This window comes from Janthinobacterium sp. GW458P, from assembly GCF_002127585.1.
Lineage (GTDB): Bacteria > Pseudomonadota > Gammaproteobacteria > Burkholderiales > Burkholderiaceae_D > Janthinobacterium.
In genome coordinates, this window is record NZ_NEGZ01000008.1 from 57672 (window position 1) to 114328 (window position 56657).

Genomic DNA, 56657 nt, shown 5'->3' on the forward strand with positions numbered 1-56657 from the left:
TGCATAAGCTGCTTGAATTAAATTGGCGCCTTACTTAAAAGTTGGTGTTCATCAGACATCCCAGAGATGCGGCCGGCACCGCTGTCAACTTGAGTGACAGCCAGGACAGAGCCAGTGACGCCGAGAGCGGGGGAACATCCGCTCGCGCTGCTGCACCGTGATGGTGCAAACGATCGTCCAGCGTCGTATATAACCGGGAGACAGGTTGCAAGAAAGACAGATTTCGCAATTCTTTTTTTAAACTTCTGGGAAACCACATGATCAAGATGTCCAAGATGCACCAGCGTTTGTGCGCCAAAAGCGCTGCAATGCTGGCACTGTCCGCTGCCTTGCCTATCGGCTCGGCTTACGCTGATGAAGTCGCTGCTGATACGGCCCCTGCCGCCAGCCAGCTGGAAACCGTGACCGTCACGGCGCAGCGCCGCAAGGAAAATATCCGCGACGTGCCCGTCTCCGTGTCGCTGCTGCGCGACGAGAAGCTCGACGTGCTGGTCTCCGGTGGGCAAGACATCCGCGTGCTGGCCGGCAAAGTGCCGAGCCTGAACGTGGAATCGTCGAACGGACGCACCTTCCCCCGCTTCTACATCCGCGGCTACGGCAATACCGACTTCAACATCTTTGCATCGCAACCTGTTTCCCTGATTTACGACGACGTCGTGCAGGAAAACCCTATTCTCAAGGGCTATCCGATTTTCGACGTGGCCGGCGTGGAAGTGCTGCGCGGCCCGCAAGGCACCTTGTTCGGCCGCAATACGCCGGCCGGCGTGGTCAAGTTCGAATCCGTCAAGCCGAAGCTGGACAAGGTTGAAGGCTATTACAACGTTTCCGCCGCCACGCACAACACGACCAACTTCGACGGCGCCGTCAACGTGCCGCTGAGCAAGGAATGGGCGCTGCGCGTCTCGACCCTGCGCCAGCACCGCGACGATTACGTCGACAACACGTTTACGGGCCAGAAGAATGCGCTGGACGGCTACAACGAACATGCGGAGCGCGTGCAACTGCTGTACGCACCGAACACCACGTTCAACGCCCTGTTCAATGTGCACCAGCGCAACACCACGGGCAGCGCGCGCGTGTTCTACGCCAACCTGATCAAGCAGGGCACGAACGACATCGTCGACGGTTTCGACCCGAAGAAATCGTTCACGAATGCGCCGAATTTCCAGCGCCTGCGCACCAACGGCGCCAGCGCCCGCCTGAGCTGGGACCTCGACGGTATTAAACTGTACTCGATCACCGGCTTGGAACAGGTCGGCAATTATGTGTCGCACGGCGACATCGACGGCGGCACGCCGAACGGCCTTGGCCCGACCAGCCCCAACTTCATTCCTTTCCAGGTTGAAACGGCTGGCGGCATTACCAGCGTGAAACAATACTCGCAGGAATTCCGTGCCGAATCGAAGAATGCCGGCCCGTTGAACTGGCAGGCTGGCGTGTACTATTTCAACGAAGATGCCAACGGTTTTACCGACAACTTCGACACCGACACGCATGTGCTGACCACGCACCTGGCCAGCCGCCAGAAGAACTCGGCCTGGGCAACGTTTGGTTCCGTGAACTACGCCGTCAACGATGACTTCATGCTGCGCGCCGGCTTGCGCTACACCAAGGACAAGAAAGATTTCAACACGGTGGAAGCGACCAACATCGTGCAGGTCAACCCGACCAGCGCCGATGTCAGCAAAGCCAAGGTCAACTGGGACCTGAGCGGCACCTATAAATACAACAAGGACGTGAATTTCTACGGCCGTATCGCCACCGGTTTCCGCGCGCCAAGTATCGCCCCGGCCAGCGACAAAGTATCCGTGACGGTGGCCGATGCGGAAACCATCACCTCGTTCGAAGCGGGCGTCAAGGCCGACCTGTTCAACCGCCGCGCCCGCGTGGCGTTCAGCGTGTACGACTACCAGGTGAAAAACCAGCAACTGACGGTGGTCGGTGGCACGTCGAACGTGACGCGCCTGATCAATGCGGCCAAGACGAACGGCCGCGGCGCGGAACTGGAACTGGAAGGCTTTGTCACGCCGAGCCTGAAGATGTCGCTGGGCGGCAGCTACAACTTCACGGAAATCAAGGACCCGAGCCTGTCGATCGCCACCTGCGACAAGACGCGCTGCACGGTGACCGATCCGATCAACGCCGCGAACCGCGCCGTCATCGACGGCAATCCGTTGCCGCAAGCGCCGAAGTGGACGATCACCGCCACGGGCCGCTATTCGATCCCGATGGAAAACGGCGAATTCTTCGTCTTCACGGACTGGGCTTACCGCAGCAAGATCAATTTCTTCCTGTATGAGGCAACCGAGTTCACCGGCAAGCCGATGGTCGAAGGCGGCTTGCGCGTGGGTTATACCTGGGATGCCGGCAAGTATGAAATGGCCGTTTTTGGCCGCAACATCACCGACACCCAGCGTATCACGGGCGCCATCGACTTCAACAACCGCACGGGCTTCATCAATGAGCCACGTCAATTTGGCGTGCAGTTCAAGGGCAACTTCTAATTGCCTGATGCCTGGCGCCGGCCCTTGCGGCTGGCGCCTGCTTCAACCCGCCGACGGCTCGCGCCGCGGCGGGTTTTTTTATGCCCGCTCAGGAAGGCGCGCCAGCCGCTGCGCCCAGGCGGGAATGGCTTGCCGCCAGAAGTCTTCCACGTTGTCGGCACGCACGTCGAGACCGAGGAAGCGGGCGGCCGGCAGCAATGCCGACGCCAGCAGTTCGGCCGCACCGGTGCCCGTGTCGAAGGCGAGGGCGCCCGTCTGCTTCGACAGTTTCTCGCCGCTGTCATTGACGACGACGGGCACGTGCAAGAAGCCGGGATGGGGCAAGCCCAGCACATCCTGCAGATACAGCTGGCGCGGCGTGGAGTCGAGCAAGTCCGCGCCGCGCACCACCTGCGTGACGCCCTGCGCGCCATCGTCGACCACCACGGCCAGCTGATACGCCCAAAAACCGTCGCCGCGCAGCACGATGAAGTCGCCCACTTCCTTGGCCAGGTCCTGTTGCTGCGGCCCCACCCAGCGGTCCGTAAAAGAGTACACCGCATCGGCTCCCTGCGGCACGCGCAGCCGCCAGGCCCGCGCCGCCTTGCCCGGCGCCAGGCCATGGCGGCAGGTGCCCGGATACACGGCGACGCCCCCCTTGGGCGCGCCCGCTTGCAGCACCGAATCCTGGATCTCCTTGCGCGAACAGCCGCATGCATACACGAGGCCGTCGTCCTGCAAGCGCTTGAGCGCCGCCTCGTACAGCGGCAGCCTGCGGCTCTGCCACGTCGCCTCGCCATCCCAGTGCATGCCGCAGCGCCGCAGGCTGGCCAGGATGCTCGTATCGGCGCCCTCGACATTGCGGTCGTAGTCCAGGTCCTCGATGCGCAACAGCCACGTACCGCGATGCACCTTGGCATCGAGATAGCTGGCCATGGCGGCAACAAGCGAGCCCATGTGTAGCGGACCGGAGGGGGAGGGGGCGAAGCGGCCGATGTAGGGGGAGGGCATACGGAGAACTGTTGATTCTGTATAGTTGTGGCGCGATTTATGGATGACTTGTTATTGGCTGCAATGCAGGCAGTGGCAAGTATCGTTCAGAGTATATGTCAAGTCAAATGCATTGCTAATTTTTACTACTTAAATGAGTAATTTATTAATATTTCTAGGGGATGGATAATACGTCGTATTGATCGCGGGTTTTTTGATGGGCATCGTGGAATTATTTTTTTGAAATGGCGGTTTCTATGACGGAAATTACATGTTTTATCCCGTTGGTGATGGCTGATTTGTTGTTGATGTACTTATCCTTCATTTTCTTTAGTATTTCAATATTTGCAATTTTTTCTATGTCCATGTCAATTGCATTCGCTACATTGTGATCAATGTTCGTTTCATCTAGAATTTTTATTATTATTTCTATCGTATTTTCAATTTGTTTTTTGTGTAAATAAAATTCGGCAACTAATAGTCGAATTTCGCCTGATTTATTTTTAAGTAATTCATTTTCAATGCTTTTGATGTCATTATTTTCTGATTTAAATAGTGCGTAACATATTGCGTAATTTAAACTATGTGAAACGGTTGAATATTCTTCGAAGTTTTTTATGGATTGTATTTCTTTCTTGGCTAATTTCAGTAATTCGCTATTTTTATTTCCTTTTAATGCGATTAGCCAGAGTATTTCTTTTTTTCTTGCGCTTGTGTTTTTCTGATTGATTTGTTTAAATATTTCATTTAAGTGTTCATCTTCCAATGTTTTTTCGTTGGATGATCTTGATAGATCCTCCAATTCAATTATTCCACCTTTTTTTATGATGTCTAATATTTTTGAATTTATTGATTTTTTCATTTTCCCAATATTCCATTTTTAATTTCAATGTGCATAGCTTTGTAGTCACCGGCTGCGGCTGGTTTTCCAGTGTCATCACATAACTTTGCTCCAGAGATTTTTGGCGGGGCATAATTTCCGTTGGTTACGCTAGATGTCGGAACAATTTCCTTGTGGGCATGAGGTACTTCATCTGCATTTCCTAGTGGTATAGCGCGTTTTTCAGCTGGGTCAATGCGCACTGCTGCTGTATTTCCATCTGGTAGGTTCTTTGTCCAGACTTGCCCTCGTTTATTGGATCCTGAAGAGTTAGTTCTGGAACCCACCATGATGTAACCTCTTCTCCGTAAAATTTTTCTTATATCACTTGGAAGCATATTATTCAATGCTGGTAAGTTTTTTATTTCGTCTACGGCGCTGGAAATGATGACTCTGCATTTTGCCAGTCCTAATGGGTCGCTCCACTGAATAGGATTTGTTGCATATGCGTAGCCATTCAGTCCACCTAGAATGCCGATAGGATCTTGACTAAGATAGCGTCCGCAATCAGGCTCATAGTACCGATACCGGTTGTAAAACAGCCCCGTTTCCCCATCTTCATACTGCCCCTGAAACCGCAGCGGCTGCTTGATTTCTCCCTCGACGTGCAGCAGGCGTCCCCATGCCTTGTAGCGCCCGCTCCAGACCACGTTGCCTTGCGCATCCGTCAGCTCGCGCGGCGTGCCCAGGTGGTCGCAGTGGTAGTGGGTGATGTGGTCGTGTACTGCAGCGCCGTCGGCTGCCGCTTGGATGTGCTGCCATGCGGAGACATGCAGTGCTTCGGTATCCGCTTGTTCTTGCGCAATCGCCGCTTGCAGTTCGGCATCGTCCCGGGTGGCGGGTAAATCCCACTGCGCCAAGCGTGGCCGGTGTACGGCGTTTGCCTGTCGGCAGGCTGGCGAAGCGATTCTGGCCAGCGGCACGAAGCTGTCCGGCTCGTACAGGTATGTGACTGTCTCTTCCTGCCCAAGTTCCTGTGCAAGCGTGTCGCCATCCCAGATGAAGAAGGTGGTGGTGGCGCTCGTGCGGGCGGGCTGGTCTTTGCTGATGTCTTGTTGCTTGCTCCAGCGTGCTTCTTCTACCCGCTTGGCGATGCGACGGCTGAAGGCGTCATAACAGTAGCGGGCGCGGTGGCGCGACTGGCGTTCCGTCCTGCTGGCGTGGCTGAGGCGGTTTTCGGCGTCGTATTGCAGTTCCAGGTCGCTCCAGGCCGACTCCCTGCCCGGCGGATGGAAGCGCTTGCCGGTGGCGTTGCCTTGCTCGTCGTAATCGTAGTCGGCATCGCCATAGTTGTTCACGACGTTGCCGGGTGCGGGAGCCTTGTCGATCAGATTGCCAGCGGGGTCGAAGGCGAACCGTTCCGCCAGGCCCGGCTGCACGGCGGCCAGCAGCTGGCCGACGGGATCGTAGGTATAGCTGAGTTTGCCAAGCGGGCCGGCAGTGGTGGCGCCCGTTTGAACGATGGTGGTCAGGTTGCCTTGCGCATCGTATTCGAAGCGGCGTTCGCGCACGGGGGCGGGTGCGTCGGCGCCGCGCGCCAGGGTCAGCTGGGTGAGCCGCGATTGCGGATCGTACTGGCGCGTGGCGAGCAGGCCGCTGTTGCCCAGAGTGCGCTGTTTTTCGCGGTGCAGTTTGTCGCGCTCGACATCGACCACGGTCTGGCCTAGCCACAGCACGCCATGCCAGTGGCCGGAACCGTAGCGCAGCGTGTCGATGCGGCGGCCGTTCGGCAAGACCGTCTGGATGCGGTTGCCCAGTTCGTCATAGGCGTGCGTCATGGCAAAGCTGGCATCCGGCACGCGCGGGGCGTTGGGCAGCCTGCCGGCGTCGGGCAGGGATTGCAGGAAATATGCGCTGCGCTCTTCGGTCAGCTGGCCCAGCGCATCGTGGACAAAGCGCTGTTCGGCTTGCGGCGCGGATACGGCTGTCAACCGCCCCAGCGCATCGTAGGCGTAGCGCACCACGCCGTCCGCCGTGGTCTTGACGGATAACAAACCGAGCGCGTCGCGCAGCAGCTGCGTGCGCTGGCTGCCGCACTCGGTGGCGGTGAGGTTGCCGGCCTGGTCGTAGCTGTATTGCGTGCGCTTGCCGTCGAAGCCCGTTTCCGACGCCAGCCAGCCTTCCGTGTGATACGCGAGCCGGTAGCTTTCGCCCTTGGCGTTGATCAATTCCGTCAGTTGCAGCGCGGCATCGTAGCGGTACTGCACCGTCTGGCCGATGGCGTCCGTGCGCTCCACGGGCAAGCCCTGGCCGTTGTAGCGGTAGCGCGTCTGCTGGCCGGCGGCACCCACGTGCGAGACCAGATTGCCGTCCGCATCGTAGGCGTAGTGTTCCCGTGTTTTGTCTGGTGCGATGAGTCCGGTCAGGCGGCCGAGGCCATCGTATTCATAGCTGCTGACGTGGCCCATGGCATCGCGTGCCGCCGTCAATCTTCCCTGCTTGTCGTAGCTGTATTCGCTGGTGTGGCCGGAGCAATCCGTATAGGCGGTGAGCAAGCCCTGGCGGCTGTACTGGAAATGCTTGCTGCCGCCCCTGGCGTCGACCAGTTCCACCAGCTGGCCGCGCTGGTCGTAGCGGTAGCGCGTGACGTGGCCCAGCGCATCGGTGATGCTGACGGGGCGGCCTGCCGCATCGTATTCGCGGCGTGTGATATTGCCCAGCGCATCCGTGAAGGCGACGGGCTGGTTCTGGCCGTCGTAGTCGATGTTGCTGCCGTGCCCCTTGGCATCGGTGCTGCGGGTCAGGTTGCCGGCGGTATCGTAGGCGTAGCGCGTGGCGGCGCCGTTGGCGGCTATATCGGCCAGCAGCATGCCATCGCGGTCCCATTCACGCCGGCCCAGCGAGGCGGCCTTGCCGTCGATCACGCGGCGCACTTCGGTGACCAGCCAGTTGGCGTCGAAGGTGTATTCGAGGACGCCGCCGTTTTCCGTGACGTGGCTCGTGTCGTTGTCCACGTAATCGATGCGCGTGTGCTCGCTGCCATCCCGGGCGCGCGTGGCGATGGCGCGCGCCTGGTAGCTGTTGGCCACGGTGACGGGATGGCGCTGCGCCAGTTCCTGTTCGCTCAATGGCGAGCCGCGCCAGCGGGCGCGCAGCGCGTCCAGGCTGATCCATTCCAGTTCGTACGTAAAACCCGTGTAGCTGCTGCACGACGTGAGCAGGTGGTGGCGATAGCTGTAGCGGCGCGTGTCGCCCAGGGCATTCGACTGGCTGACCAGGTTGTAGCGGGGCGCGAAGGGCGGCTGGCTATCGTCTGTTTCGCTGGCATAGGCGTAGCGGACATGGCAGAGCCGGCTGCCGTCCGCCAGCGCTTCGTCAACCCGGCCGATGCTGCAGGACAGTTCTGTCTCTCCGCGCATGGCTTCGAGCACGCTGCCATCGTCGCTGCGCAGGCGCAGCAGCACTTCGCCCGGCTTGGCCTCCATGACGCGGTCGATGCTGACGCCGCGTCCATCGCGCCCTTCGCTGCGCACGAGCGCAAAACGCTGCGCGGCAATCGGCGCGGACGGGGCCAGCATGGCGTTGACGCCGTCGTAGCCGTGCGGCAGCCAGCCGCCTTCTGCGCGCGCGTAGCGGTCGCTGCTGCCGTCGCGCCACAGCACGGTAAAGGTGTCGGCGCCGTCGCGCGTGAGCGAAAAACCTTCCTTGCGGCTGTCGTGCTGCTGGCCCGGTGCCAAGCCAGGAAGGCGCAGGGCGCGGCCGCTGTCGTCGTGAAACACGATGCCGGCTTCGCACAGCGACAGGCTGGTGGTGTAGGGCGTGGACCAGCGCGCGCCCAGCAAGCCCCAGTCTTCGCATTCGGCGCCGGAGCGGTAGCAGCGCGTCCAGGCGATGGGGATGCTGCGCTCGAGCGCGAAATCCGTCTGGTACAGGATTTCCTGGCCCGTGCCGAAATGCACGGGCTTGCGGCCCTTGACGGGTTTTTTCGCCGGGCCGCTATCCTTGGGACAGCAGTCGGACGGCGGTTCCGATTTCGGCTCCTTCTTGCCACGGCTCTTGCCGTCGTCGCCGCCGTTTTTCGGGGGAGGTTTGTCGAGTTTTGGCGGCGGCTTGTCCGGTTTCTGGCCGACCAGCTTGTCCTTGACCTTGTTGATGGTCGGTGCCGCTTTCTTGCCGAGAAACTTGCTCAGTATTTTTCCGCCGGGAATCTTGCTGAAGACTGCCGCTTGCAATACGTTGCCGGCGACATTCATGCCGATGTCCGCAGCGGTGCTCAGTAGATCCGGTGTCTTGCCTGTCAATATGTAATCGGCCGCCTGGTCGAGCACCGTGGCAGAGGCTTCCACTGCCGTTCCACTGGCAACGGTCGCCGTGCCGGCAACGGCGCCTGCTGCCGCTCCCGCTTCCATCGCGGCGGCAACGGGGGCGCCCACTCCCGTTGCCGCCACGCCAACGCCAGCCACGCCCAATACGGCGCTGCCTGTCAGGACGGTGCCGCCCGCGTCCACCAGGTCTTCGGCGGCGCCATGCATTTTCTTGGAGCCATGATCCTTGTAGTCTTGTGCCGCCTCCCGTATCGCCGCCTTCAGTTCCTTGAGCACGGGCTTGGTCGCCTCCGCGCCCCGCTCATAGATCTTGCCCACGGTATTGCGCGAATTCATCCATACTTCGCGCCCCATCTGCACCAGGCTGGCGCCGTTGGCGCGGTGGATGGGGCTGGCGACCTTCGTGTCGACCTGCTTGCCGACGGTGCCGCTCTTGATGCCGCCCGCCTTGCCGGCCGCGTCGCCCTTGACGGTGGGAATGGTGCTGCGCTGGTGCAGGATGACGGGCTCGCTGTGCGACTTGACGTTGGGCGAGGCGTTTTGTGCTTCCGCAAATTCACCGATGATGTTGTAGGGAATAGGGGGCGTGCTGGAGCCGACGGGCGTCTTGCAAATGTCGGGGCTGAGGCTGACGCAATAGAAGCGCGAGGCTTTGGTGACGGTTTCATTTGTCATTGTTTTGACCTTGCCCGGCCGCCTTGCCCAGTGCTTCCTGGGCCTGTTCCAGCAGTGCTATGCGTGCGATCTGCGCCGGCTCCATCACGTGCAGCAGGCGCGACGCGACCTGGCCCGCGTCGGCCGGCACGATGGCGCGCCACACCAGTTCCACGCTGGCCGCTTCAGGGGCGATCAGCACCGTATCGATGGCCAGGCGCCAGACGAGCAACTGATCGTTCTTGTCCGCCAGTAGCAGGCACATCACTTGTTGGGGCAGGGCGAAGCGCAGCACGGTGTTGCCGCGCGGGTCGATGCGGGCCGACGGATGGTCGTGGCGGCACAGATTGGTCAACGTAAATTGCTCCAGTCCCGCCAGGTGCGGGCATTGCTGGTCGGGCGGCGTGCTGTTCCAGTACGCGAAATCGAAGTCTTCCGGTAACAAGGGGACTTCGTCGGCACCCCATGTGTCTTTTTCCACGATGTGTCCGGCCAGTGCGCGGCGCGGCAGCCAGCCTCGGCCGATAGCGGCCAGCCCCGCCGGCGCGGGAAGCTCCTTGCCGCCCGCGCCTTGCCAGAACTGGGCGGCCGTGCACGGCAGCGACGGCTGCGTGATGCGGGGGGCGGGCACCTCATCGATATGTTTTCCATCCAGATACCAGTGCCGCGCAAAACCGAGCCCCAGCGGATTGGCCTGGCAGGAATCGTGCTTCGCCGCGTTGCAGTCGTCGGCCTCGATGCGGCATTGCCCGCCATAGGCGCAGGCGTAGTGCAGCGGCAATTGCAGGAACGGTTCAGGCGTGGACAAGTACCACGGATTGGGCCGCAGCAAGCCCGCCGTGGCAATGCGGGCGCAGCCTTGCGCCAGGCGCGTCAGGATGGCTTTCTTGCGGAAGGCGCGCTCGCCGCACACTTGCAGGGTCTTGTCGATCAGGCTCTTCTTTTCCGACCGCACCTTCAGGTTGACGAGAAATTGCGGCATTGCCTGCCCGCGCGGCGCGTGCGCCATGCCATTGACGATCACGTCGCAGCGCGGCTTGTAGGGCGCGAAGTCGCTCTCCTGCACGGTGCCTGCCTGCGTGTCGCCGTGCAGGTGCCGGTCTTCCGTGGCCAGTGGCGACTGGCGCGCCATGGGCAGCAGGCTGGCCACGCCGTCCGCGCCGCAGGGACCGAAGGTGTAGCCCATGCGCGCCACCACCACGTGAAAGGCTGCGCCGAATTGATCAACCATGTCGAACTGGCTGGCCGCGTGCGGCGTGCGGTTGTCGAACAGCAGGTTGGGGATGTTGAAATGGGCGGTGCCGGCGTCGTTCATCGTCAGCCCGGGTTGTTGTCGATGTCGTCACCGTGGATCTGCACCTTGGACCTGCCGCGGATGATGATTTCATCGGCAACGAGTTCGATGCGTCCCGGCGTGATGGTGATGCTGGACGTGCCTACCGTCATGGTGTGCGAATCGGTGGCCGTGAGCGTGCTGCCGGCGCCGACGATGACGCTTTTCGCCAGGCCGATCTGCTCCGCCTGCGCCAGCACCACGGTGGTGTTCATGGCGCCGATGACGGTGGTCTGGTAGGCGGCGCCGATGGTCAGCACCTTGGCCAGGCCGATGGTTTCGTCCTTGGCCAGGGTCACCCGTTCCGAACGGTGGCCGTCGATCTGCACCTGCTCGTTGCCGCCCACGTGTTCGCGGCGGTTGTCGCCGATGTCGATGTGTTCGTCATGGTCGACGCGTTCCTTGCGGTTGTTGTGCACGGTGATGTCTTCATCGTGGCCCACCGTCTCCGTGCGGTCGCGCTTGACGTGCACGGTTTCATCGCGGTCGACGGTTTTGCGCCGGTCGTTGCCGACCCAGTGCGACTCGTCATGCTCGACTTCGATGCGCTGGTCTTTTTCTGCATGCAGCCACAGCTCTTCCGCATCCTTGCGGTCCTCGAAGCGCAGGGCGTTGGCGTGCGCGGCGGAACCCTTTTTTGACGAGCGGCTCAGCATGCCGCTTTGCGTCTTGTTGGCCGGTAGCTCCCATGGCGGCATATTGCGCGCGTTGTAGATGCAGCCGATGATGATGGGCATGGCGACGTTACCGTCGAGAAATTGGACGGCCACTTCCATGCCCACCCGGGGCAGGCTGATGTGGCCGAAATTCGGTCCGGCCCAGTTTGACACTACCCTGATCCACGGCGAACTCCTGTCGTCGAAGTTGCCCAGGCGGTCCCAGTGGAATTGCACCTTCACCCGTCCGTAACCATCCGTATGGATTTCCTCGCCGGGTGGCCCGACCACGGTGGCCGTCTGCACGCCATAGATCTTCGGTTCCCGGCTATGGAAATTGCGGCCGGGGCGCCAGGGGATGTCACGGGCGATGCAGGTAAAGGTGTTGCTGTAGTGTGAAGTGGCGTTGCGTCCCTGCTGATAGTTGTTGCTGGCGTAGTGGTGCACGGACAGGATCAGGTATTCGCTGTCGGTACTATCGAAATGCCCGCCCAGCGTGAACCAGCGTCCCGGTTGCGCCGTGCGGTCATTGCCCTGCGCTTCGAACAGCTGGCCCTGGGCATCGCGCTCTTCCATGCGGCGCTGGGCCAGTTGCTCGCCGTCGTCGAAGTTTTTAAAACCGTAGCTGCCCGTGTTTTCATACACTTCCAGAGACGGCACGGCGCCTTGCCGGTTCAGCGAGTCGCGGCTGGCGCGGGCGCTGCGCGGATTCTTGAAATTGAAGCTGGCTACCGTCATCTGGCTTGGGGCCATGCGCCGCACCGTGCTCCATTGATGCACGCCATCGTCTTCCAGGGAACCGGCCTGGTGCTGGAAGGGCATTTCGCTCAGTTCACCGTCGATGGCCTGGCCGGTGGTGCTGTCGTCGGACAGCCACAAGGTGTGGCCGTCGCAGCGGTGTTCGTAGCGGTAATGCCATCCCAGCTGCTCCCAGTGGCGGTGCAGCAGATTATGGTCGCTCTCGTTGTGCTGGCAGGTGTAGGTGATGGCGGGATCCAGGCCGCTGGCGGCCAGCTTGTAGTCGCGCATCAGGTAGTCATCGAAGACCTTGTCCGTGAGCGCCGCCACGGTCAGGCCGTGGAAGGCGACATTGTTTTGCCGCAAGCGCAGGTGCGACAGCCATGGCTCCAGCACCATTTCATAAAAGGCGAAGCCGCCGTCCGTGCGGACGAAACGGAACTCGAACACGTAACCATTGAAGTAGCGCAAGCTGCCATCTTCGCGCACCAGCTCGACGGTCGCCATCTTGCCCATCAGCTTGTCGGGCGCGATGCAGGCGTCGTCGGAAAGCACTTCCACGACATAGGAAAAATCGCGCGACAGGCTTTCGCTGGCGCTCAGGCTGTTGGCCAGCAGGCTGCTGGCGGGCGCATCGCCGTGCGGGAAATGCAGGCGCAGCAGGCGCTGGCCCTGCATGTCGCCCACGAGCTGGGGGAATGCCGCCGTCGTGTCCGGGAACAGACTCATCACGCATCGCTTCACGGTAAGGATCGTTGGCTGACTGTAACAATCGCAGGCACAGGCGTTTTGCGCAGCCGCAAGGTTCAATCGTTGAGCGAAGGCATCAGTTGCATTTCGTAATGCTTGTCATCGCGGTGGCGCGGCGTGGCTGGATTGCCGAGGAAACTGTTGCAGCCGAGGCCGCCTTGCCCGCTGGGCGGCAGGGACAGGCCGTGCACGTCACTGGCGTGCAGCAGCAGCACGATGTCGTAGCGCAGCAGCGGCTGGCCAAACAGCATCAGCATCTGCCGAAGCTGGGCGCTGGCCGGGCCGCGCGGCAAAAAGCGGGCGTGCTGTGCTGCTGTGAGCGGGCCGATGCGCAGGCGCACGGCCAGGTCGGGGCGGCGGCAGCGCTCGCCCACGATGGCGCGCCGGCCCAGCACGGCGTTCGCGCCGCCCAGCGCCGTTTGCTCGCGCGGCGCCAGGGCCTCCATGGTGCCCGTCGCCTCCTGCACATGAAACGGCACGCCGAAGTGGTCGGCGAGGATGCGCGCCATGGCGATGGACGAGATGTTGCGTTGCTGTAGCAAGCCGCTGTACAGGCCGATGGCTTCGTCCTCGCCGCCGCCGGGACGGCAGCCTGCCAGGGCCAGCAAGCTGGGCAGGAAGGCCTGGCGCAGGGGGCCGTGTTCGATGCGGTATTTGCGCCAGGCCTGGTAGAACAGGGCGATGGCGCGGCTGGAAAACAGGTCGAGAAAGGCGCGCGGAGCGTGGTCGCGCTCGTCGTGCTGGTGGGCCGCGATGCGCTCCGAGTAGTGGCTGGGCAAGACGCCGTTGCTGCCCAAGAGGCCCATGAACGTGGGCGTGAGGTGCAGCTGCCGCAGCTGGCCGGACTGCAGTGCCTGTAGCAGGGCAGCGGCGTTGTCCTGCGCCGCCAGCGTCTCGATCTGGCTGGCAGGGAAGCGCAGCGAGATGCTGTTGTCGAAGCGCACGATGTTCGCCAGCGCCGCGTCTTCATCGAAGCCGTGTTCTCCCAGCCACGCCAGCAGCAGGTGCAGGGCCTGGAAGCACTCGAAGCGCTGCGGCGCGGCGAGCAGCTGGCCGATTATGCTGACGTCGTTTCGGCGAAGCAGGCTGGGCATCGTATGAGTTCCTTGCCGCTGCGCGCAGAGAGCAGCGTCAGTTGGCTAAAGCAGTTGAGCTGGCTGTTCATGGCGAAATAGCGCTGCAGCACCTGCGCGAAGATGTACACGCTGCTGCCGACAAAGGCGTGCTCGTCGATGCCCAGGCGGATGGCGATGCCGGGCATCAGGGAGGGAAACGGGACGGTTGGCATCCAGTCGCGCGTGCTGCCGTGTTCGAGCGTGACGATGCCCTGGATCAGGACTTGCGTGGCGGGCGAGCGGGGCAGGTCGTACAGGCTGAGCATTTTCTGGAATTCAGCCAGTCCCGCCTGCGTCAGGCTGGAGTAATTGAGCGACAGGTGCGAGATCAATTGCCACTGTGCGTCATTCTCCGTACTGAAACGCATGCTGGCCGAGGGCTTGCGCAGGAAGCGCACGGGGACGCCGTCCGGCACCTCCTCGGCCAGCAAGTCGCCGCCGGGCAAGCCGTAGTGCAGGTGAGCGGGCAAGTCGCGGTTGCTGCACAGCAGCCGCGTCGAGACCGTGGCGCAGGCCGCGCTGCCCGGCGAAAACTGCGGGTCGATCAGGCTCAGGCGCATTTCATGGCCGGGGCTGACGGCGGCCACGGCTTCGTCGCGGCGCGCCAGCCAGTATAGGCCATGTTCCTGGTCCTGCCCGGCCTGAGAACCCTGCAGCGAGGCATACAGCGGCAGAAACGTGCTCAGGCGTTCCCCGGCCGCATCCTTGCGCGCGAGGGTGACGGCATCGATGCTGTGGATGTCGTAGGCGAATGCATGCGTGGCGTCGGCCACCAGCGCATGGTCGGGCTGCGTATGCGCGAGGCGGATCGGCACGCCGGACTTGGCGAACAGGTTGACGACGGGCGTGCAGCCCAGCAGCAGATTGTCGCGGCTGACGCCGGACAATAGCCGTGCTTCGTGGCTGTCGCTGCGCACGCCCTTGAGCGGCAGGTGCAGGATGAACCGGCGGCACTGTTTCGGCAGCAGGGCGGCCAGCAGGGACCAGGCGATATCGACGAAATGAAATTTTTCCGGAAAGGCGAAATACTCGGTCAGCAGGCGCAGGGCCGGATGCGAGCGGGCGCAAAACGGGATCAGCGCGTCGTCTTGCGCGTAGCCGGCCGGGGCCAGCGGCATGCCGTCGACGGCATGCCACGGGCCGCCTTCCTCCAGCGCCACGTACGCGCCCGCGCCGCGCAGGAACAGGGCGTCGAGCAGGGCCGCGCGCACGGACGGTTCCCCATCGGCAAACACGCGCAGATTGGCAAGCCCCGCCTGGTCCAGATGGTAAAGGTCGCTGCTGCTGCTGAACTCGATGCTGAGCAGGGCGCTGGCGCCTTGCGGCAGGCGCAGGCCGGGCGGCGCGTCCAGGAGGGGCGAGAAATGCAGGCGAGAAATGGCCAGCGGCGCCAGGGTCACGTCATACGCGCTGGTGAACTTGCAGGCCACGCCCCGCACCGGCTGCGAGCGCAGCACGGTGCCGCGCGCAACGTGCGTCAGCTGGCCGCCCGGCGCTTCTTCCTGGGCCATGCGGACGATGGAGCACGAGGGAAACGGCCGCAGGTAGTGCGGGTACAAGGTTTCCAGTAGGGAATTGGTGAACTGCGGATAGGCGTCGTCGAGGCGCTTGGCGACCCTGGCCGTGAGCAGGGCGACGGACTGGATCAGGCGTTCGACGTGCGGGTCTTCGCACGTCTCGCCGGCGATCAGCAGGCGCCCGGCCGCTTTCGGATAGCGGCTGGAAAACGCGCGCGTGTACTGGCGGAACAGGCCCAGCTCACGTTCGTAATACGGCAGCAGTTGTTCCACGGTCGCGCTCTTCGCCAGCTGGAAAGCTTCATGCTGGCATCAGGCGCGATCGTGGGTGTTGATACGTGACAATGATTCTTAGAAATGGTACTCCGCGCGTATCATCGGCGTCTTCGCCGTTTGCCCCACATTGCCCGTGGTGGCGGCCGAATTGCCGAACTTGTTCTTCCAGTACTGGTACTCGATGCCTACGCGGAAGGTATTCTTGGCGCTGCCCAGAGCCGCGCCCACGTCGTACATCACCTGCATGTCGATATTCGTTTCCGCGGCCGTGTCGCGCCCCACTTCATCCTTGCCTTTTGAATCGATGAGGTTGAAAAAGCCTTCGAACGAGAACAGCGGCGACAAGGGGATGGCCCAGGCGCCCGTCAGCATGGCGTGCGTTTTATACGTGTAGCGTCCCGTCACTTGCGAGATGGGCGGGAAGGCGCCGCTGGGGGCGTTGCTTTCGCGCAGCAACAGCAGGCTGGTGTTGAAGAAGCCGGGCACGTCCCACATCAGGGTGGGGCCGGCCACCAGCATGCGCTTGCGCGAGTTGTAGCCGACGTCATTTTTCGTGTTGACGTCGAAGCCGAGGGTGACGCCGACGCCGCGCACGGGGCCGAACTTGATGTCGCTGCCGCGCACCTTGCCGATGTCGATGGTGTTGCGGTATACCAGGTAGGCCTCTTGCGCGCCGGACGTCTTGCCGAGCGCGCCGGGGTCCTTGCTGTCCGAGATCAAAAAGTCCAGGTTGACGAAGTTGCTGCCGTATTTGTAGCCGCTGGCGTGCGTGATGGCAAAGATGTTTTTCTTGATGTCGTCCGGGTTGAACGGCTCGCGGTAATCATTGCCGGCGCGCCAGCTCAGCGCGGTATCGCTCCATTCGGCAGCCTGGGCGGTCGCACCCACGCCGAGGGTGGTAGTGAGGCAGAGCAACAGACACGGTATGGTTTTTGGCACTTTCGGCTCCTGATGGCGGTGTTGGAAAACGGGAACGGGGGATGGCAGGGCGCAGGGGGGCGCCCACTAGCGCGCAGGTAGCGCCGCAATGCGGCACTGCGCGCCGTTCAATCCATGATGCGAGCATCGCCGCGTCGGGCGATATGTCTTGTCTGCATACTTACTATCAGTTCTTGCATATAATCATCGCACCTTCTCGCCCTTGCGGGGCAAGGCGGCCGCTGTAAAGCTGATAATTTTTTTCAAAATTGTAGACAGGTGTTGTTTTTTTGTGGAAATAGAAATGCGCGCCGCCACGCCATCCCCCAAGCGCCGCGGATGCCGATACGATAGAGACAACAGCTTGATTTTTATACCGGCGACCATGCCGGCGACCCCCGCAGCGAGGCACGAAAAAAAACAATGACGGCACGCCTGGAATTACACGACATCAGCAAGCGCTATCCGTCCGTGGTGGCCAATGACGGCATCGATCTCACCGTCGCGCCGGGGCAGATCCACGCCGTGCTCGGCGAAAACGGCGCCGGCAAGTCGACCTTAATGAAAATCATCTACGGCGCCGTGCAGCCCGACGGCGGGCGCATCGTGTGGAATGGCCGCGAGGTCGACATCGCCAACCCGTCGGCCGCGCGCGCGCTCGGCATCGCCATGGTGTTCCAGCACTTTTCCCTGTTCGACACGCTCACCGTGACGGAAAACATCGCCCTCGGTTTGCCCGCCGGCACCAACATGGCGGAGCTGGCCCAGCGCATCGAAGCGACGGCGCGCCAGTACGGCCTGGACCTGGAGCCGCAGCGCCACGTCCACACGCTGTCCGTCGGCGAATGCCAGCGCGTGGAAATCGTGCGCGCCCTGCTGGCCAAGCCGCAACTGCTGATCCTCGATGAACCGACCTCCGTGCTGACGCCGGGCGCCGTGGAAAAGCTGTTCGCTACCCTGCGCCAGCTGGCGGCCGAAGGCTGCAGCATCCTGTACATCAGCCACAAGCTCGACGAAATCCGCGCCCTGTGCCATACGTGCACGGTGGTGCGCGCCGGCAAGAATGCGGGCGTGTGCGACCCGTCGCAAGAGTCGGCAGCCAGCCTGTCGCGCATGATGATAGGCGCCGAGCCGCCCGCCGTCACGCGCGTGGCGCGCACGCCCGGCGCGGCCATGTTGAGCGTGCGCAATCTGCATTTGCCGAAGAGCCATCCGTTCGCCACGCAATTGATCGATATCCATTTCGACGTGCGGGCCGGCGAGATCGTCGGCATCGCCGGCGTGTCCGGCAATGGCCAGCAGGAGTTGCTGGCGGCCCTGTCGGGCGAGGACTTGCGCGCGGCCGCCGCCAGCATCGTGCTCAACGGCACGCCTGCCGGGCGCTTGCCGCCGGGCCGCCGCCGCGCCCTCGGTTTCGGCTTCGTGCCGGAGGAGCGGCTGGGACGCGGTGCCGTGCCCGACATGGCGCTGGCCGACAACGTGTTGTTGAGCTTGCAGACCCCGGCCACCATCCGCCACGGCTTCCTGCGCCGTGGCGCGATCGCGCAGCGGGCCGCCGCCATCATCGCCCGCTTCCAGGTGAAGGCGGGCGGGCCGCAGGCGCTGGCGCGCAGCCTGTCTGGAGGTAATTTGCAGAAATACATAGTCGGACGCGAAGTCATGCGCGAACCCACGGTGCTGGTGGTGGCGCAGCCGACCTGGGGCGTGGACGTGGGCGCGGCCGCGCAAATCCGCGCCGAATTGCTGGCCCTGCGCGACGCGGGCTGTGCCTTGCTCATCGTGTCGGAAGAACTCGATGAATTGTTCGAGATCAGCGACCGCCTGCTGGTGATGGCAAAAGGAAAAATTTCGCCGTCCCTGGACGTGGCCGAGGCCAGCGTGGATCTCGTGGGGCAATGGATGAGCGGACTGTGGCCGCGGGAGGCTGTCCATGGCTAAGTTCGCCTTGCGCCTGGAAGCCCGTCCGACGCCGTCGCGGCTGATGTCGTGGCTGTCGCCCGTGCTGGCCGTGCTGCTGACCGTGCTGTGCGGCGCGCTGCTGTTTGTTGCGCTGGGACACGATCCCTTGGCCGGCCTGGCCGTGTTTTTCGTCGAACCCTTGCGCGACGCGCACGGCTGGTCCGAGCTGGGCATCAAGGTGGCGCCCCTGCTCTTGATCGCCGTCGGCCTGGCTATTTGTTTCCGCGCCAACATCTACAACATCGGCGCGGAAGGGCAGCTGACCCTGGGCGCCATCTGCGGCGGCGCGGCGGCCCTGTACCTCGACGACGGAATCGGCGGCGCGGCCGTCATCGGCATTTCCCTGCTGGCCGGCATGGCGGGCGGCATGGCGTGGGCGGGGCTGGTGGCCTGGCTGCGCGACCGCTACAACGCCAGCGAAATCCTCGTCTCGCTGATGCTGGTCTACATCGCCCAGTTGCTGCTCAGCTATCTCGTGTATGGCGTGCTGCGCGACCCGGAAGGCTACAATTTTCCACAATCGAAACTGCTGTCCGACGGCTTGCTGCTGCCGATGCTCGTCAGCGATACGCGCTTGCACGTGGGTATCGTGTTTGCCCTGCTGGCCTCGCTGGGCGGCTGGCTGTATCTGTCGCGCAGCATAGCCGGCTTCCGCCTGCGCGTGGGCGGCATGGCGCCCGCCGCCGCCCGTTATGCGGGCTTTTCCTCGCGCAAGACCCTATGGTCGTCGATGCTGATCTGCGGCGCCCTGTCCGGCCTGGCGGGCGTGTGCGAAGTGCTGGGGCCGATGGGACAGCTGACACCCACGGTCTCGCCCGGCTACGGCTTTGCCGCCATCATCGTCGCCTTCGTGGGACGGCTGCATCCCGTGGGCGTGATTTTTTCCAGCTTCGTCATGGCCCTGTTCTATATCGGCGGCGAACTGGCGCAATCGCGCCTGGGTCTGCCCAGCGCCATCACGGGCGTGTTCCAGGGCATCCTGCTGTTTGCCTTGCTCGCTTGCGATGTGTTGATCCAATACAAACTGCGCTGGAGGAAACATGGATAACCTGGCCCTGACGATCGCGCCCTTGATCGCCGCCAGCATCAACGCGGGCACGCCGCTGATGCTGGCCGCCCTCGGTTTATTGGTGAATGAAAAAGCGGGCGTGGTGAACCTGGGCGCGGAGGGCATGATGCTGGTCTCGGCCATCACGGGCTTTGCCGTGGCCGTCAACACGGGCAGCCCCACGCTGGGTTTTCTGGCGGGGGCGGGGGCCAGCATGGCGCTGTCGGGCTTCTTTGCCTGGCTGACCGTGTGGCTGGGCACGAACCAGTACGCGACGGGCCTGGCTTTATCTCTGTTCGGCGCGGGCGCGTCCACGTATATCGGCCTGAAGTACGTGGGCAACAGCCTGCACAACGGCCGCTTCGGCATCCCTTTACTGGAAGACATTCCCGTGCTGGGGCCGGCCCTGTTCCGCCAGCATCCGATGGTGTATCTGGCGCTCTTGCTGTGCCTGGCCATCGCCTGGTTCTTGTACCGCACGCGGGCGGGACTCGTGCTGCGCGCCGTGGGCGAGTCGCCAGCGTCCGCGCATGCGCTCGGCTATCCCGTGCGCCGCATCCGCCTGGCGGCCGTGCTGTTCGGCGGCGCCTGCTGCGGCCTGGCCGGCGCCTTTTTGTCGCTCGTCTATACGCCGCTGTGGGTCGAGGGCATGGTGGCGGGACGCGGATGGATCGCCCTGGCGCTGACCACGTTTGCCACCTGGCGCCCGGCGCGCGTGGTGGGCGGCGCCTACCTGTTCGGCGGCATCACGATTCTGACCTTCCACGCGCAGGCGCTGGGCGTGCCCATCGCCTCGCAGCTGCTGTCGATGCTGCCCTACGTGGCGGCCATCGTCGTGCTGGTGCTGATCTCCAGCAATGCCAATTACATCAAGCTGAACATGCCCGCTTCATTGGGGAAAAATTTCACTCCCGGAAATTAATCACTCACACAAGGAAAACCATGTCCAAGAAACTATTGTGCGCCGCCGTCTGCAGTGTTGTTTTGATGCCCGTCATGGCTGCCGCACCGGCCACCGTTCCGCTGAACGTCGGCTTCGTGTACATCAGCCCCATCGGCGACGCTGGCTGGACCACCCAGCACGACCTGGCCCGCAAGGAAATGGAAAAGGCGCTGGGCAACAAGATCAGCACCCGGTTCGTGGAAAACGTGCCGGAGAGCGCCGATGCCGAGCGCGTGATCCGCGACCTGGCGCAGACGGGCAGCAAGCTGGTCATCACGACCTCGTTCGGCTACATGAATCCCACCTTGAAAGTGGCGAAACAATTTCCTAATGTGAAGTTCATCCATTTGACGGGCTACAAGACGGCGCCCAACGTGGCCAACACGAATGCGCGTTTCTACGAAGGCCGCTACCTGGCCGGCGTGCTGGCAGGCAAGATGAGCAAGACCCACGTGGCCGGCTACGTGGCGGCGTTTCCCATCCCGGAAGTGTTGCAGGGAGTTAACGCTTTCACGCGCGGCATGCGCAGCGTCGACCCCAAGGCGGAAGTGAAAGTGGTGTGGGTCAATAGCTGGTTCGATCCGGGCAAGGAACGCGACGCGGCCATCACCCTGATCGGCCAGGGCGCCGACGTGGTCACCCACCACACGGACTCGACGGCCGTGGTGCAGGCAGCGGAAGAGAAGGGCAAGTATGCGATCGCCTACCACTCGGACATGAAAAAGTACGGACCGAAGGCGCAGCTGGCCGCCGTCACCCACCATTGGGGCGAGTACTACACGAAGCAGGCACAGGCCGTGCTGGACGGCACGTGGAAGTCCAGCAGCACCTGGGGCGGCATCAAGGATGGCATGGTCAAGCTGGAAGGCATCAATGCGGCCGTGCCGGCGGACGTGAAACAGTTCGTATTGGCGCGTGAGAAAGACTTGGTTGCAGGAAAACTCAATCCTTTCAGCGCGCCCATCAAGGATAACGACGGCAAAGTGCGGCTGGACAAGGGTGTGCTGGACGATGCGGCGCTGACGAAGATGGATTATTTTGTCGAAGGCGTGGCGGGTAAAGTTTCCGGAAAGTAATAGGGTTGCGTATAAACTTGCTGTAATATTGCCGGAAACGGGAGCCGGGCCGGGAGCGCATTCCCGGCCCATCCACACAGCAAGGCCAGCATTGGCCCGTAACGGAGACAGCATCATGGATAGACTGGAAGTATTCAAGATTATCGCGCTGCAAGCGAGCAAGGGCGAGCTGACCTTCCCCGCCAACGTCAAGGCCACCTTGAAGTTGCAGGAAGCGCTCGATGACCCCGAATGCCATATCGAGGCGGCCGCCCGCATGGTCATGGCCGAGCCCCTGCTGTCGGCGCGGGTCGTGGCCTTGGCCAATTCGGCCGCCTACAACCGTTCCGGCAATGAAATCGCCAATGTGCGCGCAGCCGTCTCGCGCCTGGGCTTTGCCACCTTGAAATCGATGGTGGCGTCCGTCATCGTGCGCCAGCTGGGCAGCCAGATCACGGACCCGCAATTGCGCGCCAAGGCGGCCAGGCTGTGGGAACACACGGCCCACGTGGCCGCGCTGAGCCAGGTCATCGCCAGAAAAGTCACGCACGTGGACGTGGAAACGGCCATGTTCGCCGCCATCGTGCATGAAGTGGGCGGCTTTTATCTGCTGTCGCGCGCCGAGGAATATCCGGGCTTGCTCGACGACAACACCGAAGACTGGATCGAATACGGCGAAAAACTGATCGGCCGCGGCGTGTTGCGCCAGCTGCAAGTGCCCGACATGGTCTTGCAGGCCGTGGAAGGCATGTGGCACGGCGGCAGCCCGTTCCCGCCCCGCACCCTGGGCGCGACCCTGGTGCTGGCCAATGATCTGTCGCCCGTCGGCTCGCCCCTGCACCCGCCGGAAAGCGCCGCGCGGCGCCTGGCTGCGGCGAAGATCGATTTTGGGATTGGCGGCAGCACCCTGCACACTATCCTCGAGGAATCGGCCGAAGAGATCGAATCCTTGGCGGCCGCCCTGCTGGTGTAATTTACCCCTCGATGACATCCCCGCCCTTGCCGCGGGGATTTTTTCGTCCGCATTTTGCTGAGTCTTCGCCATGGCATACAATCGCCGGCTCGGCCATCCGCCGGACTGAATGTCTCCTCTTACCCAAAGGATTTTATGCAGAAGCTGTTTTTTTCCCTGGCCGTCACGGCACTCGCTTCCGGCCTGGCGCTGGCCTTTCCCGCTTATGCTGCGCATGACTTGCCCGTGGTGCAGGAAGCGCCGCTGCGCGCCCACCTGGCCTTCCTGTCCAACGATTTATTGGAAGGCCGCGGCACGGGCCAGCGCGGCGCCGACCTGACGGTGGCTTACCTGGAAACCCAGGCGCAGATGGCCGGATTGCAACCCGTGCGTGGCAACAGCTACCGCCAGAGCGTGCAGATCGCCGGCGTGAAATCCTTGCCACAAGACAGCAGCCTGCAGGCGGTGGCAGGCGGCAAGCCCGTGCCGCTGGCCTTCGGCCCCGACTGGGTGTGGGCCACGGGCGATTCCGTTGCCGCCCACGCGTTCGATGCGCCGCTGGTGTTCGTCGGCTACGGCATCACGGCGCCGGAAGAGGGCTGGAACGATTTCAAGGGCGCCGATGTCAAAAACAAGATCGTCGTCATGATGGTCAACGACCCGCAGCCGACCGCGCTCGATCCGAACCGCTTCGGCGGCAAGGCGCTCACCTATTACGGCCGCTGGACGTATAAATTCGAGGAAGCCAAACGCCAGGGCGCGGCCGGTGTGTTGCTGATCCACACGAAACCATCGGCCTCGTATGACTGGAGCGTCGTGCAGAACAGCTGGAGCGGCGGCGAACGTTTTCAACTGGCAGACCGCACGGCCGGCACGCCCCTGCAGGGCTGGATCGCGGAAGACGCGGCGCGCCGCCTGTTTGCGGCCGGCGGACAGGACCTGGACGCCTTGCGCGCCAAGGCGGAAAGCAAGGATTTCCAGGCCGTCGCCTTGAACGCCAAGCTGTCGGGCGAGATGAAGTCCATCGTGCGCAAGGTGGAGCAGTTCAATATCGCCGGCATGGTGCCGGGTACCGACCCGACATTGAAAGATGAAGCCGTCATCTACAGCGGCCACTGGGACCACCTGGGCAAGCAGGGTAATTCGGGCGATACCATCTACAACGGCGCCGTCGACAATGCCTCGGGCACGGCCGGCCTGCTGGCCATGGCGCAGGAAGCCGTGAAAAAGCCGGCGAAGCGCACGCAGATCTTCCTGTGGGTGGCGGCCGAAGAGCAGGGGCTATTGGGCAGCGCCGCCTACGCGGCGGACCCGCTGTGGCCGCTGGACAAGACGGCCGCCGCCCTGAACCTCGACAGCCTCAATTTCGTGGGCGCCACGCATGACATCGGCGCGCAGGGCAGCGAGCGCACGGAGCTGGGCGCCATGGCGGCGGCGACGGCCAAAGCCATGGGCATGCATATCGCGCCAGCCCGCCCCGACTTGGCCGGCGGCTATTTCCGCAGCGACCATTTCAGTTTTGCCAAGGCGGGCGTGCCCGCGTTTTCCATCAATGGCGGACGCGACTACATCAAGGACGTGGCCGCGTCGAAAGCCAAGGCGGCCGCCTACGGTCCCCGCTACCATCAGGTGAGCGACGAGTACGACGCCAGCTGGGATTTGTCCGGCATGACGCAGCAGGCGCAGTTCACCCTGAACCTGGGGCAAGCGGTGGCCAACGCGGCGAAAATGCCGGCCTGGAAGGCGGGCGATGCATTCGGCAAGGCGCGCGGGCAGGCGAAGTAAGGACGTAAAAAACCGCTCTGTCGAGCGGTTTTTCTTGCGCTGGTCAGGTTGAGCTTGCCCGTTCCAGCCGGCGCTGCGCGTGGCGGTACTTGCTCCACACCAGCAGCATCAGTAGCGGCATGGCGCCGCCGACCATGCACAGGGCGGGCCAGCCGCCGGCGGCAAAGCTGGCGCTGGCCAGGGCCGAGCCGGCCGACGCGCCGATGAAGCCGCCCGCGATGAAGACAGTGGTGACCCGCGCCCGCGCATGCGGCGCCAGTTTATAGATGATGGACTGGTGCGTCACTTGCAAGCCCATCACGCCCATGTCCAGCAGGACGATGCCGATCAACAGCAGCACCAGCGAATGGGCGCCGAAGCCGATCAGGGCCCAGCCCGCGATCGAGGCGACGGCCAGCAGCCACGTGGCCTGGCGCGCGTAGCCTCGGTCGGCCATGCGGCCCGCCGTGTTGGCGGCAAAGGCGCCGGTGGCGCCGGCCAGGCCGAACAGGCCGATCTGCATTTCCGAATAGTGATAGGGCGCGCCGCTGAGCAAGAAGGTCAGGCCCGTCCAGAACACGCTGAAAGTGCCCAGGCCCAGGCCCGAGAACAGGGCGCGCTGGCGCAGCAGCGGTTCCTGGCGGATGATGTCGGCCAGCGAGGCCATCAGCTTGCCGTACTGCAGCTTGCCACGCGGCGTCTCGTTGGGCAGGATGCGGCGCAGCATGACGAGCAGGGCGGCCACGACGATGGCGGCCAGCACGTAGACGGTGCGCCAGCCGCCGCTGATCTGCGACACCGTGCCGGACACGGTACGCGCCAGCAAGATGCCCAATAATAAACCCGTCATGACGGTGCCTACCATGCGGCCCCGGCTGTGGTCGGGCGCATACGAAGCCACCATGGCCGTGACGACCATCAATGCGCTGGCCGTGATCCCCATCAATACGCTGGCGATGGCAAAGACGATAATATTCTGACTGGTAGCGGCCAGCAGCAGGGCGCCGATCTTGGCGATCAGCATCCACGTCAGCAACTGGCGGCGGTTCAGCACATCGCTGAGGGGCACCAGGAAGACGATGCCCAGCACGTAGCCGATCTGCGTGGCCGTGACCAGGTAGCCCGCCTGCGGCACGCTGACGCCAAACGAGGCGGCCAGCATGGACGTGAGCGGCTGCACGTAGTACAGGCTGGCGACGAGTACGCCGGCGGACAGGGCGAACAACAGGATGCGGGTGGAACTGAGCAGGGTGCCGGCGTCGACGGAAGATGGTGCGGATTTCATGCGGTACAGCTTTCTTGGAATAATGCTTTTGGATGAGCATGATAGCGGGGCTGCGCATTTCTTGCCGGGCAGGGCCGATTTTGCGGCGGGAAGGCGGGCAAGGCAGCAGGCAAAACAGCAGGCAAAAAAATCCCGGCGATCGTTGCCGACGGCCGGGAAAAGGGTATTTGGGGAAATACCGGGAGAGACAGTGAAGTTACTGCGCGCGCGCCAGCTCCGCATGCACCTGCGCCGTGATTTCATACGAACGCAGGCGGTGCTGGTGTTCGAAGATTTGCGAGGTGATCATCAGTTCGTCGGCGCCCGTTTCGGCGATGAAGGCGGCCATTTTCGCCTTGACCGTGTCCGGCGCGCCGATGGCCGTGCACGACAGGACGGAGTCGAGCATGGCGCGTTCCTGCGGGCCCAGCTGCTCCAGGTAGGCGGGCACGGGCGGCTGCAGACGCGACGGGCGGCCCGTGCGCAGGTTGACGAAGGCCTGCTGCATCGACGTGGCGCGCAGGTGCGCCTCGGCATCCGTATCGGCGGCGAACACGTTAAAGCCCAGCATCACGTAGGGTTGCGCCAATTGCTTCGACGGCTTGAAGTGCTCGCGGTAATACGCCACGGCCTGCAGCATCATTTGCGGCGCGAAGTGCGAGGCGAACGCATACGGCAAGCCCAGGTGGGCGGCCAGCTGGGCGCCGAACAGGCTGGACCCGAGTATCCACACGGGCACTTTCGCGCCCTTGCCGGGCACGGCCAGCACGCGCTGGCGCGGCTCGTCGGACATGTAGTCGATCAATTCCAGCACGTCCTGCGGAAACTGCTCCGCGTCGGACTGCAGGTCGCGGCGCAGGGCGCGCGCCGTCGTCTGGTCGGAGCCGGGCGCGCGGCCCAGGCCCAGGTCGATGCGGCCCGGGTGCAGCGCTTCCAGTGTGCCGAACTGTTCCGCGATGACGAGCGGCGAGTGGTTCGGCAGCATCACGCCGCCCGCGCCCACGCGGATGGTGTTCGTGCCGGCCGCCACATGGGCGATGACGACGGCCGTGGCGGCGCTGGCGATGCCGGGCATGCCGTGGTGTTCGGCCAGCCAGTAGCGGTTGTAGCCCCAGCGTTCGCCGTGCTGCGCCAGGTCCAGCGTGTTCTTGAACGACTGGCTGGCGTTGCTGCCTTCGGCGATGGGCGCGAGGTCAAGTATGGAAAATGGAATCATGGTAGCGATATCGGGACGTGGTGGAAAATCACAATGGACGATTTGTCTATCCCCTGACGCTGGCAGGGTCACCCATGACGGCGTGGCGGGGAAGACAGGCTGGGCACATGATAATGCGAATCGGGAATTTGCGTACTGATCGGTAAAAAACTCGTGTTGATTGGAAATCGGTGCGGGCGATGCTAGAGTGGACCTCCCTACTTTATGCGCCCGGCCATGTTCAAGAAACCCCTGCTGTTGTCCCTGCTTGGCCTGCTGCTGCAGCCCTCCGTTCACGCCGCGCCCGTCAGCCCGCAGGCGCAGGAGACGGCCCGCTACGCGCTGGCCACCTATCCCGAAGCGCTGATCGCCAGCCTGGCGAAAATGGTCAGTTTCAACACGGTGGCCGACCCGGCCGTGCCGTATGCCGAGAATCCCCAGCACACGGGTTTTAAACGCTACCTGGCGGCCGAGGCGCAGCGCCTCGGTTTCGACTTCCATGATCACGGCCACGTGCTGATCGTCGGCATGGGCAGGGGCAGCGAGCGGGTGGGCGTGATCACGCACGGCGACGTGCAGCCCGTCAATCCCGCCAAGTGGGCCCGCTCGCCGTTCGAGCTGGACCGCACCAGCGAACCTGGCAAACTGCTGGGACGGGGCACGGAAGACGACAAGGGCCCCATCGCCACGGCCCTGTACGCGATGAAAGCCATCCAGGACAAGCAAGTGCCGTTGAGCAAGCGCATCGAGCTGTACGTGTACATGGCCGAGGAATCGGACTGGGAACCGCTGAAACAGTTTCTCAAGACCCATACGCCGCCGCAAGTGAACATCACCATCGATGCGGAATACCCGGTGGTGACGGCCGAGAAGGGCTATGGCTCCATCAAGCTGACCTTGCCGCCGCGCACGGCCATGCCGGCCGACGGCGGCCCCGTGCTGAAGAGCCTGACGGGCGGCTTTTTCGGCAGCCAGATCCCGGAGGACGCACAAGCCGTCATCGAACGCGCGCCGGCCGCGCTGGAAGCGGCCATCCGCGTCCGCGCGCTGCAGCAGAAGGGCATGCGCTACAGCTACGCGCGCGCCGGCGAGACCTTGACGGTGACGGCGCTGGGCGTGTCGGCCCACTCGTCGAAGCCGGAAGACGGCGTCAACGCCATCAGCATGCTGGCCGACGCCCTGGCCGTGCAGCCGTGGCGGGGCACGCAGGCGGCCGACATGCTGTCGTTCCTGAATGAACTGGTGGGTACCGGCATTTACGGCGAGCGCTTCGGCCAGATCGCCTACCGCGACAGCTTCATGGGGCCGATGACGGTGGCGCCGACCGTGCTCAGGCAGCAAGGCGGAGAACTGGAACTCAATATCAACCTGCGCCGTCCGCAAGGCAAGACGGCGGCCGTGCTGCAGCAGCAGGTGACGGCCGCCTTCGACGGCTGGAAGGCGCGGCGCCAGGTGCCGGCCGCCCTGCAGGTGCAGATCGGCGAGCCATGGCTGCAGACGGACGCGCCGCAGATTCCCACTTTATTGTCCGTCTTCGCGCACTACACGGGCATGGCGCATCCGCAACCGGTCGCCATCGGCGGCGGCACCAATTCGCGCCTGTTCCCGAACGCCGTCAGCTTCGGCCCGGCCATGCCGCACACGGTCTACACGGGGCATTCGGAACACGAGTTCATCACGGAAAAGCAACTGCTGCTGAACTTGCAGATGTACACGGCCGTGCTGATCGAACTGGCGAAATAGCCGCTTGAAAAAATAAAGGGAAGTCATAGACTGCAAGCCTGGGACAAGTCCGGGTGCGGAACTTTTTGTTTGCGCGCGGGTCATACGTTTCCATGTGGGAAGGGAGCAGCTATGCATAGTCGACAGGACGCCCGGCTGGCGCCAGGCAGGGCAGGCGGGGCGGCGTCACGCCAGGTCCCGGGCAAGGAGCGGCCATGAACTGGCCGCTGGAACTGGAAGTGGCGCACAAGCTGGCGCAGATGCGCGGCTGGCTGGAAGACCAGCGTGCCGGCGCCGTGCGCCTGCGCGGCGTGGACTGGTTTGCCTGGGCCACGGCGGGGGCGTCGAACAGCCATTGCCAGACGGCCGAGTGCGGCTGTGCGGAAGTGCTGGTCACGCGCGACGCGGCCTATATCCTGACGGACGAGGCCGAAGCCATGCGCATGCGCGAGGAAGAGGTGCGCGGGCCATGGACGTGGCAAGTGTCGCCCTGGATGCAGCCGCAGCTGTATGAATTGCGCGAGCATTTCGTGCAGCATGTGGCCGGCGGCGCGCCCATCCTGTCTGACCGGCCGGGCTTGCATGAGCGCAGCCTGCCCATCGCCCTGCGCGAAGAGCGGCTGGTGCTGCTGGAGTCGGAACAGCTGCGTTACCGGCAGGTGGGCCAACTGGCCGCCAGCGCGGCTGCGGACGCCTTGCGCCAGGCCCGTCCTGACTGGAGCGAGCAGGAACTGGCCGCCGCCTGCGTGCGCGCGCTGTGGCTGCGGGGCTTGCAAGCCGTGCACGTGCTGGTCAGCGGAGTCGAACGCCAGCAGCGGTATCGCCGCGCACCGCCAGCCCATGTGCTGCTCGGTGCGCAAGCCGTGCTGGCCCTGTGCGCGCGGCGCTTCGGCCTGTGCGCCAGCCTCAGCCGTCAGCGGCGCTTCGGTCCGGCGCAGCATCGCGCCGATGGCGCGGCCGTGGTCATGGACGATGCCGATGCCGCCATGCTGGCGCTGGAAGCGGTCGCCCTCGACGCGTGCGAGACGGGCCATGCGCTGAGCATGGTGTACCACGCGCTTGACAGCGCCTACGCATATGCGGGCCAGCCCGACACGGTGCGCACCAGCCGCCAGGGCGGCATCCATGGCTACCTGGCGCCCGAAGTGGCGGCCGGCGCGCACACGGAAATCATCCTCAAGCGCGGCATGGCGCTGGCCTTCCACCCCAGCTTGCCCGGCAGCACCGTGGAAGACACCTTCCTGCTCGACGGCGGCCAGTTGCACAACCTGACCCACGACCCTGCCTGGCCTTCGGCCGTGGTGCAGGGGCGCAGCCGGCCGCTGACCCTGGCACTGGCCTAGCTCCGCCTGGTGCGGGAGCGGCCTGGGCAGCCTGCCGCCTGGCTGGCATCCCAGGCGGCGCCGGGTGGGCGCCGCATGCGGCAGCCCGTAGCAGCGGCGGACATCGGCCCATCGGCCCGTATCTCGTATCAGTAGCGCTGCATCACGCCTTTCTGCACGCTGACCCGGTCGCCGATCTGGAAGGCGGGCTGGGTGTTTTGCATGAAGGTGCGCGTCGTGCCGTCGTCCAGGCGCAAGGTAACGCGGTAGAGCATATTGCCCGTCGCGCCAGAGGTGCTGCCGGCGGTGCCCGACGTGCCCGCCTGCATGTCGGCACTGCCTTGCTCCATGCTGCGCGGCACGGTTTCTATCGATTGCACCGTGGCCGAGCTGATGTTCATGGTGGATTGCCCCATGTCGTTGTTCATGCCGCTAGTGCCATGGCTCATGGTGTTGCCGGTATCGGTGGCGGTGCTGGCCGTGCTGCTGGCCGGCGTGCTGCCTTGCGGCGTCGTGCCGGCCGGCGCGGCATAGGTTTCGCCGCTATTGCTGCGGGCCAGGCTGGCATTGTCCGAGGAATGGCAGGCCGCCAGCAAGGCGCATGTCATGCCGGTCAGCAGCAGGGTTGTTTTCGATCTCATCTTGGTCTCCTCATGGTCGCACACTCAGGATCGGCACCCGCGGTGAGGCGGATAGCAGCGATTGCTGCATGTAAGAGCATGGCGGGGCGGGGATGTTCGGCGGCCATCATTGCTGATTGAGCTAGATCAAGCGGCTAGTTGTCGCGCTTGGTATAAGAGATGTTGGCAATCAACATTTCGCGCGCTCGCGCGTTTCCTCACTGTTCAATCGGGAGAAAAAATGTCATCTGGCCCTACCGTAAAACTGATCGACGAGTTGGTGCTGGCCATCGCCGGCACTGCGCATGATGCCCGTGCGCGCCATGTGCTGGCGCAAGCCTTGCATGGCCTGGTGCGGCTGGCGCGCTCGGAACAGTTGCTGGACATGCAGCGCGACGCGGCACGCGCGCTGGGCGCCGGCAGCCGGCGTGAAATGCGCGCCCTGATGCGGCGCGTGGGCACGCGCGGTACGCGCGGCCAGGGGCAGCTGCCGCTGGAATTGCAGGACAGCGAAGCGGACCGCGCCTGACGGGCCGTGCGCCCGTTCAGGCTTCGGGCAGCGGCGCAGCCTTGCCGAGGGCGGCGGCGACCATCTTCGGCCACAGGAAACACAGGGGCAGGCAGACCGCTACGGCCGCCGTGACATCGACCACCCAGTCGCTGACGGCGCCGCGGCGGTAGGGCAGGAAACTCTGGATGAACTCGTCCAGCGCCCCCATGGCGGCCGCCATCAGCACGGCCAGCACGGCGCGGCGCGCCATGCCGCCGCGCGTGCCGCTGAACAGGATCAGGGCCAGCACGCCATAGCCGAGCGAATGCAGCACGCCGCCTGACGCGTACTGGCCGACATCGGCGCGCACGCCAGGTATGTCGCCGATCAATATCACCAGCGCGTACAGCAGCAACGCGATGCGGTAGCGCAGGCGTTCATGACGATCGGCAAAACAGAGTTCCAGAAATGGTGCGGGCATGATGTATCGGGAAAGGCGGAAAGGGCAACAATAACATTCCACGTGGCTAACGGCCATGCTTTTACGCAAGGCAGAATACGGCGGGCAAAAAAAGGCCCGCGGGGGCGCGGGCCAAAAACCCAAATGAAAAGGGTCAAGAGTTGAGAAGTGCTCGGTACTTACCATGTCGCCCGCCTTGCCGGCGCGCGCCACGGTCATGAAAGGGGAGTGGTGTGCCATTGCGGCACACCTGTCTGTAGTCAGGCATATCGGTTGCCTGTACAGCAGATGAAGCAAGTATAGGGGCCGAAAATGACGGGGCTATGACACGCCGCAACATTTTTGAGGAAACCCGCATATTGATGGAAAAAATCGGGCCGCATGGCAAGAATGACCATGTTTCAGTGGCGACAGCAAAAAAAAAGCCCGCTGGTGAAAGCGGGCTTAAAACTATTTTCTTGGAGGAGAATAGTGGAGACAGGTGCATTATGCTGCGTCGCACGATATGTGTCTAATGGTATTTTCAGATATCCATTATTGATTTTTGATATAACTTAAATTCCCCCGGCTAATCCTGCACGGCCACCGTGTAGTTGAGCGCCATGCGCCCGCCATCGACATAGATGGTCTGGCCCGTCATGTAGCTGGCGTCGTCGCTGGCCAGGAAGGCGGCGATGCCGGCTACTTCTTCCGGCTCGCCGCAGCGGCCCAGCGGCGTGCGCGACAAAATCGTGTGGCGCGCCTGCGGGCTCGACAGTACCGCCTGCCTGGCCAGTTCCGTCAGGATGGTGCCCGGGCCGATGCCGTTCACGCGCACGCCGTGCGAGGCCAGGTTCAGGGCCATGACCTTGGTCAGCTGGTTGATGGCGCCTTTCGACACCACGTACGGCACCTGGTTCGGAATGGCCAGCTCCGCATTCACGCTGGACATATTGATGATGCAGCCGCTGTTGCGCTTGACCATCTCGCGCGCCACGGCCTGGCCGCACAGGAACATCGATTTCAGGTTGATGCGCATGACCCGGTCGAAATCGTCTTCGCAGACGTCGAGGAAATCGGCCGCATGCGTGACGCCCGCATTGTTGACGAGGATATCGATGTGGCCGAACCGGGCCAGGGTTTCCTTCAGCATGGCGTCCACGTCCGCCTTCTGGCTGACGTCGGCGCAAAAGAAGTGCGCCTGCGGGCCGAGGGCGGCGGCCGCCTGCGCGCCTTCTTCCTTGATGTCGACCAGCATCACCTGTGCGCCCTCGGCGATCAGGCGGCTGGCGCAGGCCAGGCCGATGCCTTGCGTGGCGCCCGTGACGATGGCGGTTTTATTGACCAGTTTCATGTGTTCTCCTCGGCGGGGTGGGGGCGCCGCCATGCTGCGGAGCCATGGCGGATTTTAATCCCTGTCCGGGATTCAGAGGAGGATGGGTTCGTTCGGCAACTGGTTGCCGCGCGTGCCATCGGCAGGGAAGTGGCTTTGCAGCAAGGTGTTCAGCTGCTGCAACGCTTCCAGGGTGCTGTCGTGGTAATTGCCATCCTTGAACCCTTTGGTCATGGTGCGGCATACGGCTTGCCATTGCTCCGGCGTCACGCGCCGGCCCACGTTGCGGTCGGCCACGATGTCGACCTGGTGTTCGGCCAGGTTGATATAGATCAGTATGCCGACGTTGTCTTCCGTATCCCACACGCCATACCGGGCGAACAGTTCGCGCGCCCGTTCGCGGTTGCTCACGCCGTGGTAAGCCATGCCCGGCGTCAGCGCCGCTTCGACGATCAGGCGCACTTCCGCCTGGTGCATCGCTTCGCCGTCGGCAATCGCCGTCTCGATGGCTTTCAGGGTGCGTTCCGGAAACGCATGGCGCGCCGTCGCCGGCGTGCCGCGCAAATGTTTTATGGCGCGTCCGCAGCGCTGTCCGAATGTCAGTTGTTTCGTCATTACCAATCTCCCGAGGCGCCGCCGCCGTCAAAACCGCCGCCGCCGCCACCGAAGCCGCCACCGCCGCCTCCGCCGCCGAAGCCGCCACAGCCACCGCCGAAGCCGCCACCGCCGCCCCGGTTGTTCAGCGCCTGGTTCAGGATGCTGCCCAGCACCACGCCCGTGGCGCCGCTGGACCAGTTGCTGCCGCGCTGCAGCCGGTTCGGCCCGCCGCGCGAGCGGAACAGGGTCAGCACGACGAGAAAGCCGAAGAACAGCAGCGGCAGCCAGAAGGTCAGGCCGCCCGCGTCCACCGTGGCCGGCGCCTGTTTCTGCGCCGGGGCGGGGAACTGTTCCTCGTTGAGCAGGGTGGCAATGGCGCCCACGCCGGCCACCAGGCCGCCGTAATAGTCGTTCTGCTTGAAGTGGGGGGCGATGACGTCCTGCAGGATGCGTTTCGATTGCGCATCCGTCAGCACGCCCTGCACGCCGCGGCCCGCCTCGATGCGCAGGCGGCGCAAGGACGAGGGATTGTCCTTCGCCACCATCAGCAGCACGCCGTCATCGACGCCCTTGCGGCCCAGCTTCCACGCATCCGTCACGCGGATGCTGTACTGCTCGATGGCTTCCGGCTCCGTAGTCTTGACCAGCAGCACGGCGATCTGGCTGCCCGTCCTCGCTTCGTAGTCGGCCAGCACGCCTTCCAGCGCCGCTTTCTGCCTGGCGTCGAGCATGCCGGCGTTGTCCATCACGCGCGCGGCCAGCGGCGGCACGGGCTGCAAGCCCTGCGCGCCGGCCGGCGCCATCGTCCACAGCAGCAGCGCCGTCGCCAGCGCCGCCAGATAAGACCAGGCTTTCATCTTATTTGCCGAAGTTGACGGTCGGCGCGGTCGAGATGGACTTTTCATTTTCCACCGTGAACGATGGCTTGACCTTGTAGCCGAAGACCATGGCCGTCAGGTTGTTCGGGAAGCTGCGCGCATGCACGTTGTAATCCTGCACGGCGGCGATGTAGCGCTGGCGCGCCACGGTGATGCGGTTTTCCGTGCCTTCCAGCTGCGACTGCAGGTCGCGGAAGCTGGTATCGGCCTTCAGGTCCGGGTATTTCTCGGACACCACCATCAGGCGCGACAGGGCCGACGACAGCTGCCCTTGCACCTGCTGGAATTTCTCGAAGGCGGCCGGGTCGTTCAGCACTTCCGGCGTGATCTGGAAGCTGGTGGCGGCGGCGCGCGCCTTGGTCACCGCTTCCAGCGTTTCGCGCTCGTGCGTGGCATAGCCCTTGACGGTGTTGACCAGGTTGGGGATCAGGTCGGCGCGGCGCTGGTACTGGTTGACCACTTCGCCCCAGGCCGCCTTGGTGGCTTCGTCCTTGCTCTGGAAGTCGTTGTAGCCGCAGCCCGTCAGGATGCCGGCCAGGACGGTAACGCTCAGCGCCAGGCGCAGCCATTTGGTGAATTGTTTGGTGATTTGCATGATGGGTTCCGTGCAGAGTAAAGGAGGTGGGGCAAATATACCTGAAACGGCCCGCCATGTCGGTTTAATAAGCGCCGGCCGCCGCCACCGGCTGACTTGACAGGTCCGCGCCGCGTTACAATACGGGGTTTGCAACTGAATATAGAGGGTGTGCCGTGAATTTCATCAATAAATTATCCGCCGCGTGGACGGCCAATAATTCCCTGCTGTGCGTGGGCCTGGACCCCGACCTGGCGAAACTGCCGGCCGAACTGCGCGACTTGCCCGATGGAATCACCACCTTTTGCACGCGCATCATCGACGCCACGGCCGACCTGGCCTGCGCCTTCAAGCCGCAGATCGCGTATTTCGCCGCGCTGGGCGCGGAACGGCAGCTGGAAGACATCTGCCGCTACGTGCGCGAAAACTACCCGCACATCCCCCTGATCCTCGACGCGAAGCGGGGCGATATCGGCGCCACGGCCACGCAATACGCGCGCGAGGCGTTCGAGCGCTACGGCGCCGACGCCGTCACGGTGAACCCCTACATGGGCGAGGATTCGCTCGACCCCTACCTGGCGTGGACGGACCGCGGCGTGATCATCCTGTGCCGCACCTCGAACCCGGGCGGCTCGGACCTGCAATTTCTCGACACGGACGGCGTGCCCCTGTACCAGCGCGTGGCGCGCCTGGTGGCCGAGAAATGGAACAAGAACGGCCAGTGCGCGCTCGTCGTCGGCGCCACTTTCCCTGAAGAACTGGCGCAAGTGCGCGCCATCGTGGGCGACATGCCGCTGCTGGTGCCCGGCATCGGTGCCCAGGGCGGAGATATTGCCGCCACCGTCGGCGCTGGCCAGACGGCGAACGGCACGGGCATGATGATCAGCTCCTCGCGCGCCATCATCTACGCCACGCCGCAGGACGGCGAAGACTGGGCCGACGCGGCCCGCCGCGTGGCCATTGACACGCGCGATGCGATTAATCAACATCGCGCTGTTTAAGTCTCATCCATGCAAAATGCCGGGCTAGCCCGGCATTTTGCATTTAGTCGCGCTGCGGGGCGACGATTTCCGCATAGTCGTACAGCTCTCCCAGAATTTCCTCTCCCCGCTCATCGACCGATTCCGACAGCACGTCGATTTCCGTAAACAGCATTTCGATGGTGCGGGCGCCGCCGTCGCCGTCGAATAATCGGGCGGCGCGGTGCTGTTCCCAGCGCAGGCTTTCCGCCTCGCTCAGGGTTTGCGGGAAATTGCGGGCGCGGTAGCGGAACAGCAATTCCTGCAGGCGCTCGTCGGCGAACGAGGGGCGGGCCGTGGCCAGCCTGGCCGGCGTGTCGCGGCGCAGCGATTCGAGCAGGCGGCGGTCGTCGTTGCTGACGAAACCATTGTACAAATCCTCATCCACGTCCAGGGCCGCATTGGCGCCCGGACGCTGGAAGACTGCGGCCCAGATGGCGTCCATGTTCGGCGCCGCGGCCGCCAGCTGCGCGTTGGCGCGCGCCGCCTCCACATCGATGCCCCATTGCGCGGCCATGGCCGGCGACAGGGTCTTTAAATTGCCGACCAGCATGGGCGACTTGTTCAAATGCACGCTTTTCACGGGCAGGCGCGTCATGCCTTCCGGCATGGCGTCATTGCGCGTGAACAAACGCGTGCGGATGGTGTCGGCGTCCAGCGTGAACAGTTCACGCGGGTCGTAGGCGCAATCCCAGACGAGGATTTCGTTTTTATTGCCCGGGTGCGTGGCCAGCGGCCAGACGACGCCCAGGCAGCCCCGTTCGGCCGGGAACATGCCCGACACGTGCAGGAAGGGCTGGCGCTCGCCGGCGGCCAGGTGCATGCCCATTTCGCTGGCGACCCGGTCCTTCTTGTGCAGGGCCAGGCAGAATTCGAACAGTTTCGGCTGCTTTTCGCGGATCAGGCGGGCCAGGGCGATGGTGGCGCGCACGTCGGACAAGGCATCATGCGCCGCTTCGTGGACGAGGCCATTGGCCTTGCTCAAGTGTTCCAGTTTGAAACTGGTCTGGCCGTCGTCGCGCTTGGGCCAATGTATGCCTTCCGGGCGCAGCGCGTGCGTCATGCGCACCACGTCGAGGAGGTCCCAGCGGCCGCAATGGTTTTTCCATTCGCGCGCATACGGATCGATCAGGTTGCGCCAGAACAGGAAACGCGTGACTTCATCGTCGAAACGGATGGTGTTGTAGCCCACGCCGATGGTGCCCGGCTCCGAAAAGGCCGCTTCGATGGTGGCGGCGAACTGGTGCTCGGGCACGCCCAGCTGCAGACACTGCTGCGGCGTGATGCCCGTGATCAGGCACGATTGCGGGTCGGGCAGGAAATCATTGGCAGGCTGACAATACAACATGATCGGTTCGCCGATCTCGTTGAGTTCGGCATCCGTGCGGATGGCGGCGAACTGGGCCGGGCGGTCGCGGCGCGGCTGGGCGCCAAAGGTTTCGTAGTCGTGCCAAAGGAAAGTCTGGTTAGTCATTGATGGTCGTTGCTTAATTGTTTATCCGGGCCGCTAAAAACAAGCCGCCGCTTCAGTTTTCTGAAAACCTGCCGATACTACACGAGAGGATGGTCATCATCGCGTTTCCCGCATGGTGGCATATATTGCCCGTTCAAGGAGACCTATCGTGTCAATTCCCATCGCCGCCAGCGGCAATTCCACCCCTTCCGTGACTTCCGTCAGTGCCGGCGTTGCCGGCAAGGACGATAAAGTCCAGCAAAAAGACGGCGTCAACGCTGAAATGAGCGTGAATGACCGCAGCAAGCTGCAATTGAACGCTTCCATCATGCAGGCGTCGCTGAATGTGTCCATCGGTTCGGAAAACGAGCCGCTGGCGCTGCTGTACAAGACGGCCATCACCAACATCAATGAAGCGCTGAAGGGCCAGTACGGCGAGGACGCCATCCAGAACGCGGCCTCGCAGGACAACAGCGCCGAAGCGACGGCGAGCCGCATCGTCTCGCTGTCGACGGGATTCTTTGACGCCTACAAGAAGCAGAATCCCGGCATGGACGACGATACGGCGCTGACCAAGTTCATGGACACCATCAGCGGCGGCATGGAAAAAGGCTTCAAGGAAGCGCGCGACATCCTGGGCGGCTTGAAAGTGCTGAACGGCGATATCGCCGGCAATATCGACAAGACGTATGCGCTGGTGCAGAAGGGTTATGCGGATTTCGTTGCCGCGCACAGCAGCAAGAAGGATGACGCCGCCAAGCCGGATGGCGCCAAGCCGGCCGACAGCAAGGCTGCCTGACCATCATTATTTGAAGCGCCGGAGCGCCTGAGAATCTCAGGTGCTTACGCGGTTGCGCCCGCCGGCCTTGGCCCGGTACAGCGCCGCATCGGCCGTGGCGATCAGCGCCTCGTCGTCCTGCGCCGCCGCCAGGCTGGCCACGCCGAAGGAACCCGTGATGTGCGGCAGCGGGCTGCGCATGTCGTTGAAGATGACGGCTTGCTGCATGCGCGCGCACAGGCGCTCGGCCACGCGCAGGGCCACGTTTTCATTGGTGTCTGGCAAGATTACCATCAATTCCTCGCCGCCGTAACGCACGGCAAAATCCGTGGGACGCAGGGCCGCGCCCAGCACTTGCGCCGCGATGCGCAGGGCCTGGTCGCCCGCCTGGTGGCCGTGCGTATCGTTGAAGCGCTTGAAGTGGTCGAGGTCGATCATCACCAGCGACAGCGGCGCGCTGCTGCCGTGGGCCGTGACGATCATATTCGGCAGCAAGTCGGTCAGCCAGGCGCGGTTGTACAGGCCCGTCAGGCTGTCGACCATCGACAGCTGGCGGTAGAATTCGCCCAGTTTCTGCCGGCGGCGCAGCAGGGCGTTGGCGGCGCGTATGCGGAAAGACAACAAGCGCAGCAGGTTGCGCGCCAGGCCGTTCGACTGCTCGATCAATTCCCAGACGGTGGCCGCGTCGATCACCAGCAGATCTGTTTCTTCCAGGGCGGAAATGGCGGCCAGATTGCTCGCTTCATCGAGCACCGACTGTTCGCCCACGCTTTCGCCGGGCAAGACCTTGCTGACGGTGCCGTCGTCCATGCCGGTATGGGTGTCGGCGGCCACGGCCAGCGAGCCGCGCAGGACGATGTACAGCCTGGCGCCGTGCGTGTCGCTGATGGCCTCGCCCGCTTCCAGGCGCATGACGGGACAGGGCGCCAGGATGGCGGCCGTCTGGCCGTCCGCCCCATCGCGAAATAGCTGTAAATCGCCGATGTTGCAGCCTGAAGCACCGAAGTTGCCGATCTGTTCCACAATCACACTTTCAAAAAGCCGGCGCGCGCGAGCAGAGGGCCGGTATCTTCATGATAGCTTAAAGCAGCCTTGGCCGTAACGGCAAAGGCTTGCTTGATGTCACTTACTGTGGGAAATACGACAATTATTTCATTGTCGCCTCAATGCGCAGGAACACTTGCTGTTCTGCCATGGATGTTGTCGCGCAGGGAAGGTGAATATCCTGGCCCGGATGTGCAAAGGCAGCCTTGAACGGCTGCCTCAGTCTCTGGAAATCCTGCGGGTGGAGGAATTACTCGGCGGTTTCTTCCGCTTCGGCCGCATCGATCACGGCATTCTTGCCGGTGGCGTGGCGCTTGCTGTCTTGCAGGCGGCCCAGGGCGCTATCGATGGCGCGTTTCAGTTTGTCGGTGGCGCCGGCAATCGACTGGTGCACGGTGGCGTTTTGTTCCGTGACGGCGATTGGTTGATAGCCGGCAACGCGTGCTTCCATGACGCAGCGGATATCGTCGGCGCCGCCTTTCGGGCCGTTCGTATCGCTGATGTGGACTTCGATGCGGGTCAGGTTGTCGCGGAAGCGGCTCAGTGCGGCTTCCAGTACGGATTGCACATGTTCGTTCAGTCCAGCGGTGTTGGCGATGGTGCTGTCGGTATGAATATTGATTTGCATATGCTTACTCCTGTCAATTCAAAAAAAACCCATCTCAGGCGTGCTGCGGCCTGGTTGCTGCCTCATGCACATGACCTCTGTGCATGGAACTTATCTTACTCCTGTTTCCAGTATTTCAAGAGGGGGCGCACGATTAAGATGAGCTTAACCCTACACGCAGGTCAAGTTTCCACTAAGAAATTATTTGCCGTCGGCCCGCCTGTCAGCCATTGATCAGGCCGGCGGCGATATTGATCGACAGGCCCAGCACGACCAGGTTGAAGAAAAAGCTCAGCACGGATTGTCCCAGCACGATTTGCCGCATCGGCCGCGTCTGCACGGACACGTCCGACGTCTGCACGGCCACCGCGATGGTGAACGAGAAATACAGGAAATCCCAGTAATCGGGGTTTTGCTCGTCGTCGGGAAACTTCAGCGGGCGCTGGCCGGCGCCGGCCTGGTAATACAGGTGGGCATAGTGAAAGCAGAACAGGGTGCCGACGAGGAACCAGGAGCCGACCAGGGTGAGGATCGTCAAGCCGTAATGCAGCGCGCGCTCGTCCGGCGCCATGTCCTTCATGGCCGACAGTTGCGAGACGATGGCCACCAGGCTCATCACTGACGCCACGGACAGGGCCGACAGCACCGTGGCGGCCCGTTCATCCTGGCGCGCCGCCATCAGCCTGACCCGGTGGTGGTTGGCGCGCATCATCATCCAGGCCATGGTGGCCAGGTAAAACCAGACGGCGACGTTCCACGCCGTCAGCAAGCGCGTCATCTGTTGCCAGGACGAGGGCAGCAGCAGGCCGGCCGCCACGCCGATGGCCGTGGCCAGGCTCAGGTGGGGGCGGCTGCGGATGAAGCTGTGAAACGGAAGCGTGATTTTCATGGTGCGGCTTGGTCAGTGGCAATAGCGCATCTTAGTCCTTATGGGCCAGCCGCGGTGGCCGTCCGGGAGGCCGTTTCCTTCTCGTGATGGGGAAAGCGGTCCATGCGCGACAGCACGGGGAACAGCACGGCCCAGATGCCCGTCACGGCCAGGGTGGCGGCGCCGCCGAAGAGCACGGCGCGCACGAGGCCGAACCAGCCGGCCGTCAAGCCCGATTCGAACTCGCCCAGCTCGTTCGAGGCGCCGATGAAGACGGCATTGACGGCGCTGACCCGGCCGCGAATCTCGTCCGGTGTCTCGAACTGCACCAGCAGGTGGCGGATGTAGACGCTGACCATGTCGCCGGCGCCCATCAGGAACAGGGCCGCCAGCGCCAGCGCGAAATGGCTGGTGCTGCCCAGCACCAGGGTGCCCAGGCCGAAGACGGCCACGCCGCCGAACATCCAGGCGCCGACCCGGCGCGTGATGGGGAAGAAGGCCAGCGCGATCGAACACAGGGCCGCGCCGGCGCCCGGCGCCGTGCGCAGCAGGCCCAGGCCGCCGGGGCCGATATGCAGCACGTCGTGCGCCAGCGCCGGCAGCAGGGCCGTGGCGCCGCCGAACAGCACGGCAAACAGGTCGAGCGAAATGGCGCCCAGCACGATGGGTTTGGACCAGACGAAGCGCAAGCCTTCGAGCAGGGCATGCCAGCTGACGGGTTCGCGTTTCACCACTTGCGGCGCGGGCGTGGTGGCGCGCATCAGCAGCACGGACAGCACCAGCAGCGCCGACGAGATCAGATACACCGCCTTGGGGCCGAAGTAATACAGCAGGCCGCCCAGGGTAGGTCCCAGGATGATGGCCACATGCGAGCTTGACGAGCTGAGCGCGAGGGCGCGGCTGAAGTGCTGCGTGGGCACCATGTTGACCAGCACGGCTTGCGTGGCCGGCATCATGAAGGCGCGCGCGCTGCCGAACAGCACCAGCACGGCAAACACGGGCCAGACGATGGAAAGATTACTTAATGTAAATGCCAGCAAGGCCAGCGCGCAGGCCAGCTGCGCCGTCAGGCACCAGGCGATGATGTTGCGGCGGTTGTAGCGGTCGGCCACATGGCCGGCGGGCAGGATCAGCACGAGGAAGGGGGCGAACTGGGCCAGGCCGATCAGGCCCAGGTCGAACAGGCTGCCCGTGATCTGGTACACCTGCCAGCCGATGGCCACGCTTTGCATCTGCACGGCCACGGTGCCCAGCACGCGGGCGGACAGGTAACAGGCGAAGTTGCGGTGACGGAGAATGCTGAAGCCGTTGCCGGCGGAGGCGAGAGACATGACATTTCCAGGGGACAGCGGGGTGGCAGGGAGGCGAACGCAGCGGATGCCGCGCCAGCAGCGCCCCGCTGTCTGGAAGGAGATGCTTACCTGGCCAGGTCGGCTTCGGTGGTGAAGGCGTCGGCGTAGAACTCGTCTTCCGGCAAGCCGCATTGCTGCACGAAGTCGTGCCTGGCCGAATCGACCATCACGGGCGCGCCGCAGGCATACACCTGGTGGCCGGACAGGTCGGGCAGGTCGGCCATGACGGCCTGGTGCACGAAGCCCGTGCGGCCGCTCCACGCGTCTTGCGGCAGGGCGTCCGAGACGACGGGCACATAGGTGAACTGGGGCAAGTCGGCGGCCCACTGGCGGCACAGGGCATCCATGTACAGGTCGTGCGGGCGGCGGCCGCCCCAGTACAGGGTGATCGGGCGCGCCGACTGTTCGGCTATCATGTGCTCGACGATGGCCTTGAGCGGGGCAAAGCCCGTGCCCGAGGCCAGCAGCACGACGGGTTTGTCGCTGTCCTCGCGCAGGAAGAAGGTGCCCATCGGGCCTTCGAAGCGCAGGATGTCGCGCTCCTTCAGCGTGCCAAATACCTGGTCGGTGAACAGGCCGCCCGGGATGTGGCGGATGTGCAGCGTCACGGGGCCGCCATCGGCGGGCGCGCTGGCCATGCTGTAGCTGCGGCGTTTGTTGTCGCGCAGCATGAATTCGATATACTGTCCGGCGCGGTAGTTCAGGCGCTCGCTGGCGGGCAGCTGCAGGGTCAGCACGACGACATCGGGGGCGACTTTTTCGATCGTGGTCACGCGCGACGGCATTTTCTTGATCGGGTAGTCGCTGCTGCCGGCCACTTCGCGCGCCTCGATGACGAGGTCGCCGCTTGCTGTGGCGCAGCAGAACAGGGAAAAGCCCGCCGCTTCCTCTTCCGGCGTCAGCGCGCGCTGCTGGTGCGCCTTGTGCTGGACGGTGCCGGAAACAACCTTGCCCTTGCAGGAGCCGCAGGCGCCATTTTTGCAGCCATAGGGCAAGCCCACGCCGGCGCGGATCGCCGCAGCCAGCACGGTTTCGTCCGCTTCGCAGCTGAATTGGTGGCCGCTGGGCTGAACAGTAACTTGAAAAGTCATACAATCCTTGAGATGAAAAATATGTTAATGCAATCTTTGCGCAAGCCGGTGGGCCTGCCGCGCCTGCTGATCCTCGGCTGCGGCGATGTCGGCATGCGGCTGCTGCCCCTGCTGCGCGCGCGTTTTCGCGTCTTTGCCGTCACCAGCCAGCCCGCCCGCTGCGCGCAACTGCGCGCGGCCGGCGCCGTGCCCATCGTGGCCAACCTCGACGACCGCGCCAGCCTGCGGCGGCTGGCCGGACTGGCGCCGTACGTGGTGCACCTGGCGCCGCCCCAGTCGTCTGGCTTGCTGGACCGGCGCACGCGCAATCTGGCCGCCATTTTACCCGAGCACGCGCGCCTGGTGTATGTGAGCACCAGCGGCGTGTATGGCGATTGCGGCGGCGCCACGGTGGCGGAAACGCGGCCCGTGGCGCCGGCCAATGCGCGGGCGAAGCGGCGCGTGGATGCCGAACAGGTCTTGCGGGGCTGGAATGCGCGCCGCCAGGGACGCCTGGCCATCCTGCGCGTGCCCGGCATTTATGCGGACGACAGGCTGCCGCTGAAGCGCTTGCGCGAGGGCACGCCGGCGCTGGCGGCCAGCGACGATGTGTACACCAATCACATCCATGCGGACGACCTGGCGCGCATCATCGAGCGGGCCCTGTGGCGGGCCCGGCCGGGCCGCGTGTACCACGCCAGCGACGACAGCGAACTGAAAATGGCCGAGTATTTCGATGCCGTGGCCGACACCTTCAAGCTGCCCAGGCCGCCACGCCTGCCGCGCGCGCAGCTGCAGACGGTGGTCACGCCGATGCTGCTGTCGTTCATGTCCGAGTCGCGCCGCATGGACAATGCGCGCATCCGGCGCGAGCTGGGCGTGCGCCTGCGCTACCCGCGCGTGGCCGATGCCTTGCAGGCGATGGCAGCCGGCGGGGCCGGCATCGGGTAAAATGGCCGGTTATCTCCGCACTTTTCAGGGGCCGGCGCGCCGCGCGCCGTTCCTGCCGCACGCCATTCATTTAAGGAAGCCAGCATGACCACCCTCACTTACGAAGAATACCTGGACGAGGTCACCACCGTCCTGACGGAACTGTATGACCTCGACGACGACGCCGCCATCAAGCTGGTCGTGGCGGCGCAGGACGCCGAGTTCTTCGTGCCGCACGACGCGCACGAAGCCATGCGCACGGCGGAGAACGCCAAGAAAGACGCGGTGACCCTGTTCGAGCGCAAGCAGAACCGCCAGCAGACGCAGGAAAAGCAGCAGCAGCGCGTGCGCCAGCAAAAGAAATAATGAAATAAGCTGAAGATGCTGCGCCGCCCCGTCTGGACGCCGCGGGCGGGCCTGGGCGCAAGCCGTTGCCATTGATATAGCGCAAACGCGCCATGGCGGGCTGGCGATATGGTGAGCAATGTCGTCACGCATGTCGCCGATTTATGGCGGGCTGGGCAGTAGTGGAGTTCGCGCGACGATGTGTCCCGTCCGCAGGAGCGTGCTATGCATGTCATGAGCCATCCCAGCAAGGAGCAGGTGCGCGCCTACATGCGGCGCCGCGAACATGCGCTGCAGCCGCCGCCGCCGCCCCACGAAATCCGCCGCCAGCTGGCCTGGTGCCGCGTCAGGGCCGGCGTGGACGCCGGCATGCATGCCACAGCGGCCGGCCTGGCCGCGCAAGGCTGGCACTTGTCAGCCGATATGGCCCGCCTGGGCACCTTGATGACCATTGCCTGGCTCATGCATAGCGGCGTTTCTCATTGTAATAATTGATGACTTGCAGCAAATTTTTTCATTTTGGGTTATCCTCTAGCACATTCCAAGTGCGTCAAATCTCTTCAATTATCACAATTTTGCTTCAAGTTACGCAAAAATCAACAATAGCGTGTATTATATTGTTTGCGGCATTAAAACCGCATAAGTGATGGCGCTTTTTAGTGTGTTTACCCTGAATTATTGCAGAAGAGACATTCGGTTTCTTTTGGCACTAATACAACAAGTACGGATTTTCGACCATGTCTCTCAAACAAATTACCTCTTTGCCTACCTACAACCCGAATCGCGTCCTCGATGCGATCATCGACAAGCTGCAGCTGAAAAACGATGCAGCCCTGTCGCGCGCACTGGAAGTGGCGCCGCCTGTCATCAGCAAGATTCGTCACAACACCTTGCCGATCGGCGCCACGATCCTTATCCGCATGCATGAAATCAGCGATTTCAGCATTCGTGAACTGCGCGAGTTGATGGCTGCCTAAGAGCGCCCGACAGACGGCAAACTGAGAGGTGCCGTCTGCGCAAGTCAGGCTTGCCGCGTGCGGCAGCCAAATCTGTCTTTCCTGTTTTCTATTGCGCGTCCGGACTCAGCGCCGGGCGATCGGTATAGAAACGTCCCATTTCCAGCCCGGTCGTGGACGACTCGACGAGCGCTGCGGCCAATGTGCCGGGGGCGCTGGAAAACGCGGTCTGCGCAGCACCGGTGGCGCGGCCCGAATACGCCGTCGCTTGCACCGCCGCACTGGAAAACGCAGCCTGTACCGCCCGTCCCGAATACGCCGTCTGCTGCACGGCCCGGCCTGAATACGCGGTCGCCTGCACCGCAGCGCTGGAAAACGCCGTTTTGACGGCCCTGCCCGAATATGCCGCCTGTACGGCGCGTCCCGAATACGCCGTTTCTGCGCGGATATAATCCTCGCCGAATGTCTGCTCGTACAATTGTTTCATGCGCTCGCCCACGCGGTGGTGCGCCGCTTCGTCGTCTTCGCCGCGCAGGCCGATGTAGGGGAAGTGGTGGAGGAAGTAGCCGAACACCTGTTCGCAATCGGCCGCATATTTCAGGGTGTCGAGGATATGGTAGTGCCAGAAGGTGTCGACATCCATCAGCGGCGCCGTTTCTTCCTGCGGAAACTGCTTCATGAGGATGAGGAAGCGCCGGTACTCGAACTCCACCGCATTCGCCTTTTCCAGGCTCCATCCTTCACCTGATTCCCGGTGCATCAGCTTGACCTTGATCGCGTCCAAATTCAAATCCGCTATAGCCTTGAAACTGTCGTTCGTATCCATGAGTATCCTTGTATGTAAAGAGCAGAGTGGGGAAAAACGGCGGGAAAGAGGAAGATGCTGGCTGGTGGCGTGGACTCCTGGCAGGTGGATGGGCGCCTGGGCAGCGAGCGGCAGGCAGTAAGAGTTGTTCTACATCAATATTGCACTTAATCACAAAATACGCAAGCCCAGTCCGCTTCCGGGCCGGAGGCCCCGCTCAGGTGCTGGCCTCGTCCTGGTAGGGAAAGCGGGTGGCGTCGGCGCCCAGCGGCACGCTGACGTGCACGCTCATGCCGGCGCCGGGGCTGCTGACGATGTAGAAAGTGCCACCCAGCAATTTGATGCGCTCCTCGATGCCGACCAGGCCGAACGAGCCCAGCTTGTTGCGCCCGTCGAAGGCCGCGCCCACGCCGTTGTCGCTCACGCTCATCGAGACGGTGTCGCTGCATTTTTCCAGCTTCACCTGGACGCGGCTGGCATTGGCATGCTGGGAAATATTGCTCAGTGATTCCTGCAGGATGCGGAACAGGGCCGTCGCGCACTGGTCGCTCAGGCAGATATCGTCGTGACTTTCGCTGACCTCGCAGGCGATGCCCGTGCGCTGGCGGAACTGCGCCACCTGCCATTCGACGGCCGCATTCACGCCCAGGTCGAGCACGGTGGGGCGCAAGTCGTTGATGATCTGGCGCACGCTCTTGATGGTGGCGTCGATCTGCTCCAGGGTGGAGCGGGCGCGGGCGTTCAGGCGCGGGTGGCGGCGCTGCGTGCGCGAGGCCAGCATGTCGGCGTCGATGCGCAGCACCAGCAGGTTTTGCCCCAGGTCGTCGTGGATTTCGCGGGCGATGCGCTTGCGCTCCTCTTCCTTGATCTGGTCGGCGTGGGCCGCCAGGCGGCGCAGTTTCTGGTGCGACAGCTGCAGGCGGATCTGGCTGGCCCGCAATTCCTCCGTCATGCCGTTCGCCATCTGGATGGCGCGCCGGCGCGACGACGCCAGCGTGTGGAACAGGATGTACAGCAGCATGGAGCTGGCGAAGCCCGCCAGCAGGGCCAGCCATGGTAAAAAGGCATCGAAGCGGCTATACAGGTCGCTCTTGCGCACGCTGAACAGCGCTTGCCATACGCGGCCATTGTATTCAATCAACATTGTGCTGCTCAGGTACTTGCCCGAGTTGCCCGGCTGCCACCACGGCGCGTGCAGGCCCGCCGCCGTGCTGTCGAAGATGGGGCGCATGTCATGCGGCAGGTCCAGCGCTTGCGTGACTTGCGGGCCGATGTCGAACAGGGTCAGGCGGACATTGCGTACCGGCATGTCGGCCAGCGCGCTGCGCACCATCGTCACCAGGTCGTAACCGATGCCGACGGAGCCGATGTGGGCCGCGCGCCGCTGCGCCACGGTGTCGGTCGGCATGCCGAGCCGGTAGACGGGCATGCGCATGGCCATGCCCGTCAGCTGGGGCCGGCCATCCATGGGCACGGGCAAGCCGGAATTGCTGATGCGCCCGGAATCGCGCGACAGCGCCAGCGCCTCGGCGATCAGGGGCCGCGCGGCGATGTCGTGGCCATACCGGTCCGCGGCGCTGGCGATGGGCTCGATGTACACCAGCACGGAGTAGTGCTCGCGGGGCGGCGAGGGGTGGATGGCAAAGGCGGGATAGCCGTCGCGCCCGGGCGGATAGTCGCGCCGCATGGCCGCTTCGAAGGCGGGGCGCTGGGCTTCATCCAGTTCCTGGCTGTAATTGAGATTCATCACGCCCGGATAGTTTTGCTGCAAGCCCATGTTCGCCACGTAGCGGTGGAATTGCTCGCGGCTCACATGTTCGTTGGCGCGGAACAGGCTGGCCGCGCCGCGCAGCAAATTGGCGTAGGACTTCACGCGCGATTCGATGTTTTGCCGGGTATTGCGCGCCAGATTGTTGAACATATCGCTGGCATCGCTTTCGATCGACAGCGAGGCGGCCATGTAGAACAGCAAGCCGACCATCAGGGAGAGCGCGAAGCCGAGCAGCCACAGCGGCTTTTTTTCCAGCGATAACTGTTGTTCACCAGCAGTAGAGGACATCGCCATCCGTATCAGGAAGAGGAATCGGGTGCCGCCTCGGTGGCGGTGGCTAGGCTGCGTTGTACAAGCACTATCGATATTGTAAATTGCTCAATAGCTGCCTAATATACAAAATTTTCGTGAATATAGTCAACAGGCAATATTTCTTTGAAGATGTCTGTTGCTGTGACGAAAAAAAACCGCCGCAGCGGTTTTTTTGTGAGCCACATGACGGCTTATTTTGCCGGCTGCCAGCTGTCTTTCAGCGTGACGATGCGGTTGAACACGGGTTTGCCCGGCTGGCTGTCGACCCGGTCGGCCGCGAAATAGCCGTGGCGCTCGAACTGGAAGCGCTGTTCCGGCAGGGCCAGCTCCGCGCCCGGTTCCAGCCACGCCTGCACCACTTCCTTGGCCAGCGGATTCAGGGCCAGCTTGAAGTCCTTGCCGCCCGCGTCCGGCTGCGGGTCCGTAAACAGGCGGTCGTACAGGCGTACTTCGGCGGCAATCGCCGTCGGCGCGCTGATCCAGTGCATATTGCCCTTGACCTTGTAGTTGGCGCTGCCTTCCGTGCCCGACTTGCTGTCCGGGAAGTACGTGCAATGCACGGCGCTCACTTTGCCGTCCGCATCCCTGTCAAAGCCCGTGCACTCGATCACGTAGCCGTAGCGCAGGCGCACGCGGCTGCCCGGCTTGTCGTCGATCGGCGGATACAAACGGAAATAGCCCTTGTTCGGCACTTCCATGAAGTCGTCTTCCTCGATCCACAGCTCGCGCGAGATGGGGAAGGTGCGCAAGCCCCGTTCCGGGAAATGCGGATGCACGGGCGCCGTGCACTCGACGCTCTCGTTTTCGGGGAAATTGTCGATAATCAACTTCAACGGACGCAGCACGGCCACCGTGCGCGGCGCCTTCGGGTCCAGGTCTTCGCGCAAACAGCCTTCGAGCACGCTGTAGTCGATCCAGCCGTCCGATTTCGTCACGCCCGTGCGTTCGCACATCAATTGAATGGCTTCCGGCGTGTAGCCACGGCGGCGCATGCCCACCAGGGTCGGCATGCGCGGGTCGTCCCAGCCGTCGACGATCTGTTCTTCCACCAGCTGGCGCAGCTTGCGCTTGCTGGTGACGATGTAGGTCAGGTTCAGGCGCGAGAATTCGAACTGGTGCGGCACGGGCTGCTGGAAGAAGCCGCCGGCCGACAGGGTTTCCAGCAGCCAGTCGTAGAACGGGCGGTGGTCCTGGAATTCCAGCGTGCAGATCGAATGCGTGATGTTTTCCAGCGCGTCCGAGATCGGGTGCGTGTAGTCGTACATCGGATAGATGCACCAGGCGTCGCCCGTGCGGTGGTGGTGCGCGTGGCGGATGCGGTAGATGGCCGGGTCGCGCAAGTTCATGTTCGGCGAACTCATGGCATCTTCGCTGATCTTCGCGCGCAGGATGTGTTCGCCATCCTTGAACTGGCCCGCCTTCATGGCGCGGAACAGGGCCAGCGATTCGTCGCGCGGACGGTCGCGGAACGGCGAATTCTTGCCGGCCTGGCCGAAATTGCCCCGGTTGGCGGCCATGTCTTCGGCGCTCTGGCTGTCCACGTAGGCAAAGCCGGCCGTGATCAGGTATTCGGCCATCGCGTACAGCTGGTCGAAATAGTCGCTCGCGTAGTGCAGGTGGCTCTGGCCATCGGCATGCTGCGGTTCCCAGTCAAAGCCCAGCCATTTCACGCTGTCCATGATGGTATCGACGTATTCCTGCTCTTCCTTGGCCGGGTTGGTGTCGTCGAAGCGCAGGTTGCACTGGCCGGCGTAGTCGCGCGCCAGGCCGAAGTTGACGCAGATCGACTTGGCGTGGCCCACGTGCAGGTAGCCGTTCGGCTCCGGCGGGAAACGCGTGATCACCTGGGGCATGCCGGGACGCACGTGGGTGCCGGCAGCCAGGTCGGCTTCGATGATGTTACGCAAGAAATTGGGCGCCAGCGCTGGCGCGGCGGTATTCGGTTTATCGTTGCTCATTGATCAATGCGGAAGAGTGACAGTAAAAAGCATTTTACCGTACCGCAAGCGCTTTATAAGCACGTATTTGCCCCCATATCCCAGCATGCAAGCGACGCCGGCGCCGTTCTATAGGATAATTCGCCTTTAATTAGCAAACAAAACGTGACCCCGGAGCCATTTATGGAAAATTTGTATAACGTCCTCGGTGTCGCGCCCAATGCCAGCGACGATGAAATCAAGAAGGTTTACCGTTCGCTGGCCATGCGCTTCCACCCCGACCGCAACCAGGCCCCCGGCGCCGAGGCGCGCTTCAAGAGCGTGACCAAGGCGTATGAAATCCTGGCCGACCCGGCCAAGCGCGCCGAATACGACCAGAGCGTGAACCACCGCATCATCATCGATCCGGAAGCGGAAGCCTATGCCCTGTGGTGCGGCGTGTTCCGCCTTCACGGCACGGTACTGCCGGCCGACTAAGCACGCTGATGGCCGTTCGGTACAGCCCGGATGATTTAAAAAACAACAAACAATGGTGCTTTTGCTTTTAAGTAAAAGTACCGCGCATCACATTGGAAAGCACAGCATGAGAAGAGTACACCCTGAATTCGCGTACCAGTCGCGCGAGCTGGAAGGCCAGATCGACGGCATCCTCGGCGACCCGCCGAACCGCAAGAACTACAAAAGCATGGTCGACGCGCTGGTGAGCGAGTACGCCAGCGGCGGCGGCATCGAAGACGTGAACATGCTGGCCTTCGCGCTGGTCGACCACATCACTTTCAGCGACCCGAAGGGTTTGCTGGCCGAAAGCGAAGACTACGAGTTCGGCGACCCGTCCCGCGTGTTTTCCATGGCGACGTGCGCCGCGCCGGAAGCGGCGAAGATGTACGCCGCCATCGAAGAGAGCTTCCCCGACCTGGCGCGCCAGGCCATCATCACGGCCTTCCTGCACAAGAATCCGCGCCTGTGGGACGACGACGACCAGTCGCTCGACCAGCTGGCCGCCAATGACGACGGCGACGACGAGCACGACGAAGACGAAGCCACCGACGATTTCGCCCAGATGTTTGACCAGGATGGAGACGACCATGGCCGATAACAAGGATGAACAAAAAAGCAACCTGCCCGCGCTGACGAAGCAGGTCACGGAACTGGTGCTGTCCGGTTCGCTGGGCCATGCCGAGCAGGCGTTTGCCGACGCGGCCGACCAGTACGGCGATCTTGCCGTAGTGGAAGTACTGAGCGCCATCCCGCCGCAGGTGACGGCCCTGCACCTGGCCGGCTTCGACGGCGGCAAGATGTCGCTGGCCACCCTGCTGGTGCCGCCGAAGGCGTGGGCCGACAGCCTGGCCTTCATCGCCGCCACCTGGAGCGACGACCAGATCGAGGATGATCCGGAACGCATCGCCGAAGCGCTGTTCGCGCACATCCACGGCGTGGTGTTTTCCACCGACGACGCCGAGCGCCGCCGCGAGCTGCTGCTCGAAGCGTCCGCCACCGACTGGGGCGCCACGGCGTTCGCCATCCTGTTCTCGATGGCGCCGAAGGAAATCCTCGAAGTGGCGGGCGAGATCGTCATCAAGGGACCGTACGTGACGGGCGTGACCTCGTCCGACAACGACGTCGTGCCGCTGGCCATCGAGCTGGCGCAAGCCAATGAAGACGGCTGGGACCGCTCGCTGTTCGAGCTGTTCCCCGACTTCCGCCACAGCGCCGACCTGGCCGACGCCGAATACTCGGACGATCCGGACGAAGAGCCGACCATGTTGCAGCGCAGTACCAAGGAATTGCTGTACCGCCTGCGCAAGCAAGTGCCGAGCACGCGCAGCGCGCCGCGTTCCAGCACGCGCCGCAGCCTGGGCACGGGCATTTTCTCGTGATGAAAGCAGGGATCGACTAATGCTGCCAGCAATTGTTGTAGAGAATCTTCCGCGCCTCGTGCGCGCCATCAAGCTGTTGCCGGGCGACCCGCGCGAGGACGCGGCGCTGAACCTGGCCGACGAATTGACGGGCATCACGGCCATGGTGGCCGAGAAGTTCACGAATGAACGCACGGCCGACGGCATCCAGAAAGCGCTGTACCTGACGGTGGGCGGCGTGTCCTTGGGCCTGGAACAGGCCGTCACGCATGAAGGCGACCAGGCCGCGCTCGATTTCCTCGTCGAGCACGGCGCCGAGCACGCGTTCCAGGTGGGTTTCCGCCTGATCAAGGAATTGTCGCAGCTGCCCGAGGACGCCCTCGTGGGCGAATACGACCAGGACCCCGTGTATTTGCAGCGCCGCTTGCGCGAACTGTTCATCGATATTTGCCAGGCCGACCCGAACCAGAACTGGGCCGGCTATGAAAAGTATGCGCTGCAATTGCAACAGCGCAAGGAAGTACAAGCCGTCGTGCGCCTGGCCGGCTGGCTGCGCCGCCACCACGATAACGGCCCCGTCAGCGACAGCGACCTGAATGCCGAGGGCGTCATCGCCCTGGCCATCATCTTCGCCATCGAGGGGGGAGGGCGCATCGTCGCGCGCACGGGGCAGAAGGAGTTTGAACGCTTCGTGCGTTCCGTGCGCAAGAACAAGCCCGACTTCGAGGAAGGCTGGGCCGCCCTGGTGGCCAAGGTGCCCGTGCAGCATCATCCGGTGCTGCTCGACCGCATCGATGCCTACCGCCGCAGCTGCACCGTCGTGCATAAAATCCTCACGCGGGCCAGCATGAAGAGCCTGTTCGAGGACCTGGAGAATTACGCCGGTTCCGAGCTGGACGCGGACTACTCATAAGGCAGCGTACGTAGGCTGGCGCCTGCCGGCCTACGCTCCCCCTTCCATGGCCGCTTCTTCGGCCAGTTTCACGAACGCCGCCACCAGCGGCGACGTCTCTTCTTCCCGTTGTGCAAGTAACAAGCTGGTCGTTGCCTGCGGATCGGCAATGGGGCGGTAGCACACGCCATCCATGCGGATGCGGTCGAACGAGGCGGGCAGCACGGAAATGCCGCAGCCGGCCGCCACCAGGCCGATGATGGTCGACGCCTCGCCCGCTTCCTGCGTGACCTGGGGCACGAAGCCGGCCGCCTTGCACAGGCGGAAGATCTGCGGATAAATCCCCGTGCCCGCATCTTTCGGGTACATGACAAAGCCTTCGCCCGCCATGTCGGCGATGGCGATTTCCTGCTTGGCCGCCAGCGCGTGGGCGACGGGCAGCACGAGGAACAGCGGGTCCTGGCGCAATTGCGTCAGGCGGATGTCGTCCGGATACGTCGTTTCCGGCGGGCGCACGAAACCCAGGTCCATCGTCCTGCCCGAGATCGCTTCCAGCTGATGCAGGGTCGCCATCTCGTGCAGGGTCAAGGTGACGTGGGGAAACTGCTGGCGGTAGCGGTTGATGACGGTGGCGAAGTAGGGCGTAAACGGCGTGGAAAAGGTAAAGCCGATGCGCAATTCGCCCGCTTCGCCCCGCTGGGCCCGGCGCGCCGTCACTGCCGCCTGTTCCGACAGGGCCAGGATGCGCCGCGCATCGTCGAGAAACAGGCGGCCTGCCTGCGTCAGCCGCACGGAGCGCTTGTTGCGTTCGAACAACTGCGCACCGAGTTCCCCTTCCAGCGCCTGGATCTGCTGGCTCAGGGGCGGCTGGCCGATGTGCAGGCGCTCGGCCGCGCGCGTGAAGTGCAGCTCTTCGGCAACGGCGACAAAGTAGCGCAGGTGGCGCAGTTCCATATAAGTAATATTTTAAAAGTATGAGTTGGGCCTTGAATATATATTGGACGATATGAGTTGGCAATCCTAAGATGAAGACTCGCTTCCTTTCCGAAACACGGCCATGTCTGATTCATCGCTCGCTTTTGCCCCCGCCGCCCCTTCCGCCATCCCGGTTTCCGCTCCCGCTGCCCGCACGGCCATCGCCAAGGGTTCCATCGAATTCAAGCGCAGCAACCGCGCCCTGTTCTTCGGCGGCTTTTCCACCTTCAGCTTGCTGTACTGCATACAACCGCTGTTCCCGCTGCTGTCGCAGCAGTTTCATCTGACGCCGGCGCAAAGCAGCTGGTCGCTGTCCGTCTCCAGCGGCTTGCTGGCCATCTCGCTGGTGCTGCTCAGTGCCGTGTCGGACCGGGTGGGACGCAAGCCGCTGATGGTGGCGTCGATGTTTTCCGCCGCGATATTGACGATCTTGTCCGCCTTCGCCCAGGATTATGCGCAGCTGCTGGCCATCCGCGCGGCGCTGGGCATCGCTCTCGGTGGCATGCCGGCCGTGGCCATGGCTTACCTGGGCGAGGAAATCGAGGGGCCGTCGCTGGGGCTGTCGATGGGCTTGTATATTGCCGGCAGCGCGTTCGGCGGCATGTCGGGACGCTTGATCGCCTCCATGCTCAGCGATTTTCTGTCGTGGCGCTGGGCCCTGGGCGTGCTGGGCGTGGCCGGCGTGCTGGCGGCGGCGGAATTCTGGCGCAGCCTGCCCGCGTCGAAGAACTTCGTGCCCAGTACCAAGGGTTGGAACGCCTTGCCGCACGCGATAAAACAGCATTTTTCCGACCGGGGCCTGCCGTGGCTGTTCTGCCTGGCGTTTCTGCTGATGGGCTGTTTCGTCAGCCTGTATAACTACATCGGCTACCGTTTGCTGGCCGCGCCGTTCAGCTTGCGCCAGAGTACGGTCGGCTTGCTGGCCTTTCTGTATCTGATCGGCATCTTCAGCTCCGTGTGGGCGGGCCGCCTGGTGGACCGGCTGGGACGGCGGGGCGTGCTGTGGATCATGCTGGCGGTAATGCTCAGTGGCATTGTATTGACCCTGTTCGACTCGCTGCCGCTGATCGTCGCCGGCATGGCGCTGGCCACCTTCGGCTTCTTTGCCTCGCATTCGATCGCCAGCAGCTGGGTCAGCCGCCGCGCCCGCGCGCCGCAGGCGCTGGCCTCGGCCTTCTATCTGCTGTTCTATTACCTCGGTTCCAGCCTGATCGGCTCGGCCTCGGGCATGATGTGGGGCTTCGACGGCTGGACGGGCGTCATCATCATGCTGGGCCTGTGCCTGGGCGGCGGCGTGCTGATCGCCTTGCGCCTGCGCCACCTGCAGCCGCTGGGGGCGCGCGAAGTGGTGGCTTGAGCCCGGTTATTTGGGGCACATGCCTATCATCGTTTCGCCCTGCTTGCCGGCGCGCGTGGTCACGCACAAGGTGCCCAGCGCGCTGGTGATTTTATACGTGCGGCTGCCCCTGGCCTCATTCGCGCCCACTTCCTCGATTTTCGATGCCTCGTACCATTTCGGCGGCACGGCCGCGTAGGCTTCGGCAAAGCCTTGCTGCATGCGCTTGAAGGCCGTGTCGTCGGGTTTTTGTTCTCCCCGCTGCGGGAATTCCTTGCGTAAATCCTTGTCGATCTTGCCCACGTCGCGTTTGGCTTGCGCCAGGATATCGGCCGCGCTCGGCGGCGTGACGAGCGTGATCGCTTCCGGCGTTGCCGGTGCCGGCGCCGGCTCGACGGCAGGTGGGGGCAAGGGACGGCTGACGGGTGCCAGGATGGGCAAACCCGGCAGGCGTGCGGCGGCTGGTTTGGCGCTGGGCAAGGCTACGGGCCTGGGCGGCGCAGGAGCCGTGTAGCGCAGCCAGGCGATGGCCGGGCCCTGCGGCAGGTGCTCGTCCGCGACAGGGCGGGGCCGCGACTGCAGCACGACATGGGCCAGCCCCGCGTGCAGCAGGACGATCAGCAGCAGGCCGGGAGCGCGGCGGGGCAGGGTGGGCAGCGAAGTCATGGCGGACGTGGTGGTTCAGGTACGCCAATGTATCTGAGACATTTGATAATTATCTAAAATGTCACAAGCGCTTACAAAAAAAGTGCCACATGGAAATTTCGACGCCATGGCCGCCGGCGGGGAACCCTGGGCCGGCCTGGCGATCCAACTCCACTCACCATGGGAGGACACATCATGATGCAGGCAAAGGAAGTGGCACGGCGCTTTGGCGCCATCGAACACGCGATCGGCCAGGCGGCCCGGCTGTGCGGCAAGCAGCAGGGCATGCCGATGGACTTGAAGGATTGCATCAACCAGCTGGACCAGCAAAAGAGCGCCGTGCGGCAAGCCATCGACACGCAGGATGATGTGCGCATCCGCCAGGCCGTCGACCAGATGGAATCGCTGGGCGACCGCGCCAAGCGGGCGTGCGGCACGGCGTCCAGCCTGACGCCGGAAATGAAGAGTGCCGTGCAGAAAGTCCACGATGAACTGTCGGACCTGAAGCATCAGCTCCATTAGAACCTGGCTCTTGCGCGCCTTACATCTGCCGGAACAGATGGGCATATAAGGGACTGACGCGCAGCTGCGCCGGATGCTGGCGCAGGGTCAGCGACAGCTTGCCCGCCTCGTCGCGCACGGCCGTGGCGATGGCGCTGGCGTTGACGATGGTGCCCCGGTGGATTTGCCAGAATTGTTGCGGGTCCAGCTGGGGCAGCAGCTCCTTCAGGCTCGTGCGTATCAGCGCTTCGCTGTCCTGGCACACGACGTTGATGTATTTGTCCAGCGCCTCGAAGTACACGACGTCGGCCAGGGCGATCATGCGCACGCTGTTGCCGACGGCTGCCCGTATCATCTGCAGGCGCGGCGCGGGCGGCAGCATGGCTTGCAGCTGGCTCAGCAGGCGGGCCATGTTGTCGTCGCTGGCGGACGCGGTGACGGCTGCCGTCACGGGCGCCGCCGTGGCCGCCGCAGC

At 63.5% G+C, this 56657-nt stretch carries 51 protein-coding genes (1 of these 51 only partly in view); 22 read left to right on the forward strand and 29 right to left on the reverse strand.

Annotated features, from left to right (window positions below; translation table 11 throughout):
- Positions 1 to 257 precede the first annotated feature (257 nt).
- Complete coding sequence (locus tag CBW50_RS07910; RefSeq protein WP_086145020.1) at positions 258 to 2504, forward strand: TonB-dependent receptor; 2247 nt, start codon at positions 258 to 260, stop codon at positions 2502 to 2504.
- A 78-nt stretch (positions 2505 to 2582) separates the two neighbouring features.
- Here CBW50_RS07910 and gluQRS read toward each other — a convergent pair whose 3' ends face one another.
- The 9 genes from gluQRS to CBW50_RS29305 form a co-directional block, all read right to left on the reverse strand.
- Complete coding sequence (gene gluQRS, locus CBW50_RS07915; RefSeq protein ID WP_086145021.1) at positions 2583 to 3494, reverse strand: tRNA glutamyl-Q(34) synthetase GluQRS; 912 nt, start codon at positions 3492 to 3494, stop codon at positions 2583 to 2585.
- A 211-nt stretch (positions 3495 to 3705) separates the two neighbouring features.
- Complete coding sequence (locus tag CBW50_RS28730) at positions 3706 to 4335, reverse strand: hypothetical protein (protein ID WP_139842442.1); 630 nt, start codon at positions 4333 to 4335, stop codon at positions 3706 to 3708.
- Positions 4332 to 9293: an RHS repeat-associated core domain-containing protein gene (locus CBW50_RS07920; RefSeq protein WP_086145022.1), complete on the reverse strand. Its 4962-nt coding sequence runs from the start codon at positions 9291 to 9293 to the stop codon at positions 4332 to 4334. Before CBW50_RS07920 ends, CBW50_RS28730 begins: the two co-directional genes overlap by 4 nt.
- Positions 9283 to 10587, reverse strand: coding sequence for a DUF2169 domain-containing protein (locus tag CBW50_RS07925; protein WP_086145023.1), 1305 nt, complete (start codon positions 10585 to 10587; stop codon positions 9283 to 9285). The genes CBW50_RS07920 and CBW50_RS07925 overlap by 11 nt, the downstream gene beginning before the upstream one ends.
- A 2-nt stretch (positions 10588 to 10589) precedes the next feature.
- Positions 10590 to 12728, reverse strand: a complete 2139-nt coding sequence (locus CBW50_RS07930) for a type VI secretion system Vgr family protein (RefSeq protein ID WP_086145024.1) — start codon at positions 12726 to 12728, stop codon at positions 10590 to 10592.
- 77 nt (positions 12729 to 12805) lie between these two features.
- The gene (tssG, locus tag CBW50_RS07935; protein ID WP_086145025.1) at positions 12806 to 13843 is read right to left on the reverse strand and encodes a type VI secretion system baseplate subunit TssG; all 1038 of its coding nucleotides are present in this window, start codon (positions 13841 to 13843) and stop codon (positions 12806 to 12808) included.
- Positions 13807 to 15654 carry a type VI secretion system baseplate subunit TssF gene (gene tssF / locus CBW50_RS07940; RefSeq protein WP_086145026.1) on the reverse strand — a complete coding sequence of 616 codons (1848 nt, stop codon included), beginning with the start codon at positions 15652 to 15654 and terminating at the stop codon, positions 13807 to 13809. Before tssF ends, tssG begins: the two co-directional genes overlap by 37 nt.
- A 78-nt stretch (positions 15655 to 15732) precedes the next feature.
- Positions 15733 to 16545, reverse strand: coding sequence for an outer envelope protein (locus CBW50_RS07945; RefSeq protein ID WP_086145081.1), 813 nt, complete (start codon positions 16543 to 16545; stop codon positions 15733 to 15735).
- A gap of 234 nt (positions 16546 to 16779) precedes the next feature.
- Entirely contained in the window at positions 16780 to 16962 is a 183-nt protein-coding gene (locus CBW50_RS29305; RefSeq protein WP_172404709.1) for a hypothetical protein, read from the reverse strand.
- Positions 16963 to 16998: 36 nt separating this feature from the next.
- On the opposite strand from CBW50_RS29305, the gene CBW50_RS07950 reads away from it, so the two are divergent.
- The 6 genes from CBW50_RS07950 (at position 16999) to CBW50_RS07975 (ending at position 24317) form a co-directional block, all read left to right on the forward strand.
- Complete coding sequence (locus CBW50_RS07950) at positions 16999 to 18513, forward strand: ABC transporter ATP-binding protein (protein WP_086145027.1); 1515 nt, start codon at positions 16999 to 17001, stop codon at positions 18511 to 18513.
- Positions 18506 to 19582 (forward strand): ABC transporter permease, encoded by a 1077-nt coding sequence (locus CBW50_RS07955; protein WP_086145028.1) that lies wholly within the window; start codon positions 18506 to 18508, stop codon positions 19580 to 19582. The genes CBW50_RS07950 and CBW50_RS07955 overlap by 8 nt, the downstream gene beginning before the upstream one ends.
- Positions 19575 to 20504 (forward strand): ABC transporter permease, encoded by a 930-nt coding sequence (locus CBW50_RS07960; RefSeq protein ID WP_086145029.1) that lies wholly within the window; start codon positions 19575 to 19577, stop codon positions 20502 to 20504. The genes CBW50_RS07955 and CBW50_RS07960 overlap by 8 nt, the downstream gene beginning before the upstream one ends.
- Before the next feature lie 20 nt (positions 20505 to 20524).
- Positions 20525 to 21601: a BMP family ABC transporter substrate-binding protein gene (locus CBW50_RS07965; protein WP_086145030.1), complete on the forward strand. Its 1077-nt coding sequence runs from the start codon at positions 20525 to 20527 to the stop codon at positions 21599 to 21601.
- Positions 21602 to 21716: 115 nt separating this feature from the next.
- Positions 21717 to 22553 (forward strand): HDOD domain-containing protein, encoded by an 837-nt coding sequence (locus tag CBW50_RS07970; RefSeq protein WP_086145031.1) that lies wholly within the window; start codon positions 21717 to 21719, stop codon positions 22551 to 22553.
- A 135-nt stretch (positions 22554 to 22688) separates the two neighbouring features.
- Positions 22689 to 24317, forward strand: coding sequence for a M28 family peptidase (locus CBW50_RS07975; RefSeq protein ID WP_086145032.1), 1629 nt, complete (start codon positions 22689 to 22691; stop codon positions 24315 to 24317).
- A 43-nt stretch (positions 24318 to 24360) separates the two neighbouring features.
- On the opposite strand, the gene CBW50_RS07980 is transcribed toward CBW50_RS07975, so the two are convergent.
- Positions 24361 to 25581 carry an MFS transporter gene (locus CBW50_RS07980; RefSeq protein ID WP_086145033.1) on the reverse strand — a complete coding sequence of 407 codons (1221 nt, stop codon included), beginning with the start codon at positions 25579 to 25581 and terminating at the stop codon, positions 24361 to 24363.
- Positions 25582 to 25777: 196 nt separating this feature from the next.
- A complete protein-coding gene (locus CBW50_RS07985; protein WP_086145034.1) occupies positions 25778 to 26776 on the reverse strand; it encodes an LLM class flavin-dependent oxidoreductase in 999 nt (332 codons plus the stop codon).
- A 216-nt stretch (positions 26777 to 26992) separates the two neighbouring features.
- Here CBW50_RS07985 and CBW50_RS07990 point away from each other — a divergent pair, with 216 nt between their 5' ends.
- Entirely contained in the window at positions 26993 to 28498 is a 1506-nt protein-coding gene (locus CBW50_RS07990) for a dipeptidase (protein ID WP_086145035.1), read from the forward strand.
- A 194-nt stretch (positions 28499 to 28692) separates the two neighbouring features.
- The gene (locus CBW50_RS07995) at positions 28693 to 29820 is read left to right on the forward strand and encodes a M24 family metallopeptidase (RefSeq protein WP_086145036.1); all 1128 of its coding nucleotides are present in this window, start codon (positions 28693 to 28695) and stop codon (positions 29818 to 29820) included.
- Positions 29821 to 29948: 128 nt separating this feature from the next.
- Here CBW50_RS07995 and CBW50_RS08000 read toward each other — a convergent pair whose 3' ends face one another.
- The gene (locus CBW50_RS08000; protein WP_086145037.1) at positions 29949 to 30440 is read right to left on the reverse strand and encodes a hypothetical protein; all 492 of its coding nucleotides are present in this window, start codon (positions 30438 to 30440) and stop codon (positions 29949 to 29951) included.
- A 220-nt stretch (positions 30441 to 30660) separates the two neighbouring features.
- Between CBW50_RS08000 and CBW50_RS08005 the strand changes: the two genes are divergently transcribed.
- On the forward strand, positions 30661 to 30948 hold the full coding sequence (locus tag CBW50_RS08005) for a hypothetical protein (protein ID WP_139842443.1): 288 nt from the start codon (positions 30661 to 30663) through the stop codon (positions 30946 to 30948).
- A gap of 16 nt (positions 30949 to 30964) precedes the next feature.
- On the opposite strand, the gene CBW50_RS08010 is transcribed toward CBW50_RS08005, so the two are convergent.
- The 5 genes from CBW50_RS08010 to CBW50_RS08030 all read right to left on the reverse strand — a co-directional run bounded on the left by CBW50_RS08010 (position 30965) and on the right by CBW50_RS08030 (position 34751).
- Positions 30965 to 31390 (reverse strand): VanZ family protein, encoded by a 426-nt coding sequence (locus CBW50_RS08010; protein WP_086145039.1) that lies wholly within the window; start codon positions 31388 to 31390, stop codon positions 30965 to 30967.
- A 547-nt stretch (positions 31391 to 31937) separates the two neighbouring features.
- Positions 31938 to 32702, reverse strand: a complete 765-nt coding sequence (locus CBW50_RS08015) for an SDR family NAD(P)-dependent oxidoreductase (RefSeq protein WP_086145040.1) — start codon at positions 32700 to 32702, stop codon at positions 31938 to 31940.
- 72 nt (positions 32703 to 32774) lie between these two features.
- The gene (locus CBW50_RS08020; RefSeq protein WP_086145041.1) at positions 32775 to 33296 is read right to left on the reverse strand and encodes a TPM domain-containing protein; all 522 of its coding nucleotides are present in this window, start codon (positions 33294 to 33296) and stop codon (positions 32775 to 32777) included.
- Positions 33296 to 34135, reverse strand: a complete 840-nt coding sequence (locus tag CBW50_RS08025; protein ID WP_086145042.1) for a YgcG family protein — start codon at positions 34133 to 34135, stop codon at positions 33296 to 33298. The genes CBW50_RS08020 and CBW50_RS08025 overlap by 1 nt, the downstream gene beginning before the upstream one ends.
- Position 34136: 1 nt before the next feature.
- On the reverse strand, positions 34137 to 34751 hold the full coding sequence (locus CBW50_RS08030) for a LemA family protein (protein ID WP_226936070.1): 615 nt from the start codon (positions 34749 to 34751) through the stop codon (positions 34137 to 34139).
- A 155-nt stretch (positions 34752 to 34906) separates the two neighbouring features.
- Here CBW50_RS08030 and pyrF point away from each other — a divergent pair, with 155 nt between their 5' ends.
- Positions 34907 to 35731 (forward strand): orotidine-5'-phosphate decarboxylase, encoded by an 825-nt coding sequence (gene pyrF, locus CBW50_RS08035; RefSeq protein ID WP_086145043.1) that lies wholly within the window; start codon positions 34907 to 34909, stop codon positions 35729 to 35731.
- 43 nt (positions 35732 to 35774) lie between these two features.
- On the opposite strand, the gene sbcB is transcribed toward pyrF, so the two are convergent.
- Positions 35775 to 37223 carry an exodeoxyribonuclease I gene (gene sbcB, locus CBW50_RS08040; RefSeq protein WP_086145044.1) on the reverse strand — a complete coding sequence of 483 codons (1449 nt, stop codon included), beginning with the start codon at positions 37221 to 37223 and terminating at the stop codon, positions 35775 to 35777.
- A gap of 148 nt (positions 37224 to 37371) precedes the next feature.
- On the opposite strand from sbcB, the gene CBW50_RS08045 reads away from it, so the two are divergent.
- On the forward strand, positions 37372 to 38001 hold the full coding sequence (locus tag CBW50_RS08045; RefSeq protein ID WP_253251912.1) for a DUF5610 domain-containing protein: 630 nt from the start codon (positions 37372 to 37374) through the stop codon (positions 37999 to 38001).
- Positions 38002 to 38037: 36 nt separating this feature from the next.
- On the opposite strand, the gene CBW50_RS08050 is transcribed toward CBW50_RS08045, so the two are convergent.
- The 5 genes from CBW50_RS08050 to CBW50_RS08070 all read right to left on the reverse strand — a co-directional run bounded on the left by CBW50_RS08050 (position 38038) and on the right by CBW50_RS08070 (position 42942).
- Positions 38038 to 39003 (reverse strand): GGDEF domain-containing protein, encoded by a 966-nt coding sequence (locus tag CBW50_RS08050; protein WP_086145084.1) that lies wholly within the window; start codon positions 39001 to 39003, stop codon positions 38038 to 38040.
- Between the two features lie 271 nt (positions 39004 to 39274).
- Positions 39275 to 39652 carry an HPF/RaiA family ribosome-associated protein gene (locus CBW50_RS08055; RefSeq protein ID WP_086145045.1) on the reverse strand — a complete coding sequence of 126 codons (378 nt, stop codon included), beginning with the start codon at positions 39650 to 39652 and terminating at the stop codon, positions 39275 to 39277.
- A gap of 202 nt (positions 39653 to 39854) precedes the next feature.
- Positions 39855 to 40520 (reverse strand): DUF1345 domain-containing protein, encoded by a 666-nt coding sequence (locus tag CBW50_RS08060; protein ID WP_086145046.1) that lies wholly within the window; start codon positions 40518 to 40520, stop codon positions 39855 to 39857.
- Between the two features lie 38 nt (positions 40521 to 40558).
- Positions 40559 to 41830: an MFS transporter gene (locus CBW50_RS08065; RefSeq protein ID WP_086145047.1), complete on the reverse strand. Its 1272-nt coding sequence runs from the start codon at positions 41828 to 41830 to the stop codon at positions 40559 to 40561.
- An 86-nt stretch (positions 41831 to 41916) separates the two neighbouring features.
- A complete protein-coding gene (locus tag CBW50_RS08070) occupies positions 41917 to 42942 on the reverse strand; it encodes a CDP-6-deoxy-delta-3,4-glucoseen reductase (protein ID WP_086145048.1) in 1026 nt (341 codons plus the stop codon).
- A gap of 12 nt (positions 42943 to 42954) precedes the next feature.
- Between CBW50_RS08070 and CBW50_RS08075 the strand changes: the two genes are divergently transcribed.
- The 4 genes from CBW50_RS08075 to CBW50_RS08090 all read left to right on the forward strand — a co-directional run bounded on the left by CBW50_RS08075 (position 42955) and on the right by CBW50_RS08090 (position 45173).
- Positions 42955 to 43872: an SDR family oxidoreductase gene (locus CBW50_RS08075; protein WP_086145049.1), complete on the forward strand. Its 918-nt coding sequence runs from the start codon at positions 42955 to 42957 to the stop codon at positions 43870 to 43872.
- An 84-nt stretch (positions 43873 to 43956) separates the two neighbouring features.
- On the forward strand, positions 43957 to 44217 hold the full coding sequence (locus tag CBW50_RS08080; protein ID WP_086145050.1) for a hypothetical protein: 261 nt from the start codon (positions 43957 to 43959) through the stop codon (positions 44215 to 44217).
- 213 nt (positions 44218 to 44430) lie between these two features.
- Complete coding sequence (locus tag CBW50_RS08085) at positions 44431 to 44691, forward strand: hypothetical protein (RefSeq protein WP_172404704.1); 261 nt, start codon at positions 44431 to 44433, stop codon at positions 44689 to 44691.
- Positions 44692 to 44933: 242 nt separating this feature from the next.
- A complete protein-coding gene (locus tag CBW50_RS08090) occupies positions 44934 to 45173 on the forward strand; it encodes a hypothetical protein (protein ID WP_029496207.1) in 240 nt (79 codons plus the stop codon).
- A gap of 88 nt (positions 45174 to 45261) precedes the next feature.
- Here CBW50_RS08090 and CBW50_RS08095 read toward each other — a convergent pair whose 3' ends face one another.
- The 3 genes from CBW50_RS08095 to CBW50_RS08105 form a co-directional block, all read right to left on the reverse strand.
- Entirely contained in the window at positions 45262 to 45978 is a 717-nt protein-coding gene (locus CBW50_RS08095) for a hypothetical protein (protein WP_086145052.1), read from the reverse strand.
- Between the two features lie 196 nt (positions 45979 to 46174).
- On the reverse strand, positions 46175 to 48016 hold the full coding sequence (locus CBW50_RS08100) for a CHASE domain-containing protein (protein WP_226936072.1): 1842 nt from the start codon (positions 48014 to 48016) through the stop codon (positions 46175 to 46177).
- Positions 48017 to 48231: 215 nt separating this feature from the next.
- Positions 48232 to 49998 carry a glutamine--tRNA ligase/YqeY domain fusion protein gene (locus CBW50_RS08105; RefSeq protein WP_086145053.1) on the reverse strand — a complete coding sequence of 589 codons (1767 nt, stop codon included), beginning with the start codon at positions 49996 to 49998 and terminating at the stop codon, positions 48232 to 48234.
- A 162-nt stretch (positions 49999 to 50160) separates the two neighbouring features.
- Between CBW50_RS08105 and CBW50_RS08110 the strand changes: the two genes are divergently transcribed.
- The 4 genes from CBW50_RS08110 to CBW50_RS08125 all read left to right on the forward strand — a co-directional run bounded on the left by CBW50_RS08110 (position 50161) and on the right by CBW50_RS08125 (position 52746).
- Positions 50161 to 50454, forward strand: coding sequence for a DnaJ domain-containing protein (locus CBW50_RS08110; RefSeq protein WP_010395442.1), 294 nt, complete (start codon positions 50161 to 50163; stop codon positions 50452 to 50454).
- Between the two features lie 106 nt (positions 50455 to 50560).
- Positions 50561 to 51073, forward strand: a complete 513-nt coding sequence (locus CBW50_RS08115) for a hypothetical protein (RefSeq protein ID WP_086145054.1) — start codon at positions 50561 to 50563, stop codon at positions 51071 to 51073.
- Positions 51063 to 51854, forward strand: coding sequence for a hypothetical protein (locus CBW50_RS08120; RefSeq protein WP_086145055.1), 792 nt, complete (start codon positions 51063 to 51065; stop codon positions 51852 to 51854). The genes CBW50_RS08115 and CBW50_RS08120 overlap by 11 nt, the downstream gene beginning before the upstream one ends.
- Positions 51855 to 51873: 19 nt before the next feature.
- Positions 51874 to 52746 (forward strand): hypothetical protein, encoded by an 873-nt coding sequence (locus CBW50_RS08125; RefSeq protein WP_086145056.1) that lies wholly within the window; start codon positions 51874 to 51876, stop codon positions 52744 to 52746.
- Positions 52747 to 52776: 30 nt separating this feature from the next.
- Here the strand turns inward: CBW50_RS08125 and CBW50_RS08130 are convergent, their stop codons facing one another.
- The gene (locus CBW50_RS08130) at positions 52777 to 53679 is read right to left on the reverse strand and encodes a LysR family transcriptional regulator (protein ID WP_086145057.1); all 903 of its coding nucleotides are present in this window, start codon (positions 53677 to 53679) and stop codon (positions 52777 to 52779) included.
- A 103-nt stretch (positions 53680 to 53782) separates the two neighbouring features.
- Here CBW50_RS08130 and CBW50_RS08135 point away from each other — a divergent pair, with 103 nt between their 5' ends.
- Positions 53783 to 55057, forward strand: a complete 1275-nt coding sequence (locus tag CBW50_RS08135) for an MFS transporter (RefSeq protein WP_172404711.1) — start codon at positions 53783 to 53785, stop codon at positions 55055 to 55057.
- A 6-nt stretch (positions 55058 to 55063) separates the two neighbouring features.
- Here the strand turns inward: CBW50_RS08135 and CBW50_RS08140 are convergent, their stop codons facing one another.
- A complete protein-coding gene (locus tag CBW50_RS08140) occupies positions 55064 to 55702 on the reverse strand; it encodes a hypothetical protein (RefSeq protein WP_086145058.1) in 639 nt (212 codons plus the stop codon).
- A gap of 174 nt (positions 55703 to 55876) precedes the next feature.
- On the opposite strand from CBW50_RS08140, the gene CBW50_RS08145 reads away from it, so the two are divergent.
- Positions 55877 to 56203, forward strand: a complete 327-nt coding sequence (locus CBW50_RS08145; RefSeq protein WP_086145059.1) for a hypothetical protein — start codon at positions 55877 to 55879, stop codon at positions 56201 to 56203.
- A 19-nt stretch (positions 56204 to 56222) separates the two neighbouring features.
- On the opposite strand, the gene CBW50_RS08150 is transcribed toward CBW50_RS08145, so the two are convergent.
- Positions 56223 to 56657, reverse strand: the 3' portion of a protein-coding gene (locus CBW50_RS08150) for a LytTR family DNA-binding domain-containing protein (RefSeq protein WP_086145060.1). The gene runs 408 nt beyond the window's last position; only the last 435 of its 843 coding nucleotides appear in the window; the start codon falls outside the window, past its right edge — the gene reads right to left on this strand; it ends in the stop codon at positions 56223 to 56225.

Excerpts from the sequence above, each read along its gene's own strand:
- CBW50_RS07910 (WP_086145020.1), top strand. The coding sequence starts at position 258 with ATGATCAAGATGTCCAAGATGCACCAGCGTTTGTGCGCCAAAAGCGCT.
- gluQRS (WP_086145021.1), bottom strand. The coding sequence starts at position 3,494 with ATGCCCTCCCCCTACATCGGCCGCTTCGCCCCCTCCCCCTCCGGTCCG.
- CBW50_RS28730 (WP_139842442.1), bottom strand. The coding sequence starts at position 4,335 with ATGAAAAAATCAATAAATTCAAAAATATTAGACATCATAAAAAAAGGT.
- CBW50_RS07920 (WP_086145022.1), bottom strand. The coding sequence starts at position 9,293 with ATGACAAATGAAACCGTCACCAAAGCCTCGCGCTTCTATTGCGTCAGC.
- CBW50_RS07925 (WP_086145023.1), bottom strand. The coding sequence starts at position 10,587 with ATGAACGACGCCGGCACCGCCCATTTCAACATCCCCAACCTGCTGTTC.
- CBW50_RS07930 (WP_086145024.1), bottom strand. The coding sequence starts at position 12,728 with ATGAGTCTGTTCCCGGACACGACGGCGGCATTCCCCCAGCTCGTGGGC.
- tssG (WP_086145025.1), bottom strand. The coding sequence starts at position 13,843 with ATGCCCAGCCTGCTTCGCCGAAACGACGTCAGCATAATCGGCCAGCTG.
- CBW50_RS29305 (WP_172404709.1), bottom strand. The coding sequence starts at position 16,962 with ATGGTCGCCGGTATAAAAATCAAGCTGTTGTCTCTATCGTATCGGCAT.
- CBW50_RS07950 (WP_086145027.1), top strand. The coding sequence starts at position 16,999 with ATGACGGCACGCCTGGAATTACACGACATCAGCAAGCGCTATCCGTCC.
- CBW50_RS07955 (WP_086145028.1), top strand. The coding sequence starts at position 18,506 with ATGGCTAAGTTCGCCTTGCGCCTGGAAGCCCGTCCGACGCCGTCGCGG.
- CBW50_RS07960 (WP_086145029.1), top strand. The coding sequence starts at position 19,575 with ATGGATAACCTGGCCCTGACGATCGCGCCCTTGATCGCCGCCAGCATC.
- CBW50_RS07965 (WP_086145030.1), top strand. The coding sequence starts at position 20,525 with ATGTCCAAGAAACTATTGTGCGCCGCCGTCTGCAGTGTTGTTTTGATG.
- CBW50_RS07970 (WP_086145031.1), top strand. The coding sequence starts at position 21,717 with ATGGATAGACTGGAAGTATTCAAGATTATCGCGCTGCAAGCGAGCAAG.
- CBW50_RS07975 (WP_086145032.1), top strand. The coding sequence starts at position 22,689 with ATGCAGAAGCTGTTTTTTTCCCTGGCCGTCACGGCACTCGCTTCCGGC.
- CBW50_RS07980 (WP_086145033.1), bottom strand. The coding sequence starts at position 25,581 with ATGAAATCCGCACCATCTTCCGTCGACGCCGGCACCCTGCTCAGTTCC.
- CBW50_RS07985 (WP_086145034.1), bottom strand. The coding sequence starts at position 26,776 with ATGATTCCATTTTCCATACTTGACCTCGCGCCCATCGCCGAAGGCAGC.
- CBW50_RS07990 (WP_086145035.1), top strand. The coding sequence starts at position 26,993 with ATGTTCAAGAAACCCCTGCTGTTGTCCCTGCTTGGCCTGCTGCTGCAG.
- CBW50_RS07995 (WP_086145036.1), top strand. The coding sequence starts at position 28,693 with ATGAACTGGCCGCTGGAACTGGAAGTGGCGCACAAGCTGGCGCAGATG.
- CBW50_RS08000 (WP_086145037.1), bottom strand. The coding sequence starts at position 30,440 with ATGAGATCGAAAACAACCCTGCTGCTGACCGGCATGACATGCGCCTTG.
- CBW50_RS08005 (WP_139842443.1), top strand. The coding sequence starts at position 30,661 with ATGTCATCTGGCCCTACCGTAAAACTGATCGACGAGTTGGTGCTGGCC.
- CBW50_RS08010 (WP_086145039.1), bottom strand. The coding sequence starts at position 31,390 with ATGCCCGCACCATTTCTGGAACTCTGTTTTGCCGATCGTCATGAACGC.
- CBW50_RS08015 (WP_086145040.1), bottom strand. The coding sequence starts at position 32,702 with ATGAAACTGGTCAATAAAACCGCCATCGTCACGGGCGCCACGCAAGGC.
- CBW50_RS08020 (WP_086145041.1), bottom strand. The coding sequence starts at position 33,296 with ATGACGAAACAACTGACATTCGGACAGCGCTGCGGACGCGCCATAAAA.
- CBW50_RS08025 (WP_086145042.1), bottom strand. The coding sequence starts at position 34,135 with ATGAAAGCCTGGTCTTATCTGGCGGCGCTGGCGACGGCGCTGCTGCTG.
- CBW50_RS08030 (WP_226936070.1), bottom strand. The coding sequence starts at position 34,751 with ATGCAAATCACCAAACAATTCACCAAATGGCTGCGCCTGGCGCTGAGC.
- sbcB (WP_086145044.1), bottom strand. The coding sequence starts at position 37,223 with ATGACTAACCAGACTTTCCTTTGGCACGACTACGAAACCTTTGGCGCC.
- CBW50_RS08055 (WP_086145045.1), bottom strand. The coding sequence starts at position 39,652 with ATGCAAATCAATATTCATACCGACAGCACCATCGCCAACACCGCTGGA.
- CBW50_RS08060 (WP_086145046.1), bottom strand. The coding sequence starts at position 40,520 with ATGAAAATCACGCTTCCGTTTCACAGCTTCATCCGCAGCCGCCCCCAC.
- CBW50_RS08065 (WP_086145047.1), bottom strand. The coding sequence starts at position 41,830 with ATGTCTCTCGCCTCCGCCGGCAACGGCTTCAGCATTCTCCGTCACCGC.
- CBW50_RS08070 (WP_086145048.1), bottom strand. The coding sequence starts at position 42,942 with ATGACTTTTCAAGTTACTGTTCAGCCCAGCGGCCACCAATTCAGCTGC.
- CBW50_RS08075 (WP_086145049.1), top strand. The coding sequence starts at position 42,955 with ATGAAAAATATGTTAATGCAATCTTTGCGCAAGCCGGTGGGCCTGCCG.
- CBW50_RS08080 (WP_086145050.1), top strand. The coding sequence starts at position 43,957 with ATGACCACCCTCACTTACGAAGAATACCTGGACGAGGTCACCACCGTC.
- CBW50_RS08085 (WP_172404704.1), top strand. The coding sequence starts at position 44,431 with ATGAGCCATCCCAGCAAGGAGCAGGTGCGCGCCTACATGCGGCGCCGC.
- CBW50_RS08090 (WP_029496207.1), top strand. The coding sequence starts at position 44,934 with ATGTCTCTCAAACAAATTACCTCTTTGCCTACCTACAACCCGAATCGC.
- CBW50_RS08095 (WP_086145052.1), bottom strand. The coding sequence starts at position 45,978 with ATGGATACGAACGACAGTTTCAAGGCTATAGCGGATTTGAATTTGGAC.
- CBW50_RS08100 (WP_226936072.1), bottom strand. The coding sequence starts at position 48,016 with ATGTCCTCTACTGCTGGTGAACAACAGTTATCGCTGGAAAAAAAGCCG.
- CBW50_RS08105 (WP_086145053.1), bottom strand. The coding sequence starts at position 49,998 with ATGAGCAACGATAAACCGAATACCGCCGCGCCAGCGCTGGCGCCCAAT.
- CBW50_RS08110 (WP_010395442.1), top strand. The coding sequence starts at position 50,161 with ATGGAAAATTTGTATAACGTCCTCGGTGTCGCGCCCAATGCCAGCGAC.
- CBW50_RS08115 (WP_086145054.1), top strand. The coding sequence starts at position 50,561 with ATGAGAAGAGTACACCCTGAATTCGCGTACCAGTCGCGCGAGCTGGAA.
- CBW50_RS08120 (WP_086145055.1), top strand. The coding sequence starts at position 51,063 with ATGGCCGATAACAAGGATGAACAAAAAAGCAACCTGCCCGCGCTGACG.
- CBW50_RS08125 (WP_086145056.1), top strand. The coding sequence starts at position 51,874 with ATGCTGCCAGCAATTGTTGTAGAGAATCTTCCGCGCCTCGTGCGCGCC.
- CBW50_RS08130 (WP_086145057.1), bottom strand. The coding sequence starts at position 53,679 with ATGGAACTGCGCCACCTGCGCTACTTTGTCGCCGTTGCCGAAGAGCTG.
- CBW50_RS08135 (WP_172404711.1), top strand. The coding sequence starts at position 53,783 with ATGTCTGATTCATCGCTCGCTTTTGCCCCCGCCGCCCCTTCCGCCATC.
- CBW50_RS08140 (WP_086145058.1), bottom strand. The coding sequence starts at position 55,702 with ATGACTTCGCTGCCCACCCTGCCCCGCCGCGCTCCCGGCCTGCTGCTG.
- CBW50_RS08145 (WP_086145059.1), top strand. The coding sequence starts at position 55,877 with ATGATGCAGGCAAAGGAAGTGGCACGGCGCTTTGGCGCCATCGAACAC.